The following is a 55,723-nucleotide window of genomic DNA, read 5'->3' as shown; positions in this document are numbered from 1 at the left end:
CATGCGGTCACGCGTGACCTGCGGCGCTTTCTGGTACTCGGCCAGGACCGAGCGGAAACGCTGTGCATCACCCTCGGACTGCGCCACGATGCGCGCCTTGTAGGCTTCCGACTCTTCCTTCAGGCGGGAAGCCGAACCCACGGCACGCGGAATCACGTCGTTGGCGTAAGCCTGGGCTTCGTTTTTGGCGCGTTCGCGCTCCTGCCCGGCCTTGAGCACATCGTCAAAGGCGGCCTGCACCTGCTCGGGCGGACGCACACCGCTTTGCTGCAGATTGATGCCGACCACTTCGACGCCGACCTTGTAGCGGTCCAGGATGGTCTGCATCAGGGTACGCACGCGTGGTCCGATCTGGTCGCGTTCTTCGGCCAGGGCCGAATCCATCCGCATCTTGCCGACCACCTCGCGCACCGCCGTTTCGGCGGCCTGGACCACCGCGCTGGCGGGGTCCTTGCTTTCGAACAGGTAGGCGCGCGCGTCGTTCAGGCGGTATTGCACGGCAAACTTGATTTCGACGATGTTTTCGTCTTCGGTCAGCATGGCCGAATCGCGCAGCCCGGTGGCCTTGATGATGATGTCGCGGCCCACATCCACGGAACGGATCTGGGTCACCACCACCATTTCATGGCGCTGGATCGGATAAGGCAAACGCCAGTTGAAGCCGGCACCCACGGTGGAGCGGTACTTGCCGAACTGCGTGATGACGGCCTGCTGGCCTTCCTGAACAATAAAGAAACCGGTACCCAGCCAGATCAGCACGGCCACACTGGCGATCAGCCCAACGCCGATGCCGGCGCTTTTCATATCCGGCTGGAAGCCGCCATTGTTTCCGCCGCCGAAGCCGCCGCGATTGCGGCTGGTGTCAGCGGCATTTTTTGCGCCCCCAAACAAGCCACCCAGCTTGCGGTTGAAGTCGCGCCAGAGTTCGTCCAGATCGGGTGGGCCTTGGTTCGGCCCCTGGCCCTGCGGACGGTTGGCTGGCGGCCGCGGGGGCTGCCTGTCGTCACGCGGGACTTCCGGTTTGTTGTTGTCGTCGGATGGGGCGGATTTGTCGTCGTCTCGACCCCAACGCGGATCATTGAGATTGAACATGCCTTGGGCGCGTTGTTTCAGCCGGCCTGGCCAGGTCGTCAACGTCTGCAGCACGGGGTTCAGGTTCATGGGATTCAAACTCGCTTTATTCTGTTACACCGACATTGTGCCTAATGAAATGGCCGGATCAGGCAAGGTCCTCGGCGGTTTGGGGAATATCCTCGTTCGCGAGGCTCGCCGCCTGACTGGCCAGTAGCGCGCGCAGTTCTGGCAAACCCTCTCCGGTCTGGGCGCTGACAAAGACCCGTTCAACACGCCGGCCCGAGCCTTCAAAGGCATCCCGGAGTTCGAACACGTCACGCAGCTGCAGGGGCAAGTTGCCTTTTTCAATGGCATCGAGCTTGTTGAACACCAGGATCTGCGGCACATCGGCAGCACCGATCTCGGACAGTACGCGCTGCACTTGCTCGATCTGCTCCAGGTAGTCAGGATTGGCGCCATCCACCACATGCAGCAGCAAGTCCGCATCGGCCGCTTCCTGCAGGGTGGCGGCAAAGGCGTCAATCAGCCCGTGCGGCAGATCGCGGATGAACCCCACGGTGTCCGACAGCGACACCGAGCGCGCGGCGTCGCCCAGATAGAGCTGCCTCGTCGTGGTGTCCAGCGTGGCGAACAGCTGGTCGGCCGCATAGGCGCGCGCCTTGACCAGTGCATTGAACAGCGTGGATTTGCCCGCATTGGTATAGCCCACCAGCGAAATCGTGAAGGCATTGCGCCTGTCCCGCTGCTTGCGCTGCGTTTGCCGCTGCTTCTTGACCTTGCCCAGGCGCTCCTTGGTCCGCTTGATGGCGTCGCCGATCATGCGTTTGTCGAGCTCGATCTGTTTCTCGCCGGGGCCGCCGCGCACACCTGCGCCGCCAGTCTGGCGCTCCAGGTGAGACCAGCGCCGCACCAGCCGTGTCGACACATACTGCAGCCGGGCCAGTTCGACCTGAAGCTTGCCCTCGTGACTGCGGGCACGCTGGGCAAAAATCTCCAGAATGACCAGGGTGCGGTCATTGACCGGCATCTCCAGATGCCGTTCCAGGTTGCGTTGCTGGCTTGGGCTGAGCGACTGGTCAAACAAGACCTCGGTCGCCCCGGTGTCCAGCGCCAGCATCTTGATCTCGTCAGCCTTTCCGCTGCCGATGAACAGGGCCGCATCGGGCGCCTTGCGCTTGCAGGTCACCCGCGCGACCGGCTGCAGGCCCGCGGTTTGCGCAAGCAAACCCAGTTCCTGCAGATCGGTATCGAAATTCGGGAAACCCAGATCCACCCCCACCAGCAGGGCAAGGGCTTGTGTCTTTTTCACCGGAGCATCGTAGGAACTCAGCTCGCTGGGCTTTCTTCGGATTCGCTGGTCGCAAAATTCACCGCGCGACCGGGAACGATGGTGGAAATCGCATGCTTGTAGACCATTTGGGTCACCGTATTGCGAAGCAGCACCACGTATTGATCAAAGGACTCGATCTGGCCCTGCAATTTGATCCCGTTGACGAGATAAATGGAAACAGGCACATGCTCGCGACGCAAGGTGTTGAGAAATGGGTCCTGCAAAAGCTGACCTTTGTTATTGCTCACGATATTTTCCGTGTTCAAAAGTTGATAGGACTTGACCTTACCACACCCGGCCCGCCGGGCATGTAGTTTTAAGCCGATTCCTTGTCCGTGAAGGGGTTGTGCGAGCTTTTCATCTGTATGCGCATCGGTGTGCCGACCAGATCGAACTCCTTGCGGAAGCGCCCTTCCAGGTAGCGCTTGTACGCCTCGGTGACATGCTCCAGCGAATTGCCGTGAATGATGATGATGGGCGGGTTCATGCCGCCCTGGTGGGCATAGCGCAGCTTGGGACGGAACATGCCCGAACGCTGGGGCTGCTGGAACTGCACGGCCTCCATCAGCAGGCGCGTCAGCACCGGCGTGGACATCTTGCGGTTGGCCGAGGCGTGGGCCTGAACAATGGATTTCCAGACCGGCCCCAAGCCCTGGCGCTTGATGGCCGAGATATGGTGAATCGACGCAAACTTGAGGAAACCCAGCCGGGTTTCAATCGAGCGCTCCAGCAGTTCACGCTGGTAGGAGTCCACCGCATCCCACTTGTTGACGGCCAGTACCACCGCACGGCCACTTTCAAGGATGTAGCCGGCAATGTGCGCATCCTGGTCGGTCACGCCCTGGGTCGCGTCCAGCAGCAACAGCACGACGTTGGCGCCTTCAATGGCCTGCAGGGTCTTGACGACGGAAAACTTCTCGATCGCCTCGAACACCTTGCCCTTGCGGCGCAAACCGGCCGTGTCAATCAGTTCAAACCGCTGCCCGTCCCGCTCAAACGGCACGGAAATGGCGTCGCGGGTGGTTCCGGGCAGGTCAAAGGCCACCAGGCGTTCCTCGCCCAGCCAGGTGTTGATCAGCGTGGACTTGCCAACGTTGGGGCGCCCGGCCACCGCCAGCCTGATGACGGACGGGTCCTGCGCCTCGGCCTCTTCGTCGGGAGCCGGCAGGTGGAGCGGCGCCAGCGCCAGGTCCACCAGCGAACGCATGCCCTGGCCGTGCGAGGCGGAAACCGGCAGCACTTCGCCCAGGCCCAGCTCGAAAAACTCCGAAAACTGCACGCCATCGGTCATGCCTTCGGACTTGTTGGCCGTCAGCACGGTGGGTTTGCCCAGCTTGCGCAGGTAGTTGGCGATGTCGTGGTCCTGGGCGCTGATGCCGGCGCGGGCATCGACCACAAAAATCACCACATCGGCTTCGGCCACGGCTTGCCGGGTCTGCTTGGCCATTTCCTTGTAAATGCCGGACGCGGCATCGGGCTCGAACCCCCCGGTGTCAATCACGATGTACTCGTGAACTCCCAGCTTGCCGTTGCCGTAATGACGATCACGCGTCAGCCCGGCGAAGTCGGCCACGATCGCATCCCGCGTCTTGGTCAGCCGGTTAAAAAGCGTTGACTTGCCCACATTCGGGCGGCCAACTAACGCAATGACAGGTTTCATCAATCAGCAATCAATTTCTGGCGGGGGTGCCGTTATTCCGGCTTGAAGCCGTAAATGCCGCCGTTATGGGTCACGGCGATCACAGTGTTGCCGGCCAGCACGGGGGCCGCGGCGATGGCCGAGCCGTCCGTGGGCAGGCGATTGAGCAGGGAGCCGTCGTCACGCGACAGCAGGTGGAGATAACCGGTGAAGTCGCCGATCACCACGGAACGCCCGGCCACCAGCGGCGCGCTGAGGTTGCGGTAACGCAGATGCTCGTTCGACCAGGCGCGCTCACCGTCGGTGCGGCGCCAGGCGATCACCGTGCCATCGGCTTCGGTGCCGAACAGCAGGCGATCATCGCCGTGTATGCCCTGCACGCCATGGGCGGCCTTGGTCCAGAGCAGGTTGCCGCGCGCCGCGTTGACGCAGCCTATGCTGGCCTGAAAGGCCCGCGCGCAGACGTTGTCGCCGTCGCGGCTCACGCGCCCGACCAGGTCCACCAGCCGCTCCACATCATTGATGCCGCGGGGTGAGGCAATCGGCGCCTCCCAGCGGATGCTGCCGTTGGCAGGATTCAGGCCCGCCAGGCGACCGGCCAGGCCGACCACCAGGGTATCGCCCACCGCCAGCATCACACCGGACTGGCGCAGCACCAGGGGTTCGTTGGGGCGCTGCTGCGTCCACAACTTGCGGCCGGTGGCGCCGTCGAAGGCATTGACCGAACGGTCGGCGGCCAGCACGAACACCCTGGCACCGGCCACAAAGGGCGCGGTGAAGGCCTGGGCATTGAGCTTTTGGCGCCAGAGTTCGCGGCCGTCCTGCATGGCGACCACTTCGTTGGTCTTCGTCACCACGGCCAGGATTTTTCCATCGCTCCCGACGCCGGCGGCGATGGGCGTCTTGAGGTCCACCCGCCAGAGGTCACGGCCGGTTTGCGCATCGAGCAGCGCCACAGTGCCCTCGCCGCTGGCGACGCCGACGCTGTTACCCGAAACGCTCACGTCCAGCGGGAAGTTCACCTGGCCAATGCGGGTATTCCAGCTTTGACGTGCCGACACCAGGGCGGTCACCGCCTGCAGTTCTGCCGGCTGGGGCTTGTTGGCACCGCCGAAGCAGCCGGCCAGAGCCGCTACTAAAATAATAGCTAATGGCGCACGAACAGCAAGGGCCAGAGGCTTGAAAGACTGATAAATCATGGTTTCACCCCGGTGTTGGCGGCGGTGGTCTTGGCGGCCCCGGCAGCGGGATCGATGCCCAGCGCATTGAGCTTGACCTCTACCAGGCGCCGGTATTCGGCGCGTTCGTCCAGGCCCTTGTAGGCTTTTTCATATTCGGCCTTGGCTTCCTCTTTCTTGCCCTGGGCCATCATAATGTCGCCGCGCCGGTCAGCCGCCAGCGCGACAAAATCCTTCGGGAAGGCGCTGGAGAGCTGCTGCAAGGCCTCGGCATAGGATTTCTTTTCCAGCAGAATCCCGGCCAGGCGCAAGCGGGCCACCGCCTGGTAGCCCTCGTCGGCAGCCTTCTCCGCAACCCAGGTCAAGGTGGCGCAGGAAGCCTCCACATTGCCCTTGTCGTAATAGGCCCTGGCGGCCAGCAGGCCTGCCTGCTGGGCGTAGGTGGTGGAGCCGAAACGCTCTTTCATGTCGGCCAGCGAGCGCTCAATGCGTGCCGTGTCGCCCGACTGCACGGCACGCTCGATTTCGTCATACATCACGGCGGCCTGCGCCGCCTGGCTGCGCTGCCAGTAGTGATAGCCATTCCAGGCGGCAAAAGCGCCAAGGACGGCAATCAGGGCCCAGGTGATCAGGTTGCCGTACTGCTTCCAGAAATGCTTGAGTTCATCAAGCTGTTCCTGTTCTGCCAAATCGAGGTGTTTTGCCATGGTTGTCTGCTGGTTCTTCCCGGTAAGCGGAGGGATTGATTTGGGGGTGATTGTAGAGGGCGGAAATCGGTGCCTGAACGGAGGCTCAGGCCCGCAGCATGGAGGCCCAAGCCGCCACGTCACCCAGCGGCTGAAGTGTCTGGACCTGCGCGGCCTCGGCTTTCTCGCCCCGCAAGGGCTTGACCGCCACGCTGCCCTGCGCGAGCTCGGCTTCACCAAAAATCAGGGCAAACTTCGCGCCGCTGCCATCGGCCCGCTTGAACTGCGACTTCATGCTGCCCATGCCTTCGGCGTTGGCGCCGGCATGCATCTGCACACTGACACCCGCCGCCCGCAAGGCCTGCAGCGTTTGCAGGACCACCGGCACGGCAGACGCGTCGGGAATCACCGCGTAGGCATCCGGCACCGGAAGCGCGATCTCCGCGCCCTGCTCTTTAATGAGTTCCAGCACCCGCTCGACGCCCAGGGCCCAGCCCACGGCCGGTGCGGCCTTGCCGCCAATCTGCTCAATCAGGTAGTCATAGCGGCCACCGGCGCAGATGGTGCCCTGCGCGCCCAGCCGGTCGGTCACAAACTCGAACACGGTGAGGTTGTAGTAATCCAGCCCGCGCACCAGGCGGGGATTGAGCGTCCAGGGAATGCTGTTGGCGTCGAGGATGGCCTTCAGGCCCTCGAAGTGCGCCAGCGACTGGGGCCCCAGAAAATCAATCAGGCGGGGGGCGCTTTCGACCACCGACTTCATGGCCGGGTTTTTGGTATCCAGAATGCGCAGCGGGTTGCTGTGCAGACGCCGCTTCGCCTCCTCGTCCAGCGCGTCGGCATGCTGCTCGAAATGGGCGATCAGCTGGGCCCGGTGCAGGGCGCGCTCGTCAGGCTGGCCCAGGCTGTTGATCTCCAGGCGCCAGTCGCTCAGGCCCAACTCCTTCCAGAGCGCCGCGGCCAGCAAAATCAGCTCGGCGTCCACCTCGGGGCCGGCAAAGCCCAGGGCTTCGGCACCAATCTGGTGGAACTGGCGGTAACGGCCACGCTGCGGCCGTTCACGGCGGAACATGGGGCCCATGTAAAAAAGGCGCTTGCCACCGTCATAGAGCAGGTTGTGCTCGATGACTGCGCGCACCAGGCTGGCGGTGTTTTCCGGCCGCATGGTCAGGTGGTCGTAGTCGCCATGCTTGTCCGAGCGGTCTTCGAAGGAATACATTTCCTTTTCGACGATGTCGGTCACCTCGCCGATACCCCGCACAAACAGCTGGGTGTGCTCCAGGATAGGCGTGCGGATGTTGCGGTAGGCGTAGCGCCCCATCAGGGAACGCACCTTGTCCTCCAGCCACTCCCAGCGCGCCGAATCGGGCGGCAGGATGTCGTTCATGCCTTTGACGGCAGCCAGTTTTTCGGGTTTGGCCAAAGACGATTTCTCCGTCCGGCCGGCAGTCATTTTTTCAGGCATGGGGTTCAGGCGGCTTCAGCGACGGTTGGCGTGCCAAAGCGTTTTTCAATGTAGTTTTCAACGATGACCTGGAACTCCTGCGCGATGTGCTCGCCGCGCAAAGTCAGTCTTTTTTCGCCATCAATAAATACCGGTGCGGCCGGCGCTTCGCCGGAACCGGGCAGGCTGATGCCGATATCGGCATGCTTGCTTTCTCCCGGGCCATTGACGATGCAACCCATCACGGCCACCTTGAGCGCCTCGACGCCCGGATATTGCTCACGCCAGACCGGCATCTGGGCCCGCAGAAAATCATCAATCTGCTTGGCCAGCTCCTGGAACGTGGTGCTGGTGGTGCGGCCGCAGCCGGGGCAGGCCGTGACGCTGGGCACAAAGTTGCGCAGGCCCAGCGCCTGGAGGATTTCGGAGGCAATCACCACCTCCTGCGTGCGGGCCTCGCCCGGCTGGGGCGTCAGGGAGACGCGAATGGTGTCGCCTATGCCTTCCTGCAGCAAGATGGACAGCGCCGTTGCCGAAGCCACGGTGCCCTTGGTTCCCATGCCGGCCTCGGTCAGCCCCAGGTGAAGGGCGTAATCGCTGCGAGCAGAAAGTTCACGATATACCGAGATCAGGTCCTGTACGCCGCTGACCTTGCAGGACAGGATGATCTGGTTGCGGCGCATGCCCATGTCCTCGGCCCGCCGGGCGGATTCGACGGCCGAGGTAATCAGCGCCTCGTACATGACCTGTTTGGCATCCCAGGGTGTGGCACGCGCGCTGTTTTCGTCCATCAGGCTGGCCAGCAACTCCTGGTCCAGGCTGCCCCAGTTCACGCCGATGCGCACGGGCTTGTTCCAGCGCATGGCCACTTCTATCATCTGGCCGAACTGCCTGTCGCGCTTGTCGCCCTTGCCCACATTGCCCGGGTTGATCCGGTATTTGGACAGGGCCTCGGCGCAAGCCGGGTAATCCGTCAGCAGGCGGTGGCCGTTGTAGTGGAAATCGCCGATCAGCGGAACATCGATGCCCATGCGGTCGAGTTGCTCGCGCACATGCGGCACGGCCGCGGCGGCCTCGGGGGTGTTGACCGTGATGCGGACCATTTCGGAACCGGCCAACGCCAGCTCCTTGACCTGTATGGCGGTGCCGATGGCATCCACGGTGTCCGTGTTGGTCATGGACTGGACACGCACCGGCGCGTCGCCGCCCACGGTCACGACACGAGAGGCCCAGGCAACTTCAACCTGGGTGGAACGCCGCGCTTTCGGGAAAGCCGACTCTATCGGGAGGCTGGTCTTCACGCTATTTCACCTCGAATCGGGCCACGTTATTTCTGGCCAGGCCGGCCAGGTCAAAGGCTTTCCCCCGCACCTGAACCAGCGTGGCATCCGCATTGCCGACCACAGCGGCCAGCGGCATGGCACCGGAGGCACCGGCAACCTCGCCGGCAGCCAGGGTACGCCTGAGCACGACCGCTCCTTTTGCATCAGTCACCTCAATCCAGGATTGACCTTTTGCATGAAAAGTCACGATGCCGCTGGTGGCTGTTTCCGCTGCCGGGCTTGCCGGTGCCGCCGCCGTTGGGTTTGCCAAGGCGGGGGCCGGCACAGCCGCCGGGGCCGCAGCGGCTACCGGCAATGTCGCTGCGGTAGAAACCGGGGACGTTTCAGGCCCTGCCGTGGACGCACTGGCGGCGGCGACAGGCTCCTCGGCTGGCGGCACGGATGCGGCTGGCATATTGACCTGACTTGGGCCGTCCATGACCGCTGTTGCGGGCAGCGCCTGCGCGGCTTCGCCATCCACCCGCACCTTGTCGGCCCCAAGCTTGCCGGGCGCGCCATTGTCATGCTTGATGGCGGGCAGGAAAATCAATACCAGTGCCCCCAGCAGGAAGGCCAGGCCGGCCAGCACGGCGGGCCGCGAAACCTGCGCCCACAAAGAGGGCCCCGGGCCATCAGCCGCCGAGCGAAACGGCGCGTTGATGCCTGCGCCGCGGCCACCCAGCGTGGGTGCGCTGCTCTGGGGCAAACGCTGCAGCACCAGGGCCGGGTCCACCTTCAGGGTGCGGCACACGCTGGAAGCCAGTGCCCGCACGAAAACAGCGTCGGGCAGCAGCTCAAAGCGATCTTGCTCCAGGGCTTCCAATTTTTTGACCGGCACCTTGAGCGATGCCGCGAGGGCGGCGATATGGAGGCCGGCGGCCTCCCTTGCGCCACGCAGCAATGCGCCGGCGGTCGGCTCCAGCGCACCATGGTTGTCGCCAAAGCCAGCGGCCTCTGCCGCAAAATGCCCAGCCACGGCGGGGTTAAGCTCGTTCATTAAAACGCCCCTTTTTCATAAGCAGCGGCCTCGGGGGATTGCGCAAAACGCTTCTTCAGCTGCTCACCCAACTGCATCACGGCCTCGCGATTGCTCAGTTTTCGTTCGGTTTTGATACCCAGCCAGAGGGTTTCGGCGTTGGCCAATTCGCTGTTGTTCAGACGGCGGATATAAAACTGGGCACGCGTCAAATCACCGCGCTCGTAAAGAAGGTTGGCCAGGTTGTAGCCGGTGACAGGGTTTCCCGCATCCAGCTCGTAAGAATGCATCAGGCTTTGCTCGGCTTCGGCGGGCTGCCCGGCGCGAACCTGGCACACCCCCTGGGTCATCAGGGTTTTGGCCTTGCCACTGTAGGTGGGGTTGGCCGTCGCCTGCGCAAACATTTTGAACGAATCGCCGTAACGAGCCTGCTGGCAAAGCAGCCAGCCGTAGTTATGGGCCACGTCCGCATTGCGCGGATTCAGTGCAAGCGCGCGCTTGAAACTGTCTTCGGCCAGCGCCATGTCGTTGAGCCGCAGGTACACCAGTCCACGCAGGTTGTAAGCATCCACAAAACTGGGGTCCGTGACCAGCGACTGCTTGATTTCATCGAGCGCGACATTGGTCTGGCCCTGTTCGAAATAACCGGTAGCGAGCTCCAGCCGCAGGCGCGCACGCCGGCGCTGATCGGGCTCATCCGACTCGGTGACGATGTCCTCGTGCTTGACCGAGGGACCGGTGGCGCCTGGCTGGCTGGCGCACCCCGCCAGCAAAACAGCCGCCCAGCAGGCTGACATCCAGATCACATTCGCGGCAACCCTCATACATTCGTCCCCTTCGCTACAACCACCTTGATGCCTCCGAGCATACCTTGGCGTTGCGCGGCCATGCGCTGGTCCACGCCGGTCCGGTCCTGAACATCACCGGCGAGCTGCCCGCAGGCCGCATCAATGTCATCGCCACGGGTTTTCCGCACGGTGGTCACAATGCCCGCATCCATCAGGATTTTTGCGAACGCCGACACCTGCGGCATATCGGAACGCTTCAGGCCCGAGGCCGGAAACGGATTGAAAGGAATCAGGTTGAATTTGCAGGACAGGCCCTTGATGGCATGCGTTTTCATCAGCGATACCAGCTGGGCGGCATGCTCGGGCTGGTCATTGACCCCGTCAAGCATGCAATATTCAAACGTGATGAAGTCACGCGGCGCCGCGGTTTGGTAACGCGCGCAGGCTTCCAGCAATTCGGCAATCGGGTATTTTTTATTGAGCGGAACCAGGTTGTCTCGCAACGCATCCTGGGGAGCATGCAGGGACACGGCAAGGGCCACCGGGCAGTCCTTGGCCAGACGGTCAATCATGGGCACCACGCCCGACGTTGACACGGTCACGCGGCGGCGGGACAAGCCATAGCCATGGTCGTCCAGCATGACTTTCAGGGCCGGTACCAGCTGCGAGTAGTTCTGCAGGGGCTCACCCATGCCCATCATGACCACGTTGGAAATCACGCGCTCCTGCCGGCCCAGATGCTGGCGCAGGAAATGCTCGGCAAACCACAGCTGGGAGACGATTTCCCCCGTGGTGAGGTTGCGGCTGAAGCCCTGGTGCCCGGTCGAGCAAAAGCGGCAGCCCACGGCACAACCGGCCTGGGACGAAATGCACAGGGTGCCGCGATCAGCTTCGGGAATAAAGACCGTCTCGATGACGTCACCCGCGCCCACGTCAAACAACCATTTGACGGTGCCATCGGCCGAATCGTGGCGGGACACCACCTTCAGCCCCTGGACATGCGCCGAAGCACCCAGCTTCTCGCGCAAGGACTTTGCCAGATCGGTCATCTGCTCAAAATCGGACGCTCCTTTTTGGTGGATCCAGCGAAAGAGCTGGGTGGCGCGAAAGCGCTTTTCACCGAGCCGCTCGCAAAAGGCGGCCAAGCCTTCCAGATCAAAGTCAAGCAGGTTGGCCGTCATCGCAGCATGCGACCGGCCGGGCCGCCCCAAGCAAGCGACGACCCCAAAGAGGGCTGGCAAAGCATGGGGTCGGTCATGGCTTAACGTGCGTAAACGTTCATGCCCGGGAAGAAGAAAGCGACTTCTTCCTTGGCCGTTTCGACGGCGTCAGAGCCGTGCACGGCATTGGCATCGATGCTGTCGGCGAAATCGGCGCGAATGGTGCCGGCAGCGGCCTTCTTCGGATCGGTAGCGCCCATCAGGTCGCGGTTCTTCAGAACAGCGCCTTCGCCTTCGAGCGCCTGGATCATCACCGGGCCGGAGATCATGAACGAAACCAGGTCCTTGAAGAAAGGACGCTCTTTGTGAACCGCGTAGAAAGCCTCGGCTTCGCCTTGCGACAGGTGAACCATCTTGGCGGCAACGACCTTCAGGCCGGCGGCTTCAAAACGTGCGTAGATCTGGCCGATCACGTTTTTTGCCACTGCGTCGGGTTTGATGATGGAGAGAGTGCGTTCGATCGCCATGAGTTTTCCTTAGATCCTGAATTTGCTGGATTTTTAAATTATTCAAAACACTGAATAAAGCCCATGATTTTAACCCGTGGGCCGCTTGCTTTAAGCAACCCTGCAAAATGAAGTGCTTCTGCGGCGTTCAGCGATTGCCGCCGCGGTTTCCACCGCCACGATTGCCTCCACCCCGGCGCTGGCCGCCACCGGTACCGCCGAAACCACCTCCGCCACCTCCGCCACCTCCGCCACCTCCGCCACCTCCGCCACCTCCGCTGCGACGCGGCCCCTGGCCCTGACCCTGGCGCTGCCGCGTGAAGGTATCCGCACCGATATAACCAAACGAGGTCTTCATCGGATCGGGCTGCCCGCCACCGGCACTTCTCTCGCCCCGGTCACCCCGGTTGCCGCCGCCGTCGCGGCGTTTGGGGCCCTGCGCGCCGGCATTGCCAGCCGCTTGCCCAAAGCGTGCACCGCCGCCCGGGTTTGCGCCCTGGCTGCGACCCTTGCCACCGCCACGCCGGTTACCGCGAGGTGCGGAATCGCTCCGGTTCATGGGCGGCTGCAACTCATTCGGTTCCTGCTCGGCGCCGGATGACGATGCGGCATCGGCAACGGGAGGCCGTCCGCGGGCGCCGCGTGAACGATCATTTCTGCGCGGACCCCGGCGGCGTTCATCGCCGCCCTCACCCGCCGGATAAGCCTGGTTTCCGGGCTCGCCACGCGGATCGTCGCGCGACTCCGAGCGACTCACCGCATTGGTCAGCGCCCAGATATCCCGCTCATCGAGCTCGACAAACGCGCCCCGCTTGAGACCGCGCGGCAACACCATGGCGCCATAACGGATGCGGATGAGGCGGCTCACGGCGTGACCCACGGCCTCAAACATGCGCCGGACCTCGCGGTTACGCCCTTCCGAAATGGTGACCCGGTACCAGCAGTTCGCGCCCTCGCCGCCACCGGCCTCAATCGAGCGGAACTGCGCCAGGCCGTCCTCCAGCGTCACGCCTTCCAGCAGGCGCTTTTTTTCTTCACTGCTCAGCGCACCCAATACCCGGACGGCGTATTCACGCTCAAGCCCAAATCGCGGGTGCATCAGCTTGTTGGCCAGCTCGCCGGAACTCGTCAGCAACAGCAGGCCTTCGGTGTTCAGATCCAGCCGCCCCACGGACTGCCATTTACCCTGGAACAGTTTCGGTAGACGACGGAACACCGTCGGACGGTTTTGCGGATCGTCGTGCGTCACCACCTCCCCGCTCGGCTTGTGGTAGGCAATCACGCGCGGCGGCGGCGGGTCAATGCGCACCCGAATGGGCTTGCCATTGACCTTGACGGTATCGCCAAACTGGATGCGCTGTCCGATATGGGCGGGCTCGGCATTGACCGAAATGCGCCCCTCAAGGATCAGTTGCTCCATTTCCAGGCGGGAACCCAGCCCGGCCTGGGCCAGCACCTTGTGCAGCTTGGGCGTTTCGGGCTGCGGCGCCAACACCCGCTTGGGCAGCTCGAGCGCCACATCCTCTTCGTCGGCGTCATACTGGCCGGTCACCACATCTTCAAACCGGATGCTGCCTGCCGCAGGCGCTCGCCGCCCGGCGACGGGTGCGGGCTCTGCCGGCGGGGCCGCTTTCTCCGGCTCGCCAGACGCTATCAAATCAGGAGCTACCTGCGCAGGCTGCTCAGGGGCTACAACCGTATCTGGCTCTTTTTCAGGGGCAGCCGGGGCTTCGGAGGCGGGATGGTCTTGGTGGTTCATGCTTTTACATTCATGCGAGCGTATCGCTGGCGTCCTGATCATGAGGATCATGTTCAGGACTGGTGCCGACATTCGGCGTCAGGTCTTCCTGGATTTCCGGACTTTCCGCTTGCGCTTCCAGCACAGCGGTTTCGTTGTCTGCAGCTTCCCCCTCGGCGAATGGCTCCGCCGCCGGCAGCCCTGCAGTTTCGGCCATGCCAAACTCAATCTGCTCGAGCATGGCCACCTGGGCGGGCGTGCTGTCCATTGCGGGGAGCTGGTCCAGCGACTCCACACCGAGATCGTCGAGAAACTGCCGAGTCGTCGCATAAAGTGCCGGCCGGCCCACGGTTTCCCGGTGCCCGATCACCTCCACCCAACCGCGATCCTCCAATTGCTTGAGGATCATGCTGTTGATCGTGACGCCGCGGATGTCTTCCATGTCGCCGCGCGTCACAGGCTGGCGGTAAGCAATGATGGCCAGCGTTTCCAGGGTAGCCCGACTGTAGCGGGGCGGCTTTTCGGGATGCAGCCGGTCAAGGTATTCGCGCATCTGGGGCCGGCTCTGGAAGCGCCAGCCCGTTGAGACGTGAACCAGTTCAACGCCACGCCCTGACCAGTCGTTTTGCAGCTCTTCAAGCACCAGCTTGAGGCTGTCGGCCGTCAGTACCCCGTTAAACAAAACCCCCATCTCGCGCAAAGGCAGCGGTTGCTGCGCGCAAATGAGTGCTGTTTCGAGGACGCGCTTTGCATCCGTCGTGTTCATGATTGGTCGCTCCGAAAAAGGGCGGGAAAAGGCGCTGGTCCGCGCATTGCATCCATGCGCAATCTCCTTGTCAGGGGCGCCATGGTGCGGGTAGCCGAAAACTACTGAATTTGATTGTATATCAGGCCCAAACCGGCCATAGCCGCCTGGAAATCAGCGGGCGGCGTTGACTTGAACGCCATCATGGCGCCTGTCACGGGATGCTCAAACGCCAGCCGGCAGGCATGCAAGGCCTGACGGTCCAGTCCTCCCGCAACGGCCCCGCCATACAACTCGTCGGATACCAGCGGATGGCCAAGATGCGCCATATGAACCCGGATCTGATGCGTACGGCCGGTATGCAGTTTGCATTTTACCAGGCAGTGCTTATCCCCGTTATGCAACAGGGTCACCACCGTGGAGGCGGTCTTGCCCGAATTCCTCTCGAGATCCACGACCGCCATGCGCAGGCGGTTGCGCGGATCCCGACCGATTGGCGCGTTCACTTCGCGGGTTCTGGCACCCTGCCATGCACGATGGGCCAGCGCCATGTATTCCCGGCTGACGTCGCGGGCGGCGATCAGGCTGATCAACTGGTCCATGGTTTGCCGCTGGCGGGCCACCACCATCAGCCCGCTGGTGTCCTTGTCCAGCCGGTGCACGATGCCGGCCCGCGGCAGAAAGGATGCCTGCGGGTCATGCGCCAGCAAGCCATTGAGCAAGGTGCCGCTCCAGTTGCCGGGCGCCGGGTGCACGACCAGTCCGGCAGGCTTGTTGATCACCATCAAGTAAGGGTCTTCAAACACAATATCCAGCGCCATGGCCTCCGGCTTGAAGGCCTGGCTTTGCGGCGTCGGCCGCAACTCGATGGTGAGCACGTCCCCGGCCTTGACCTTGGTGGAGGCTTTGGTCACCGTCACGCCGCCCAGCCGGACCACGCCGGCCTCGATCAATTGCTGGAGGTAGCTGCGGGAGAACTCGGGCACAATGCCAGCCAGGGCCCGGTCCAGGCGGCTCCCATGGCTCTCGGCGGGAACCGCCACCTGTCGCAATTCCAGTTCGGCGTGACTATCCCCCTCCTCCTCCTGAGTTTCATCAGGCTCATCAGGCAGGCCAGAGGCAGCAACAGCGCCCGATATAATTAATTTGCTTTTTTCAGAATCAGTCATCAAGAAGGTCGATCGCAATGTTTTCCACCAAATTATCGGTTGTTCCCAATGCATCGCCGCTTGTTGCTGCTGTTTGCGCATTGTCTTTTTTAGTGGCCGGCTGCTCCACCACCCCCGCGCCTGACAAGACGGCCTCCTGGAGCCCGAACAAGATTTATGCCGAGGCCAAGGACGAAGCGGGCTCCGGCGCCTACGACAAGGCCATCCCCCTTTACGAGAAGCTCGAAGGCCGTGCCGCCGGCACACCGCTTGCGCAGCAAGCCCAGCTTGACAAGGCTTATGCCCAGTACAAGGGCGGCGAACAGGCCCAGGCCATCGCCACGCTGGACCGCTTCATGAAGCTGCACCCGGCCAGCCCGGCGCTGGACTATGCGCTGTACCTCAAAGGCCTGGTGAACTTTAACGACAACCTCGGCATTTTCAGCATCATCTCGCGCCAGGATTTGTCCGAACGCGATCAAAAGGCGGCGAAGGAATCGTTTGAATCCTTCAAGGAACTGGTGGCCCGCTTTCCGGAGTCACGCTACGCGCCAGACTCGCGCCTGCGCATGACTTACATCGTCAACTCATTGGCACAATCCGAAGTCCACGTGGCCAGGTACTACTACTCCCGTGGCGCCTACGTGGCCGCCATCAATCGCGCCCAGACCGCGATTGCCGACTACCGGGACGTGCCGGCGCTCGAAGAAGCGACCTACATTCTTTACAAGTCTTACGACGCACTCGGAATGACCGAACTGCGCGATGACACCCGCCGCATCCTGGAAAAGACCTATCCGCAGAGCCACTACATGAGCAAAGGCTTCAAGTCTGCAGACAATCCCTGGTACAAGTTCTGGTAAGACCTTCCAGTCTTTCCATCAACTCCTGCTCCGATGCCAGCCGCTGCATCGGAGGCAGTGCCCGCAGCAATCGCCGTCCGTAGCCCATGGACGCCAGACGGCTGTCGCACACCACCAGCACGCCCTGGTCGGTTTCCCGGCGTATCAGCCGTCCCGCCCCCTGCTTGAGCGCCACCGCAGCCTCGGGCAGAAAATAGTCATTGAACGCGCTGCGCCCCTGTGACTCCAGCAGCTTCGAACGAGCCTCCGCCAGCGGATCGTTGGGCGGCGGAAAGGGCAGCTTGTCAATGACGAGCAGCTGAAGCGCATCGCCGGGCACGTCGATACCCTCCCAGAACGATGCCGAGGCCACCAGCACACAGCCCTTGCCACCCTGCGAACTTCCTTCCCGGAAACGCTCGATCAGGACCCGCTTGGGCATGGCTCCCTGAACCAGGACTTCCATATCATCGGAGTTCTCAAACGCGGCATGGAGGGCGTCGCCAATCGTCCGCAGTGCCCGCAGCGTGGTGGTCAGCACCATGGTGCGTCCGCCCAGCTGCCTGGCCCAAGCTGCGGCCGATTCCGCGACTTTCGCCGTATGCGATGGGTCGCCGGGCTTGGGAAAGTTTGGCGGAATGTACACAGCCGCCTGACGCGCGTAGTCAAAAGGGCTGCCGATACGCAGGACTTCCGCCTCCGTCAGCCCGCAAGGCTGGGTAAACCAACTGAGCTTGTCGTCGTCGCCCAGCGTTGCAGAGGTAAATATCCAGGATTTCGCATCCCCGCCCTCCGCGCCCAGCACCCTGGTTTTCACCGCATTTGAAATATCCAGCGGTGATTCGACGAGTCGCAACTGCATGCCCACATCAACCCAGCGAACACAACCCGGCTCACAGCCATTGGCGAAGCCTTCGGCACGCACCGCCAACTCGGTGGCACGCTCATGCAGGCGGACGAAATCAGGTGCGATCTCGCTGACCATGTCTAGCGCTTCACAGGCTTGCTGACAGGCGGCGCGAACCGCTTCCAGCGCCTCCTTCCAGGCCGTGGGGTCCAGGCTCTCGGGCCCCTCGGCCGTCCAGCGCAACCGGGTACCGGGAGACTGCCTGCCGGCACACAAGCGCAACTCCCGGGCCGCCAGTTCCGTGACGCCAACCACCTCCTGCCAGTCCACCAGGCCACGGGCCAGCTGCAGCCCGGCGGCCAGCATGTCGCGAGCAAAGTCCAGCAGCTGGCCCGTGGTCAGGTTTCTGCCCAGAAACTGCACGCCCGTTTCATTGAGCTGGTGTGCCTCATCAAAAATGGCAATGCGCACCGAAGGCAGCAGCTCCGCAACACCTGACTCGCGAACGGCCAGATCGGCAAAAAACAGGTGGTGGTTGATCACCACCACGTCCGCCGCCATGGCCTCCCTGCGGGCCAGATTCACATGGCAGGCGCGAAAACGCGGGCATTGCGTGCCCAGGCAGTTTTCCCGCGTGGAGGTCACGATGGGTATCACGGGGGAACGTTCATCCAGCCCTGGCAGTTCCGCCAGATCGCCGGTCCGGGTGACCTTGGACCATTCTTCAATCCGTGCCAGCGCACGCACCGACATGCCATCGGGCAGATGCGCGTCCTGACGGGCCATTTCCATGCGGTGCAGGCACAAATAGCTCCCACGCCCCTTGAGCAAAGCGGTGCGCACCGGCAAGCCGAGCGCTTCGACCAGTCGCGGTAGATCACGGCCAAACAACTGGTCCTGCAGGGCTTTGGTCGCGGTAGACAGCAGTACCCTCTCCCCGCTCAGCAAGGCCGGCACCAGGTACGAGAATGTTTTACCGACCCCCGTGCTGGCTTCCACCACCAGCGCATAGCCGCCCTCGATGGCACGCGCCACGGCCAGCGCCATCTCGGTCTGGCCACTGCGCGGCACAAAGTGCTCCGCCGCGCGCGACAAAACGCCATCCGGGGCGAAAGCCTCCTGCACTTCAAATGCCAGATTCATCACGCAGGCTCGGGATGGTCTAGCGACAACTCCAGCCGCGCAATCTGGTCGCGAAGTTGCAGCCGGCGTTTCTTGAGGCGTCTGAGCCGTATTTCGTCAACAGGCATGGCATGCACCGCAATATCAACCAGGGCATTCAGGTCTGCGTGCGCAATCTGGAGTTCAATCAGCTGACGTTTAGGGGAGTGTAAATTTGAGTCCAAAGTTTTTATCCGTACGCGCTGCTTCGTCTGATAATACGTCGATTGCGACCATAAATCGAGCCTTGGGCTTGAACGACTACACAATGTCCAAAGGTTATCGAATCACGGCGGCCACCGGTATCCACAAGGGAGACCGCGACTACCAGCAAGACCAGGTCAACCTGTACACCCATCCTCGCATTCCCGGTTGCATGCTGGGTATTGTGGCCGACGGCATGGGGGGGCGAAGCGGCGGGCGCAAAGCTTCTGACCAGGTCATGCTGACGGCCAAACAGCTCTTTGACCGTTACGCGCCTGCGACCGACGATGCGCCTTCCATGCTCAAGCAGATCATTGAAGAAGCCCACATCGTCATCAAGCTGACCGCCATCTCGGCCGAGCAGGAGCCTCATAGCACATTGGCCGCGTTTCTGATCAATCCCGGCGGGGATTGCCACTGGGCGCATACCGGTGACTCGCGGATCTACCATTACCACGGCAGCAAGCTGATTCACCGCACCGTGGATCACTCGTATGTGCAAACGCTGGTCGACAAGGGTGAGATTACCGAGGAGGAGGCCAATGTCCACCCTCAATCCAATATCCTGATGGGTTGCCTCGGGACCGAAGAAGCGCCACCCATCACCCAGCACTTCATTCCGCAGCTGCGCCCCGATGACGTGCTGATGGCCTGCAGCGATGGGGTGTGGCACTACTTCAGCGCCACCGAAATGGGCTCCGCCCTGTCCATGCTGTCGCCTCGGGAGGCGACCGAATTCCTGATCCAGAAAGCCAGATCACGCGCCCGGGGCGGCGGTGACAATTTATCGCTGGTGGTCGTCAAGCTCGAATTGCTGAGCTGAAAACCGCTATTCCGGCAGGGGCAGGGATTTCGCGGGAGGCTTTGTCCGCTTGAGCTGGTCACTTTCGTGCTGGGCCCGATGCTCCTGGGCCTCCTTCTGGCGGTCATTGTATTTTTTGGCTTCTTCAGCGGCGGCAGCCTGCTTCCCGGTGCGCGCCTGGACTTTTTCCTGATGGCCCTTTAACTTTTCGGCGCTGGCTTCGCTATTGGCCTTTTCACTGGACTGGGCGGCGGCACGATCTTCCTGCTTTTTCTTTTCACGATCCAGCCGTGACTGGTAGTCCTCAAGCGCCTTGGCACGCCTGTCAGCGGCCTCCTGCTGCTTTTCAAGTGACGATTTTTCCTCGGTTTTGCGGATCTGCTCGGCGCCCTTCATTTTTCGCTCTTCATCATTGAGCAAAATCTCTTGCCGGCGCAAATCCGCCATTGCCTCGCGTCTACGGACATTGATCTTGCCCAGGCAGCTATTGACCGCAAATTTCTGGTAGCAAGCGGCATCTTCTGCCAGAAAACCGGCTTCAAGCCGGGAGCGCTCGGCGCTGATTCTTGCGCGTTCAGCGTCAATACGTCCAGGCTCGACGTCAGGGGCAACAGTTTGCGCACCCGCAAGCACGCCCAGTGATGCCAAAAAGAGGGCCAGGACAAAGGGTTTCATGTCAGTGAAGTATCCACATTCCGGTGCTCCAGCGCCAGAAATTCCATTGACTGCATTTCATTGAGCCGCGACACGGTACGGGGAAACTCATGCACCAGCGGGCCTTCCGTGTACAAGGCCTCGGGCGCCACAGCGGCCGACATGATGAGCTTGACCCGCCGGTCATACAGCACATCAACCAACCAGGTGAAGCGCCGGGCTTCGGACGCCATCCTGACCGGCATATAAGGCACATCGCTCAGCAATACCGTATGGAACTGGCTGGCAATCTCAAGGTAGTCGTTTTGCGAGCGCGGGCCGCCGCACAAGGCCTTGAAATCAAACCACACCACACCACCGGCCTTGCGCCTGGCCAAGATCTGCCGGGACTCGATGTGCAACACCGGATTTTCATCCTGTGACTCCGCCAGACGGTTAAAAGTTTCCATCATCTCGGCATCGGCCTCTGGGCCCAGCGGCGTGTGGTAGAGCCTTGCCAGCTCCAGGGTGCGCCGGCGGTAGTCCGTACCGTTGTCGACGTTGATGACCTCCAGCCTGGCCTTCAGCAGGTCAATGGCGGGCAGGATGCGATCCCGATGCAGGCCGTTGGGGTAAAGCGCATCCGGCTGGAAATTGGAGGTGGTCACAAAGCCCACCCCATTGTCAAACAGCGCCGCCAGCAAGCGGTGAAGAATCATGGCGTCGGTGATGTCCGCCACATGAAACTCATCGAAGCAGATCAGCCGGTAGCGTTTGGCAATGCGTTTGCCCAACTCATCGAGCGGGTTTGAAGTGCCGTGCAAGTCCTGCAGTTCCCGGTGCACCTCACGCATGAACTCGTGAAAATGCAGCCGGATTTTTCGTTTCAGCGGCACGGCGCCGAAAAAGCAGTCCATCAGAAAGCTTTTACCCCGCCCCACGCCCCCGTACATGTACACGCCACGGGGAACGTCCGGCCGGTTGATCAGCTTCTTGAGGGCGTTCGATCGCTGCGCCTTGAAGGCCGCCCATTCCGTGGCGCAGCGCTCCAGCGCATCGATCGCACGCAATTGCGCGGGGTCGCTTGTGTAGCCCCGCGTTGCGAGTTCAGCCTCGTAGGCTGAGCGCACCAGTTGTGTCACCGGGCCCGAACTGTCAGAAGTTCAGCGTACGCTTGTCAACCGCCAGCGCCGCCTCCTTGGTGGCTTCGCTGAGCGATGGATGGGCGTGGCAAATGCGCGCGATGTCCTCGCTGCTGGCGCGGAACTCCATGGCCACCACGCATTCGGCAATCAGCTCGCTGGCCATGGGGCCAACAATATGAACGCCCAGAATCTCGTCCGTGGCCGCATCGGCCAGCATCTTCACCATGCCCGTGGTGTCGCCCAAAGCACGCGCACGGCCGTTGGCCATGAAGGGGAAAGTACCCGCCTTGTAAGCGCGCCCGGCGGCCTTCAACTGCTCTTCGGTCTGACCGACCCATGCAATCTCGGGATTGGTGTAAATCACCCAGGGAATGGTGTTGAAGTTGACGTGGCCGTGCTGGCCGGCGATGCGCTCGGCCACCGCAACGCCTTCTTCCTCGGCCTTGTGCGCCAGCATCGGGCCGCGCACCACGTCACCAATGGCCCACACATTGGGCAAATTGGTTTTGCATTCATCGTCAACCACGATGGCGCCGCGCTCATCGAGCTTCAGGCCCACGGTTTCAGGTGCCAGACCGATGGTGTTGGCCACGCGGCCGATCGAGACGATCAGCTTGTCGACTTCCAGCGTCTGCGCTTCGCCCTTGGCGTTGGTATAGGCAACGGACAGGCTCTTTTTGCCGGACTTGACCTCACCCACCGTCACGCCGAGTTCAATCTTCAGGCCTTGCTTGGTGAAAGCCTTGTGGGCTTCCTTGGCGATCTGCTGATCGACCGCGCCCAAAAATGTGGGCAGGCCTTCCAGAACCGTGACTTCTGCGCCGAGACGGCGCCAGACCGAGCCCATTTCCAGACCGATCACCCCGGAACCGATCAGGCCGAGCTTCTTGGGGACCGCGGCTACGCGCAGCGCGCCGTCGTTCGAGAGGATGTTTTCCTCGTCAAAAGGCGCGCCAGGCAATGCGCGGGCATTGGAACCCGTGGCCACGATGACATGCTTGCCGGAAATGGTTTCTTCCGCCGTGCCCGCGACCTTGATGTCGTACACGCCATCCTTGGCCGCCGCGAACGAAGCGCGGCCATGAAAGAAGGTGACCTTGTTCTTCTTGAACAGGTACTGAATGCCATCGTTGTTTTGCTTGACGACGGTGTCTTTGCGGCCAAGCATCTTGGCCACATCGATGCTCAGGTCTTTCAGGCCAATGCCGTGCTCGGCAAAGTGATGGCCGGCATGGTCGAAGTGTTCCGAAGACTGCAGCAAGGCCTTGGAGGGAATGCAGCCGACGTTGGTGCAGGTGCCGCCCAGGGCTGGGCCGCCCTTGGCGTTTTTCCACTCGTCGATACAGGCGACATTAAAGCCCAGCTGCGCTGCGCGAATAGCGGCGACATAGCCGCCAGGACCGCCACCGATGACGATCACGTCAAATTGTTTGGACATGTTCTTTTCCAGTGAATGAGGGGCGAGGCGGCCGGCCAGACGGCGACCGCCCTCATGCCCCGACAGGTTTTAAATCTCGAACAGCAGGCGGGCTGGGTCTTCCAGCGCCTCTTTCATGGCGACCAGGCCCAGCACGGCTTCGCGGCCGTCGATGATGCGGTGGTCATAGCTCATGGCCAGGTAGTTCATCGGGCGGATCACGATCTGGCCGTTTTCAACCACGGCACGGTCCTTGGTGGCGTGCACGCCGAGAATCGCGGACTGGGGCGGGTTGATGATGGGGGTCGACAGCATGGAGCCGAACGTACCGCCGTTGGAGATAGAGAAGGTGCCGCCGGTCATCTCTTCGATGCCCAGCTTGCCGTCGCGGGCCTTCTGGCCGTATTCAGCGATCTTTTTCTCGATGTCGGCAAAGCTCATCTGGTCGGCGTTGCGCAGAATGGGCACCACCAGGCCGCGTGGCGAACCGACGGCGATACCGATGTCGAAATAGCCGTGGTAGACGATGTCATTGCTATCCACCGAAGCGTTCAGCACGGGGTATTTTTTCAGCGCATGCACGGCGGCCTTCACGAAAAAGCTCATGAAACCGATCTTCACGCCGTGTTCCTTGGTGAAGGTGTCCTGGAACTTCTTGCGCATGTCCATCACCGGCGCCATGTTGACTTCGTTGAAGGTCGTCAAGATGGCGTTGGTCGATTGCGACTGCAGCAGACGCTCGGCCACGCGCGCGCGCAGGCGGCTCATGGGCACGCGCTGCTCGGGACGCTCGCCCAGGTCAGCGGCCTTCACAGGCGCCGCGACTTGTGGCAATGAAGTGGTTGGAGCACCCGTCGGGATTGCACTAGGCGCTACCGATTTGGGAGCACCAGCGGCGGTTGCCGCCAGCACATCACCCTTGGTGACGCGGCCGTCCCTGCCGGTGCCGGGCACCGAGCCGGCCGCCAGCTGGTGGTCTGCCATCAGCTTGGCAGCGGCCGGCATGGCCACGCCGGCCATGGCGCCACCGGCTGCCGCAGCGGGTGCTGGCGCCGCAGTGGTGGCGGCAGCCGGTGCCGCGGCCGCGGGCGCAGACGCGACAGCGCCGGCCTTGCCTTCGGTATCAATTTTCGCGATCACCTGATCCGACACCACCGTGCCGCCATCGGCCACGACCAGTTCGGTCAGCACGCCGGCGGACGGGGCCGGCACTTCGAGCACGACCTTGTCGGTTTCGATTTCGATCAGGATTTCGTCAACAGCGATTGCCTCGCCGATTTTCTTTTTCCACTGCAGCATGGTGGCCTCGGCCACGGACTCGGACAGCTGGGGGACTTTAACTTCTACGATAGCCATGTTGTTTCTTTCGTGTGTGTTCTTGTTGAAGGACTGCCGCGACCTTATTTGGTCAGCACAAAACCCTTGAGCTTGGCAAACGCGCCATCCACCAGCGCTTTTTGCTGTTCCTGGTGCAGATGCGAATAACCCACGGCAGGCGATGCCGAGGCGGCGCGGCCGGAGTAACCCAGCTTCTGGCCATCCTGCATGTTTTCGTGGATGTAATGCTGCACAAAGAACCAGGCACCCTGGTTTTGCGGCTCGTCCTGGCACCACACAATATCGGTGACATTCGGATACTTCTTGAGTTCGGTCGCAAACGCCTTGTGCGGGAAGGGATAGAGCTGCTCGACACGGATGATGGCCACGTCGTCCGCTTCCTTCTCGGTGCGTTTTTTGACCAGGTCGTAGTACACCTTGCCGGAGCAGGCAATCACGCGCTTGACCTTGTCGGCCTTCTTGTCAATCGCTTCATTCTGCTCGGGAATCACCGTCTGGAAGCCGCCCTTGGTGAACTCGGACAGCGGCGATGTCGCATCCTTGTTACGCAGCAGCGACTTGGGCGTCATGATGATCAGCGGCTTGCGCAGGTTGCGCACCATCTGGCGGCGCAGCACATGGAAGATCTGGCTGGCCGTGGTGGGCTGCACGATCTGCATGTTGGTGTCGGCCGACAACTGCATGAAACGCTCCAGGCGTGCCGAACTGTGCTCGGGGCCCTGGCCCTCATAGCCGTGCGGCAGCATCAGCGTCAGGCCGTTGACGCGGCCCCATTTCACTTCGCCGGAAGCGATGAACTGGTCGATCACGACCTGGGCGCCGTTGGCGAAATCGCCGAACTGGGCTTCCCAGATCACCAGCGTGTTGGGGTCGTTGGAGGCATAGCCGTATTCGAAGCCCAGCACCGCCTCTTCGGACAGGATGGAGTCGATCACGACAAACGGTGCCTGGTTTTCAGCCACGTTTTGCAAAGGCACATAGGTGCCGGTGTCCCACTTCTCGCGCTTCTGGTCGTGAATCACGGAGTGGCGGTGCGTGAAGGTGCCGCGTCCGCAATCCTCGCCCGACAGGCGCACGGGGAAACCGCTGGAAACCAGCGAGGCAAAAGCCATGTGCTCACCCATGCCCCAATCCACGGGGATGTCGCCCCGGCCCATGGCCGCGCGGTCGTCATAGACCTTCTTGACCAGCTGGTGCGGTGTGACGGTTTCAGGGATGATGGTGATTTTCTCGGCCAGGCGCTTCCACTCCGCCAGGGGAATGGCGGTATCGCCGGCGTCGGTCCACTTCTTGCCCAGGAAGGGGTTCCAGTCCACCGCGTACTTGCTCTTGAAGTTGGTGAGCACAGGATCCACCGTGTGCTTGCCCGCATCCATGGCGGCGCGATAGGCCTTGCTCATGTCGTCGCCAAGGGTCTCGCCCAGGCCTTGCGTGGCCAGCTTGTCGGCATAAAGCTTGCGGGTGCCGGGGTGGGCGGCGATCTTCTTGTACATCAGCGGCTGGGTCAGCGCAGGCGTGTCCTGCTCGTTGTGGCCCAGCTTGCGGAAGCAGATGATGTCCACCACCACATCCTTGCGGAACTCCATGCGGAACTCCAGCGCCAGCTGGGTGGCCAGCACCACGGCTTCCGGGTCATCGCCGTTCACGTGCAGCACGGGCGACTCGATCATCTTGACGATGTCGGTGCAGTACAGCGTCGAGCGCGCGTCGCGCGGGTCGGAGGTGGTGAAACCGATCTGGTTGTTGATGATGATGTGCACCGTGCCGCCCGTGTAGTAACCACGGGTCTGGGCCAGCGCCAGGGTTTCCTGGTTCACGCCCTGGCCGGCAAAAGCGGCATCGCCATGCACCAGCACAGGCAGCACCTGCTGGCCATGCGGATCATCGCGGCGGTCCATGCGGGCGCGCACCGAGCCTTCGACCACCGGGTTGACAATCTCCAGATGCGAGGGGTTGAAGGCCAGCGAGAGATGCACCGCGCCACCTGAGGTGCTGACATCGGAACTGAAGCCCTGGTGGTATTTCACGTCACCCGAGGGCAGGTCTTCCGGCGCGGTGTGATCGAACTCGGCGAACAGGTCGGCCGGCATCTTGCCTAGCGAATTGACCAGCACGTTGAGGCGGCCGCGGTGGGCCATGCCGATCACGATTTCCTGCACGCCCTTGGCGCCGGCCGACTGGATCAGCTCGTCCATCGAGGCGATGAAGCTCTCGCCGCCTTCCAGTGAAAACCGCTTCTGGCCCACGAACTTGGTGTGGAGAAAGCGCTCCAGGCCTTCGGCGGCCGTCAGGCGTTCCAGAATGTGCTTTTTCTTCTCGGCATTGAAGTTCGGCTTGCTGCGGATGTTCTCCAGCTTCTGCTGCCACCAGCGCTTCTGGTTCTGGTCGGTGGCATACATGTACTCGGCGCCAATCGTGCCGCAGTAGGTCTCGCGCAGCGCGTTCATCAGCTCGCGCAAGCTCATGGTTTCCTTGCCGAAGAAGGTGTTGCTGGTGTCGAACACCGTTTCCTGGTCGGCATCGCTGAAGCCGTAGAAAGACGGGTCCAGTTCAGGAATATTGTCGCGTTCGGCGCGCTTCAAGGGGTCCAGGTCGGCCCAGCGGGCGCCGACGTTGCGGTAAGCAGCAATCAGTTGCTGGACAGCCGTGCGCTTGCGCCCCATTTCCAGGTCGGCGCTGGCGACCACGACCTTGGTCTGGCCCTGTTTGGCGCGCTCGGCAAACGCATTGATGACCGGCAGATGCGGAACGTCCTTGGCATTGCTGCCGTCGGCGGCCGGAACATTTTGTAGTGCGTCGAAATACTCGCGCCAGTTGTCGGGCACGCTGCCCGGATTGGCGAGGTAGTTTTCATACATCTCTTCGACATAGGGCGCATTGCCGCCGAAAAGATAGGTATTGCCTTGATAGGCAGTGTAGACAGACGCAGATGACTGCGAGTTGGAACTCATATCCGCTGACCTCCGTTTCCCTTGGGGAAACATAAGCTGGTTAAAGCTGGTTGATTAACCTTCCGCAACACGGCTGGACCGATTAGCGGATGCGACTGTGGCAGGAAGGGCCTTCAGAAACAGGCTAGATTGTGCCACCGAAAGACCTCGGCCGTGAGGTCGCGCCGATGTCGCCCGGCGGAAAAACGCACTGTTACATCGATTCAGTGCCAAAAAACCGGCTTAGGCAAGCCCCGGATTGCCCGCCACACCGACCAGATCCGGGGTATTGGGCCTGACGGGCTTGATGACTTTTTTCGCCTTGAGATAGCTTTCAACTACCTCCCAGACCGGCGGCCCGGCGTTTTTGCCGGCTTCCGCCACGGGTGCCCAGCCGGCCACCTTGTAGGTCTTGTCGGCCTCGATCAGCCGGCCATTCAGGCGCATGTTCTGGATGCGCGCGCCCATCCTCGCGCCGGGTTCGCAGGTGTAGGTGAGACCGCCCACGCGCACCATGTCACCGCCCTGCTGGTAATAAGGATCGGGGTTAAAGAGGTTGTCGCCGACGTCTTCGAGAATGGTTTTGATCATCTCGCCGCGCATGTCCGTGAGGGTGGTCCAGGGGTAGGTGATGGCCGTCTGGTCCATCACATGCTCGCGGGTGATGGCCTGGCCCGGCAGCAGCGAGGTGCCCCAGCGGAAGCCGGGAGAAAAAGCGATTTCGGCCCCGCGCACATCCATCAGGGCGTCGAGGATCACCTGGTCAAACGTGCCATTGAAATTGCCGCGGCGAAAGAGTGTGCCTTCGGTCACCGCCAGCTTTTCCGACAGCTTGGCCTCGTAAGGCGCGCGTATCGTCGAGATCAATGAGCGCATGGCCGCATCCGCCGGCAGCAGATTGGAGAACACCGGCAGCAGGCGGTAGTTGAAACCGACCACCTTCTTGTCCCTGACGTCCAGATCGAGCACGCCCAGAAACTTGCCGTTGCTGCCCGCATTGGTGACGATGGTCTGGCCTCCGGCGTTTTTGACGATCACCGGCACCGGTACGCCATCGTGCGTGTGGCCGCCCAGAATGGCGTCGATCCCGGTGACGCGCGAGGCCATCTTGAGGTCCACATCCATGCCGTTGTGGCTCAGCAGCACCACGGCCTGGGCGCCCTTGGCGCGGGCCTCGTTGACGGTGTCCTGCATCTCGCTTTCGCGGATGCCGAAGGTCCAGTTGGGCGTTTGCCACGCCGGGTTGGCAATCGGCGTGTAGGGAAAGGCCTGGCCGACGATGGCGACCGCCACGCCATTCATCTCCTTGATCACATAAGGCTTGAACACCGGATCGCCAAAGTCGCTGGTCTGGACGTTCTGCGCCACAAAGTCGACCTTGCCGGCAAAATCCTGCTCGACGATTTTCTTGATGCGCTCTTCGCCGTAGGTGAAATCCCAGTGGCCGGTCATCACGTCGACGCCCAGCAGCTTGGCGGCATCGACCATGTCCTGGCCCTGCGTCCAGAGCGCGGTCGCGCTGCCCTGCCAGGTGTCGCCGCCATCCAGCAGCAGGGCGCCCGGGCGCCCCGCCTTCAGCCGCCTGACCAGCGTGGCCAGATGCGCAAAGCCACCGACCTTGCCGTACTGGTGCGCGGCGCGCTCGAAGTTCAGGCTGGTCAGGGCATGCGCCTCGGCCGTGCCGGACTTCAGGCTGGCCGCCTTCAGCAAATGCTCGCCCACCAGATGGGGCACCTGCCCGCCCATCGCGCCCACGCCGAGGTTGACTGAGGGCTCGCGGAAATAAATCGGCAGCAACTGGGCATGGCAGTCGGTCATGTGCAGCAGATGCACATTGCCGCGGCGCGGCAGTTCATAAAGGCCTGCGGCCTGGGCCGCGCCGGCCTCGCGCTGCAGCGGGAAACCGGCGGCCAGCGCGGCCGCCATGACACTTGCAAACTCGCGGCGGGAAAGATTCATGGCGTCAGGTATCCTGCCTGGCGCGCCAGGCGCATGTTGAATTCGCTATTGATTTGATAGCTGGCTGCACCCGTTCTACCTGGGCAAACAGCCTGAAACACCATCAATTACTTGTTGACAGGCGATTGCGGGTCCAGCAGCAGCGCCATCACATCGCGGATTTGCTGCTCGCTCAGGATGCCGGCATGGCCGAAGCGGGGCATGCCGGAGCAGGCGTTGTAGGCCTTGGCATTCCACAGCTTGCCCCAGGTGTACGCCACGATGGGCTTGCTGGCTTCTGCCGCCGGATCGCTCACGCCGCGCAGCTTGCCGTAGTGGTACAGGCTCGGGCCAATCGAGCCGAAGGAGAGTTCCTCCTTGCTGATCTGGTGGCAGTTGTAGCAGCTGCCGCCATTGGCTTCGCCGGGTTTGTCGCTCCAGGTCAGGCCACGGCCGTTCTGGGCGATTTTCTCGCCCTCGCTCCAGTTGCCAATGAACTTGCCATCGGAAGGCAGCTTCACCGTCTTCAGGTTGGCCGCTTCAAGGGCTTGGGCGAGTTTGTCGTCCAGCGCGCCACCGGCCGCGTCGGAGCAGGCCTGGTTGGACGCATCCATCACCAGGCGGTCCAGCCTGGCAATGCCCTGCTCGCGGAATGAGCTCTTCAGCACCTGCTGGGTGGTTTCGTCCACCTGCTGGGCGCTGGGCGCCACGGCGCAGCTGGCCAGCAAGGTGACAAGGGCCACGCCAAGAGCCAGCACGGCGGTTTTTTTGTGCATCTTGTTCATCTCTATCATCCTTCCCGCCGGGTTTAGCGTTTCAGGGCGGGTGCCGTGGAAGCACCGCCCTTGCTGTTCACGCCCATGTAGACGCCCAGCGCGATGGTCGCATCCGAGGCGTAGCCCGGGAACGGAAAGCGCTGCTGCCGGTAGCAGTCGTTCAGGCGGCGCTGCATGCTCCACAGGTCGCCGCTGGAGACACGGTAGGCCGGCCAGGCGCCAAAGCCGGTGCTGGCGCCGGGCTGTTTGGTCAGGTTGGGCAGGTCTTGCAGGCGCACGCGCTTGTTGTCTTCACCGTGGCAGGACGCGCAGGAGAAATCGTAGGGTCCGCCGCGCAGGTAAAACACCTTCTTGCCCACCTCATACATCAGCTTTTCCTTGGCATGCGTCTGCGGCACATTGAAGTTCATGCCGCGCGACTCGCCGGAAATATAGGCCACCAGGGATTCGATGGATTTCTGCTCGCCCGCGCCAAAGCTGGTTTTGGCGATCTCGGCGGCGTTAAAACCCTGCAACTGCTCCATGCAGGTCAGCAGGCGGGACTCCAGGTCCTGCACGCGCTGCGTGTCCGAAAAAAAACGCGGCAGCTCGACAAAAGCGCCCTTCACCACGCCCGGGCCCTGGCCCAGGTCGCATTTTTCCAGCGACGCGTTTTTGGGGCCGCGTGCCTGCTTCCAGAGCGCCTCGCCCTTGGCTTCGTACAGCTCGGCCGGATTGCCGTCGGCCAGCATGGCGCGGTATTCGGCGATGCCCTCCGCGGTGCTTTTCTGGGCAGCCGCAGACAGGGGCATGGCGGCCAGCGCCGCCAGCCCTAAGAGGGTCCATTTCATCGTGTCGTCTCCTCAATGGTTGTTATGGGCGCGAGTGGATTTCGCGCCGGGGGCTGCTGCGGGGCCAGCCCCTCAGGAAATCACGGCTTCGTCGGTGCGCTTGTCGCCGCGGTTGTCGACCCAGCTCACGGCCAGCTTGTCGCCCGCCTTGCCGCCCCTGAAGCTGAACTGCACGAACGGGTTCTTGGAGACGGCCGTGCCCCACTGGGCGCTCATGACGGTCTTGCCGTTGCAGGTCGCGCTGATGCTCTGGATGAACCAGGCCGGCACGATCTTGCCGGCGGCATCCTTGCGCTGGCCGCTTTCCATTTCGTGGCTCACCAGCACGCGCGCAGTGACTTTATCGCCTTGGGCCTGGGCCCGGATTCGCATGGGATCTGACATGATTTAGTCCTTCAAATTTTGTTTAGAGCACCTGGCGGCGAATCAACCGCCACAGCCTCCGAGGGTGACCTTCACTTCCTTGACGGCATAAAAGAATTTGTCGCCCACCTTGGCCAGCGCATAGACATTGGACGACTGGCCCATCTTGAGGTTGGTGGACACGCTGGCGTCGGTGCCGGCCGGGATGTCAAACAGGGCGGCCAGTGCACTCGGGTTCTTCTCCACCACCAGGGCGATCTGCGCGGTGTTGGCCAGGTTGCTCTGGGCGCCCACGCGCACCACGTTGCCGTTTTCGGCGATTTCGGGGGCTTGCAGCACCAGCTCCTTGCTTTCAAGCGGCGCACTGGTGGCGCCCAGGGCTTTGGCGACATCGGCCAGCGACTTGCTTTCAAATGCCACTTTGTTCCAGCCCGGCGCATTTTCCGCGTGAGCCGGTGCCAAACCCGAGGCCGCCGCCAATGCCAGCGCCGTGGCGCTTGAACTGCTGGCCAAAAATTCACGACGTTCCATGCTTGAACTCCTTTTTTATATCACTTGAATATCTTGAAAATCGAACGCTATTGAACCCAGAAAGCCACGGCAGCGAAAGAGTAGTTCTCCCAACAGGGCCTCACCCGTGCACCGCATTGCGGCCGTGCCATGAGGCGAATTATTGCTTGGCTCCTTGCGCCAGCCACTGGGCCAGCTGCGCGGATTCGGCCGGGCTCAACGCCTGGGCAGGCATGGGAATCCCGCCCCAAACACCTTGTCCACCGGACCTGATTTTGCCCGAGAGGTAGTTCACCGCGTCGGCGTGGCTCTTATATTTACTGGCTATATCCCGGAAGGATGGGCCCACCAGCTTGCTGTCCATGCCGTGGCAGGCCACGCAGGCATTCTTTTGCAGCAGCGCCATGACCGAGTCCGTGGTCGCTTCTTTTTCAGGAGCAGCTTGCGCCCGCGCCGCCTGGGCTGCAGCCTTGTCTGTCTCGTTGGAAGCAATGGCTTGGCTGTCGGTCCGGATGCCGCGGCTGGGCCCCACCAGGCGCGACTGGTCGGCCAGATTGCCGTGCGCGTTGCGCGCATAGTCGGGCAAAAAGCTCTTGATCACGACTTCTGCCCTGCAGTTGCTCATGCAGGCCGATCCCTGCACATCGGGTTTGGCTATGCCGCCCAGCTCCTTGCCCGGCCACAGGGCATGCGCGGTGCTCATGCCATTGCGGTTGGGCAGGCGGGCCTGCACCTCGCGAATATTGCTGTCCGACAGCGTGAAGTCCGCCGGCAGGATGTTGCCCAGGTTCAGGATGTAGGCGGTGACGGCATAGACATCGTCGGCCGACAGGCTTTTCGGCGCGTTCCAGGGCATGGCCCGGTGGATGTAGTCCCACAGGGTGGACAGCGTGGAGACCTTCATCAGGGTCGTGCGGTTGGGCTGGTTGGCGCCCGGCATCAGGCTGTCGACACGGCCGTTTTTCATGTCCTGGGGCGTCACGCCCCCCGCGATCGGCGTGAACACGTCGGACGATTCGGCAAACGTGCCGTGGCAGGAGGCGCATTGGGCCTCCCACAAGACCTCGCCCTGCTGAACGCTTCCCCTGCCCTTGGGCAGGCCCTTGAAATCGGGGCGCACATCGATGTCCCAGGCCTTGATCTCTGCAGGCGTGGCCGTGCGGCCCAGGCGCATGAGCGCGGCGCGCTTGCCGGCAGAGGACTCGGCCATTTTCTGGCCTGCCGTGCCTTGCGCATGGCTGGCGTCGGCACCCAGCAAGCACAGGCAGGCCAGGAGGATGGGCTTGGACCACAGCAGCGACTTAGACCTGGACATTTTTCACCTCGCCGTTTTCTTCCAGCGACCACGACTGAATGGCGTTGTTGTGATAAATGCTGCGCGAGGCGCGCACCTTGCGCAGGTCCGCATAGGTCGGCTGGATCTGCCCGGTTTCATCCACCGCGCGGCTCTGGAAAATGGCGGCTTGGCCGTCCCAGACAAAGTCGGCATTGAAGCGCGTGAGGCATTTGGCCAGCACCGGCCCTTCCAGCCGGGCGGGCCTCCAGTTGCGGCCGCCATCCGTGGAGACGTCCACGCGCCTGATCCTGCCGCGGCCGCTCCAGGCCAGGCCGGTGATGTTGTGAAAGCCTTTTTGCAGCAAGACCTGGCCGCCGCTGGGCGAGGTGACCACACTCTTGACTTCCTGGATGCTGGTGTACTGGCGGTGCGTGCCGTCGGGCATCAGGTCCACATAGTGAATGGTTTCGTCCTTGGTGCCATAGGGCATGTCGCCGACTTCGATGCGCCGCAAGTACTTGACCCAGCTCACGCCCTGCACGCCCGGCACGACCAGGCGCAGCGGGTAGCCGTTTTCGGGGCGCAGCATTTCGCCGTTCTGGCCATAGGCCACCAGCACCTCGCCGCTCATGATCAGGCTCATGGGAATGGTGCGCGTCATGCTGGAGCCATCGGCGCCTTCGGCCAGAATGAACCTGGCGCGCTTGAAGTCCACCCCGCACAGCTCCAGAATGGCGCGCAGAGGCACGCCGGTGAATTCGCTGCAGCTGAGCATGCCGTGGGTGTACTGCACCGTGGGCACGGCGGCATTGCCCCACTCCATGCCGGTGTTGGCGCCGCATTCGATGAAGTGCATGCGGCTGACATGGGGCATGCGCATCAGCTCGTCCATGCTGAAGACCATGGGACGCTTGAGCATGGACGCGTCGGAGCCATTGACCATGAGGCGGTGCTTGCCAGGATCGATGTCCCACCAGCCCTGGTGATGGCGCTCGAAGTGCAGACCGCTGGGCGTGATGATGCCGAACAGGCCCTGCAGCGGGCAAAAGCTCACACTGCCCTGGCCCACGCGCGTCAAACCCGGGCTTTCCCGGCGCTGCAGGTTTTTTTCAAACTCGCTGGGCAGGCCGTAAGGCCTGGCCGCCACGGGCTGGCCCAGGCCCTTGCTGTGTGCGGGCAGATTCAGGATGTTGGGGTCGCCGGCGCCCTCCTGGGCCGTGGCCTGCCCGGCCGCCACCGCGCCGGCCCCCGCCGCTGCGGCCGCCAGCGCGTTGGCCAAAAAGCCCCGGCGTCCGGCGCGCACATCCTGTATTTGCGCCCGCGTGAGAAAGTTCTCCGGCGCGCGTTGTATGAAGCGACTCAGCATGTCAACCGGTCTCCGTTCAAGCGTTTTTGTTTGTCAGGCGTCTTGGGTGCTGGATGCGGGGGACAAACGCTCGGCGGCCGACACCGCGTCCGGCTCATCGAGCTCAATCGCAATCTGGGTGCACACGGCGCGGCACAGCGCCACCGCCTTTTCGCTTTGCACGCGGTAAATCACCTGCGTGCCTTCCTTGCGCTTGGCCAGCACGCCGGTGCGGTACAGCACGGCCAGGTGCTGCGACAGATTGGGTTGCGTCGTGTCGATTTCCGCCAGCAGTTCGTTGACGGATTTTTCGCGCTCGCACAGGGCGCTCAGCACGCGCAGCCGCATGGGCGTGGCCAGCACGGCGAAGAGCTCGGCGGCCAGCTCGAACACCCGCCCTCTTTCGGCCTGGCCGCTGGCCTGGATCATCTTTTCCATAAGAGACTTCTAATATAAGAATATGTTGATATTGTTTCGATGAATCCGCCAGGGCGACACCGTAAATACCCTTGCCTGGGGCCCCGCCCGGAATCAGGCAGGCATGAACTGCGGCGCCAAGCCGCTATCAAATCAAGAGCATGCTGCGCCCGTTGCTAATTGGCTGTAGGCACTTTCAAGCCTCAAACAGGTTTTTCCCCGCCGGCCAACGCACCCGTTTCCCCACCGGGCGTCAAGCCGGCGTCCGCCTTGGCCTCGGCGATGCGCATCGCGCGCGGCAAGGCCACGGCGTTTTTCACCGCCGTCAATTCGGCAAGAATCGAGATGGCGATTTCAGGCGGCGTCTTGCTGCCGATATACAGGCCAATCGGGCCATGCAGCTTGTCCAGTTGCCCGGCCGTCAGGCCGAAATGTTCGGCCAGGCGTTCGCGGCGGCGCTGGTTGTTAAGCCGCGAGCCGATGGCGCCCACATAAAACGCGTCCGAGCGCAGGGCTTCCATGAGCACCATGTCATCCAGCTTGGGATCGTGCGTGAGCGCCATCACCGCGCTGCGGGCGTCCAGCCTCATGGCCCGCACCACGTCGTCGGGCATGCCGGTGGCCAGCTCCACGCCCGGCACGCGCCATGCATTGCGGTATTTCTCGCGCGGATCGCACAGCGTCACGGCGTAGTCCATGCCCTGGGCGATCTGCGCCACGAAGCGCGACAGCTGTCCTGCGCCAATGATCAGCAGCCGCCAGCGCGGGCCGTGCAAAGTCACCAGCGCGGCGTCCGAAACCTGCAGGGACTGGCCGGGCAAGGCCGGGCCGAGCGTGACATCGCCGGTGCGCAGGTCAAGGTGTCGGGCCAGCAGCTCGCCGGCTTGCACGCGCTGCAACAATTCGCCAATGCGGCTGTGGGCCGACAGGGGTTCCATCGCCAGCGCTATCGTGCCGCCGCACGGCAGGCCAAAGCGGTAGGCCTCGCCGGCCGTCATGCCGTAAGTCACGATCGCCGGTTGCGCACGGCTCAGGCCTTCGCGGCGGGCGCGCTCCATCAGGTCGTCTTCAATGCAGCCGCCCGATACCGATCCGATCACCCGCCCATCCTCACAAAGCGCCAGCATGGAGCCTGGCGGCCGCGGGCTGGAACCCCAGGTCTTGAGCACCGTGACCAGCTCGCAGCGCAGGCCCGCGGACAGCCACTGCGCGGCGACTTCGAGGTCGATGTTGTCCATGCGGGCGGCTCGGGCCTTGGCGCGATGGCGCTTACGCGGCGGCGACCTGATCCCGGATCTGCTGCAGGGCAGCCGGATCGTCCATGGTCGTCAGGTCGCCCGCGTCGCGGCCCTCGCAAACCGCCTGAATCGCGCGGCGCAGCAGCTTGCCGCTGCGGGTCTTGGGCAGGGCCGTCACAAAGCGGACGCGGGCCGGCCGCGCCACCGCACCCAGGTCGCTGTCCACGCGCTTCATGATCTCGCCTTCGAGCTTGAGCGACGCCGCGTTGTCATGCAGCACACCCGAGTCCTTGGGCACCACAAAGGCCATGGCGACCTGCCCCTTCAGCGCATCGGCCACACCGACCACAGCCACCTCGGCCACCTGCGCGTGGCCGGAAATGCTTTCCTCGATCTCGCGCGTGCCCAGGCGGTGGCCCGCCACGTTGATCACGTCGTCGGTGCGGCCCAGGATGAAGTAATAGCCATCCTTGTCGCGTATGCCCCAGTCAAAGGTGCTGTAAACCGTCTTGCCCGGCAGCGTCTTCCAGTAGGTGTTGACGAAGCGGGCATCATCCTGCCACACGGTTTGCATGAAGCCGGGTGGCGTCGGGCCTTCCAGCACCACCACGCCCTTTTCGCCGGGCCGGGTCAGTTCTTCGCCGGTGGATTCATGCAGCAGCTTGACCTTGTAGCCGTACATCGGAACGCCGGGGCTGCCAAACCTGCCGGGCTTTTTTTCGATGCCGTTGGCAATGGCCAGGATGGGCCAGCCGCTTTCGGTTTGCCAGTAGTTGTCGATGATGGGCACATTCAGGCCCTCGCTGATCCAGCGCGCCGTGGGTTCGTCCAGCGGCTCGCCGGCCAGAAACAGCGCGCGCAGGCTGGACAGGTCGTATTTTTTCAGCAGCGCCGGGTCCTGCTTTTTCAGCACCCGCACCGCCGTGGGCGCGCTGAACATGCCGGTGACCTTGTACTTTTCGACCAGGCTCCACCAGATCGCGCCGTCGGGCTGGCCGTCCATGCCCTGCGTCGGCAGGCCCTCGTACAGGATGGTGGCCATGCCGGCGATCAGCGGGCCATAGACGATGTAGCTGTGGCCCACCACCCAGCCAATATCGCTGGTTGAAAAAAAGGTTTCGCCGGCCCGGCCATCAAAAATATGTTTCATGCTGGCCGCCAGGGCCACCGCGTAACCCCCGGTGTCGCGCTGCACGCCCTTGGGCTTGCCGGTGGTGCCGCTGGTGTAGATGGTGTAGCTGATGGCGGTCGAGTCCAGCCATTCGCAGGGCACCTGCGCGTCGAAGTGCTTTTCGCGCAGCTTGGCCCACAAATGGTCGCGGCCCGCCACCAGCGCCATGGGGGCCAGCTGGCGATCGGCCAGCAACACCGCATCGGGTTGGTGGCTGGACAAACGGATCGCCTCGTCCAGCAGCGGCTTGTAGGCCACCACCTTGCCGCCGCGCGAGCCGGCATCGGCGCTCACGATCACCTTGGGCGCAGCATCGTCGATGCGCGAGGCCAGCGAGCCGCTGGCAAAACCGCCAAACACCACACAGTGGATGGCTCCAATGCGCGCGCAGGCCAGCATGGCAAAGGCCGCCTCGGCCATCATGGGCATGTAGATCAGCACGCGATCGCCCTTTTGCACGCCCAGCGCCTGCAGGCTTGCCGCCATGCGCTGGACTTCAGCCAGCAGCTGACGGAAGGTATAGGTTTTCTCCTGGCGGGTTTCGCTAGACACGCAAATCAGGGCGGCCTGATCGGCCCTATCCTGCAGGTGCCGGTCCACCGCGTTGTGGCACAGGTTGGTCAGCCCGCCCTCAAACCAGTGCACAAAGGGCGGCTTGTCGTCATTGCAGACCCGGTCAAAGGGCTTGTGCCAGTCGATCAGTTGGGCCTGCCCGGCCCAGAAGACATCGGGCTGGTCTATGGACTGGCGGTAAAACTCGGCGTAGCTGCTCATGTCTTGTCTCCTGTGGCGGCGGCTCATTGGCCAGTGATGGGCGAATTTTGGGCGAAATTGAATTCTTAATTATGGATAACGGGCTTGCGGCTGGCTGACGGAAACAAGCGGGCATGGCATGAGGCCGGCTGCCACTATCAAATAAATAGCAGCCTGCGCCCGCGTCTGTTGGGCTATAGCCACTTTTAACTCAATAAATCCCGGATTCAGGTCGGCCATGCAAAGCGGAGCCATTCTGGGGACGCAAATGAGCATCCAGCCCAATTTTTACGGGCGCAAGCAGCTATCAAATTTGCAGCAAGCGGTCAGCACGGGCGTCCACGTTGAGCGCCTGCATGTCGCCATGAAGCGCCTCCGCAGGCTTGAAGAACGCCGACCCACGCGAGTCCCAAGCCCATGACCCGCGATGCAGGCGGCTCACCGCCGCGGTGGGGCGGCCAGTCAGTCCCGGATTTCCAGTACCTTGTTGACACGCAGTGCCGCCAAGGTGCACACCGCCCCCGAGAGCAGGTAGACGCTGACAGCGGCGAGCCCGAAGTGGGCGGACAGGCCAAGCGCCACCAGGGGTGCGAAGGCGGCCCCAATGAGCCAGGCGAGGTCGGAGGTGAGCGCGGCGCCGGTGTAGCGGTATTTGGCCTCGAAATTGGCTGTCACGGCACCCGCGGCCTGGCCGTAAGACAAGCCGAGCAGCGCAAACCCGAGCAGGATGAACACATCCTGTCCGAGCGGGCCACCATCCAGCAGCAGGGGTGCGAACAGGCTGAAAACCCCGATGAGGCAGGCGAGTATGCCCAGCGTACTGCGCCGGCCTATGCGGTCGGCGATCCATCCGGAGGCGATGACGCCCGGAATCGCGATCACCGCGCCAATGATCTGAACGACAAGAACGTCGTTGACGGGTTGCGTCGAGTAGAGGGCGAACCAGGACAAGGGAAAAACGGTCACGAGATGGAACAGCGCATAGCTGGCCAGCGCCGCAAAAGCGCCTATCAGCAGGTTGCTTCCGCGTGCCCGGACCAGCTCGACGACGTTGGCCGGTTCCAGTTCATGTTTTTTCAGCAGCCGCTCATACTCGTCGGTCAACACCAGCCGCAGGCGGGCGAACAGCGCCACGACATTGATGGCGAAGGCCACGTAAAACGGATAGCGCCAGCCCCAACTCAGGAAATCCGCCGTCGAAAGGCTGGCGTGCAGGTAGAGGAACAAGCCGCTGGCCACGATGAAGCCGATAGGCGCACCCAGCTGCGGGATCATGGCATACCAACCCCGGCGCTTGGGCGGTGCGCTGAGCGCCAGCAGGGAAGGCAAACCGTCCCAGGAGCCGCCCAAGGCGATGCCCTGACAGAAGCGCAAGATCGACAGCAGCACGATGGACGCGGCGCCCAAGGTGGCGTAGCCCGGTAAAAAAGACATGCTCACCGTGGAAACACCGAGCAGGAACAGGGCGCCCCCCAATTTGACGCCACGCCCCCAGCGACGCTGGATGGCCATGAAGGCAACCGAACCCAGCGGCCGGGCCAGGAAGGCAAACGAAAAGATGACAAAGGCGTACAGCGTTCCTTCGAGGCGCGCCTCGAAGGGGAAAAACACCGAGGGAAAGACCAGCACCGAGGCGATGCCGTAGACAAAGAAGTCGAAGTACTCGGACGCCCGGCCAATGATCACGCCGACAGCGATCTCACTGGGCGCCACCGTGGACGAATCGTCCGTATGACGTTCCCGGCGTGACGACGGGGCTTGCAACAAAGACGCTGGATGGCTCTGACCAAGGCTTGACATAAGGCTTACCTCGCAATACGACAGGTTGACGACATGGGCGCCAGCAGGCGCGCCCGTACAGACATCATGCCATAGGACAAAATGTCCAATTGCCTTGGCACGGGACAAAAGTTTACATTCGGGAAACCCTTGATTGACACCCCATTCCCTGTCCCGCATGCCATTCTTAAAAAATCTTCGCGGCCTGCTCCTCTTTCCGGCCATCGCCCTGCTCGGCGGCTGCAAAGCGGTGCTCATGAGCCCGTCCGGCGATATCGCCATGCAGCAGCGCGATCTCATCCTCATCTCCACGGTGTTGATGCTGCTGGTCATCGTGCCGGTGATCGTGCTGACCTTTGTCTTTGCATGGCGTTATCGCAAGGCCAACAACCGCTCCGACTACGACCCCGAATGGCATCACTCCACGCAGCTGGAGCTGGTGATCTGGACGGTTCCACTGCTGATCATCATCGTCCTGGGGGCCATCACCTGGATCAGTACCCACAAGCTGGACCCTTACCGTCCACTGGACCGCATCGATGCCCAGCGCCCGATTCCCGCCGACAGCCAACCGCTGGTCGTCGAGGTGGTTGCGCTGGACTGGAAATGGCTCTTCATTTATCCCGAGCAAGGCATTGCGCTGGTCAATGAAATGGCCGCACCGGTGGACAGGCCCATCCAATTCAAGATCACCGCCTCCTCGGTGATGAACTCCTTCTTCATCCCCGCCCTGGCCGGCCAGGTTTATGCCATGCCCGGCATGCAAACCCAGTTGCACGCCGTGATCAACAAGCCTGGCGAGTTTGAGGGTGTGTCGGCCAACTACAGCGGCGCCGGCTTCTCCGGCATGCACTTCAAGTTCCACGGCCTGAATGACGGTGACTTCGATCAATGGGTGAAAAAGGTCAAGGCCAGCGGCCAGTCCCTGAGCCGCGACAGCTATCTGCAGCTCGAAAAACCCAGCGAACGCCACCCCGTGCAGCGCTATGCCACAGTGGCGCCCGACCTCTACGATGCCATCGTCAACCGCTGCGTTGAAAACAACAAGATGTGCATGAACGACATGATGGCGATTGACGCCAAGGGCGGACTGGGCAAGCCCGGCACCGTCAACACCGCCTCGCTCGACGGCGCCACGCGCAGCCGCCTGGGCCTTGACGACCAACCCGTGCGCAGCTATGTCGGCGCGATGTGCAGCCCCGGCAACCCCCTGGGATTGCCGCTGCCCGCCACGCAAGCGGACACGCAGCCCATCTAGCGGCCCCCTTCCACCAGGCCTCAGCCGCCCTCCCCCTTTCGGGCCTTACGTCCCATGCTCCTTCATTTTTCCCTTACGGACCCACGATGTTCGACCAACTCGATTTAACGAAGCTCATCTTCGGCCGCCTCACCTGGGAGGCGATTCCCCTGCATGAACCGATACTGCTGGCCACCTTTGCGGCGGTCATCCTCGGGGGTCTGGCGGTTGTCGGCGCCCTGACCTATTTCAAGCTCTGGGGCTACCTCTGGCGTGAATGGCTCACCAGCATAGACCACAAAAAAATCGGCATCATGTATTGCATCCTGGGCCTGGTGATGCTGCTGCGCGGCTTTGCCGATGCGCTCATGATGCGCCTGCAGCAGGCCATGGCTTTCGGTGACTCCCTCGGCTACCTGCCGCCGCACCACTACGACCAGATCTTCACCGCGCACGGCGTGATCATGATCTTCTTCGTGGCCATGCCCCTGGTGACCGGGCTGATGAACTACGTCGTGCCGCTGCAAATCGGCGCCCGCGACGTGGCCTTCCCTTTCCTGAACAACTTCAGCTTCTGGATGACCACCAGCGGCGCCGTGCTGGTGATGATGTCGCTGTTTGTGGGCGAATTCGCCCGCACCGGCTGGCTCGCCTACCCGCCGCTGTCCGGCATCATCAACAGCCCGGATGTGGGGGTGGACTACTACATATGGTCGCTCCAGCTGGCGGGGGTCGGCACCCTGCTCTCGGGCATCAACCTGCTGGCCACCATCGTCAAGATGCGCGCGCCCGGCATGAGCATGATGAAGATGCCGGTGTTCACCTGGACCTCGCTGTGCACCAACGTGCTGATCGTGGCCGCCTTCCCGGTGCTGACCGCCGTTTTGGGCATGCTCTCGCTGGACCGCTACGTCGGCAGCAATTTCTTCACCACCGAATTCGGCGGCAACGCCATGATGTACGTGAACCTGATCTGGATCTGGGGCCACCCCGAGGTCTACATCCTGATCCTGCCCCTCTTCGGTGTGTTCTCCGAAGTCGTCGCCACCTACAGCCGCAAGCGCCTGTTCGGCTACTCCTCCATGGTGTATGCCACGCTGGCGATCACCATCCTGTCCTACCTGGTGTGGCTGCATCACTTCTTCACCATGGGCTCGGGGGCCAGCGTCAACTCCTTCTTCGGCATCACGACCATGATCATCTCGATCCCGACCGGGGCGAAGATCTTCAACTGGCTGTTCACCATGTACCGCGGCCGCATCACTTTTGATGTGCCCATGATGTGGACCCTTGGCTTCATGGTCACCTTCGTGATCGGCGGCATGACGGGCGTGCTGCTGGCCGTGCCACCGGCTGACTTTGTGCTGCACAACAGCCTGTTCCTGATTGCCCACTTCCACAACGTGATCATTGGCGGCGTGCTGTTCGGCCTGTTTGCCGGCATCACCTACTGGTTCCCCAAGGCCTTTGGCTACAAGCTCGACCCGTTCTGGGGCAAATGCTCGTTCTGGTTCTGGCTCATCGGCTTTTACCTGGCCTTCATGCCGCTGTATGTGCTGGGCTTCATGGGCGTGACGCGCCGCGTCAGCCACTTCGAAGATCCTTCGCTGCAAATCTGGTTCCAGATCGCCGCCTTCGGCGCCGTGCTGATCGCGCTCGGCATTGCCTCCATGCTGATCCAGTTCGTGGTCAGCTACATCCGCCGCGACGCGCTGCGCGACAACACCGGCGACCCATGGGACGGCCGCACGCTGGAGTGGTCCACCTCTTCACCGCCTCCCGCCTACAACTTCGCTTTCACGCCCGTGGTGCACGACAGCGATGCCTGGTGGGACATGAAGAAGCACGGCTATGTGCGTCCATTGGAAGGCTTCATCCCCATCCACATGCCCAAGAACACGGCCGCCGGCGTGGTCATTGCGGCGATCTGCACGGTCTGCGGTTTTGCCCTGATCTGGCATATGTGGGCGCTGGCCGTGGTGTCTTTTGTCGCCATCGTCGCCGCCGCCATCATTCACTCGTTCAACTACAAGCGTGATTACCATATTCCGGCGGAAGAAGTCGTCCGCGTTGAAGGCGATCGCACACGACTCCTGGCCAGCCATGTTTAACACGACCACCCCCTTGCCCCTGCGCGCCGTGAGCGCGCCCGACAGCCAGCGCTTTTACCTGACAGCAGAGCATCACCCCGAAAACGGCACGCTGCTCGGCTTCTGGCTCTACCTGATGAGCGACTGCCTCATCTTTGCCTGCCTGTTCGCGGCCTATGCCGTGCTGGGCCGCAGCTATGCGGCCGGTCCCTCGGGCGCCGACCTGTTCGATCTGCCGCTGGTGGCGGTGAACACCTCGCTGCTGCTGCTGTCCTCCATCACCTATGGCTTTGCCATGCTGGAGATGCAAAGGAAAAAGCTGCGTCCGGTGCTCATCTGGCTGGCCATCACCGGCTTGCTGGGCGCGGGCTTCATCGGCCTGGAGCTCTATGAGTTCATGCACCTGATCCACGAAGGCGCGGGCCCGCAACGCAGCGCCTTCCTGACGTCCTTCTTCGCGCTGGTCGGCACACATGGCCTGCACGTCACGTTCGGCATCGTCTGGCTGATCACCTTGATGTTCCAGCTCAAACGCCACGGGCTGGGCCTTGAAAACCGCCGGCGCCTGATGTGCCTGTCCATGTTCTGGCACTTTCTGGACGTGGTCTGGATTGGCGTCTTCACCTTTGTTTACCTGATGGGAGTGTTGCCATGAGCGCGCCTACCGACCACAAGGCCAGCGCGCATGATGCGCATGGCCACCATGATGGCCATGACGACCACGGGCACGAGGATGGCGGCGCCAGCCACAGCACGCTCAAGGGCTATGTGACGGGCTTCATCCTCGCGGTGCTGCTCACCGCCATCCCCTTCTGGCTGGTGATGGGCAAGGTCTTCAACTCCTCCAGCGTCACCGCCATGGTGTTGCTGGGCCTTGCCGCCGTGCAGATCGTGGTGCACATGATCTACTTCCTGCACATGAACACCCGCTCCGAAGGCGGTTGGTCCCTGCTGGCATTGCTCTTCACCATTGTGATTGTCGTGATCGCGCTGAGCGGTTCCATTTGGGTCATGTACCACATGAACGTCAACATGATGCCGATGTCCATCCACGACATGAAGAACATGCCCTGAGCCGCAGCACGGCTCTCAACACCCCCATGGCCAGTCGCGCGCCACGCTCCACCGCCGCCTGTCTCGCGCTGGCCCTCATTGCCGCCCTGCTTTTTGCGGGCTTCCTCGCCCTCGGCCTGTGGCAGCTTGAGCGCCGCGCCTGGAAGCTGGACCTCATCGCCCGCGTCGACCAGCGCGTGCATGCGCCCGCGGCCCCTCTCGCCCATCTTCCCCCCGTGGCCCAATGGCCACACATCACCGCCGCCAGCGACGAATACCGCCACCTGCAGGTCAGCGGCCATTTCCTGAATGATCGCGAAACCCTGGTCCAGGCCGTGACCGACCTGGGCAGCGGCTTCTGGGTGCTGACCCCGCTGCAACTCCCCGATGGCCAGACGCTGCTGGTCAACCGCGGCTTTGTCCCGCCCGAGGCGCGCGCACGGGCCACCCGCAGCGCGACCGAAAGCGAGGCCGAAGTCACGCTCTCCGGCCTGCTGCGCCTGAGCGAGCCCGGCGGCGGCTTTCTGCGCCACAACGACCCCGCGGCCAACCGCTGGTACTCGCGCGATGTGCAGGCCATTGCCCAGGCGCGCGGCCTGGGCCAGGTCGCCCCCTTCTTTCTCGACGCCGACGCACCGGCCCAGGGCCGATCCAGCGCCGCCCCGGCCTGGCCGGTGAGCGGTTTGACCGTCATCACCTTTCACAATCAGCATGCGGTGTACGCCCTGACCTGGTTCGGCCTGGCGCTCATGGTGCTCGGCGCCAGCACGCTGGTCGTGCGCGAGGAGCGCCAGCGCCGCCGCAAACGCATGGGGGACAATACAGGCCATGTCGACCGCGAAACCGAAGATGCCAGGCCAGACTGAGGCCAGGAACAACGCAGCAAGCCCTCAACCCGTGCAAAGCGGGCTCGACCGTCTGGACGACGCCACCGGTCTGAAAAACATGCTGCAGCTGATCCAGCTGCGCTGGATCGCCGTGATCGGCCAACTGGCCACCATTGCCATCGTGCAGTTCGGCTTTGGCATCCAGCTGCCGCTGGACCCGATGCTGAAGGTGCTGGGCGGCCTGGTGCTGTTCAATGTCATCAGCCTGCTGCGCTGGCGCACCCAGCGCAAGGTCAGCAACAGCGAGATGTTTTTTGCCTTGCTGGTGGACGTGGCCATGCTGACCGCGCAGCTCTACCTCAGCGGCGGCGCGACCAATCCCTTTACCTTTTTGTACCTGCTGCAGGTCGCACTGGGTGCGGTGCTGCTGCAGGCCTGGTCGGTCTGGGCCATGGTCGCCATCACCACCGCCTGCCTTGTCGGCGTGGCCATTTTCGGCAAGCCGCTGGCGCTGCCACTTGATCTCGAAAATGGATTCTCCAGTCCGCACATGCAAGGCATCCTGGTCTGTTTTGTCCTTAACGCGGCCTTGCTCGTGACCTTCATCACACGCATCAGCCGCAACCTGCGCGAGCGCGATGCGCGTCTGGCCAGCCTGCGCCAGCGCGCGGCGGAGGAAGAGCACATCGTGCGCATGGGCCTGCTGGCTTCGGGTGCGGCGCACGAGCTGGGCACGCCGCTTTCCACACTGGCGGTGATCCTGGGAGACTGGCAGCGTATGCCCCCATTCACGGCCGACCCCGAACTGCAGCAGGAAATCGGCGAGATGCAGGCCCAGGTCCTGCGCTGCAAAACCATCGTGAGCGGCATCCTGCTGTCGGCCGGCGAAGCGCGTGGCGAATCATTGACGAGGACGTCGATCTGCACCTTCCTGGACGATCTGGCCGAAGAATGGCGCTCCACGCGTTCCGTCGCATCTTTCTCTTACGAGAACGGTGTGCTTCAGGATCTGCCCATGGTGTCCGACTCGGCCCTCAAGCAGATGATTGGCAATGTGTTGGACAATGCGCTCGAGGCCTCGCCAGGCTGGGTCGGCCTTAAGGCAACGCGCGATGCCGACACCTTGACGCTGACGGTCACGGACGCAGGGCCCGGCTTTGCGCCCGGGATGCTGGCGCATCTCGGCAAACCTTACCAGTCAAGCAAAGGGCGCACAGGGGGTGGCCTGGGGCTGTTTCTTGTCGTCAACGTGGCCCGCACGCTCGGCGGCAGCGTCACGGCACGCAACCGCTCCGGAGGCGGCGCCATCGTGACGATCACCCTGCCGCTGGCAGCCATCACTCTCGGGAAGAATGAAAGACATGGAAGCTGAACGCCTGTTGCTCATCGTCGAGGACGATGCGGCCTTCGCCCGCACCCTCAGCCGCTCTTTCGAACGCCGGGGTTATTCGGTGGTGCTCGCCTCAAGCCTGGACGCGGTCGCCACACTCCTGCAGAGCCATTCACCGGCTTACGCGGTCGTGGACCTGAAACTGAACGGTGACGCGTCGGGCCTGGCCTGTGTGCAGACCTTGCATACCCACGATCCGGACATGCAGATCGTGGTTCTGACCGGTTTCGCCAGCATCGCCACGGCGGTCGAGGCCATCAAGCTCGGCGCCTGCCATTACCTGGCCAAGCCGTCCAACACCGACGACATCGAGGCCGCTTTCGGCCGCGCCTCAGGCAATGCCGAGGTGGAGCTGACCAACCGGTCCAGCTCCATCAAAACCCTGGAGTGGGAACGCATCCACCAGACCCTCGCAGAGACCGACTTCAACATTTCCGAAGCGGCGCGCCGATTGGGCATGCACAGACGCACGCTGGCGCGAAAACTCGAGAAGCAGCGTGTCAAATAGTTTGCGCCTGCCTCATTGCGCTCCCCATTGAGTCCCTCTGATCGCTATCAGATCAATAGCTGCTCGTGCCCATTCCCATTGGCCTGTAGCCACTTTCTTCATTGAAGCCGAAGTGAATTGAAATCCGCGCCAAGGCGCGTCAACCAGGCCCTGCCCTGTCGGCCGGCTCAGCACGAACAGCTTGAGCGAAAGGTAGTGGCGTTTGACGCGAACGAGCACCAACGAGCACCCCAAAAGCGTCAATGTTGCAATGTGTACCCTGGCCCTGCAGCCACTTGACGACGCCAAACCGGCGCCAGACAATTTTCGGATGTTTCCAAGCCTTCTGTCCGGTGCCCAGCCACCGCTTCGCTGATGGTTGCCGTGGAATTCGCCCCCAGCCTGCGCCGCCATGTGGCCTGCGCACCGCAGTCGGTTGCGCCGGGCAGCCTGCGTGAGGTGCTGGAGGCCGCGCTGAAAGCGGCGCCCGAACTGGCGCACTATGTCTTTGACGACCAGCGCGCGGTGCGCAAGCATGTGGCCGTGTTCGTCAACCGCCAGATGGTGCTGGACCGCAGCCATTTGAACCAGCCCTTGAAGCCGGGGGATCGCGTGCTGGTGATCCAGGCCCTGACCGGCGGCTGAAGCCTGAACGGGACGGCCGCTTTCGCACCAGTTACATCAGACATCGCAAGGAGTCATCATGCACACACTGCTGGCCGGCAGCCGCAAGGGTTTGTTTGTCATCCGTGGCGAAGGCGCGCGCTGGGACATCCAGTCGCATCACTTTGCTGGCGACCCGGTCAGCCAGGTGCTGGCCGACCCGCGCGACGGCGCCTGGTACGCCGCGCTGCGCATGGGGCATTTCGGCGTCAAGCTGCGCAAAAGCCAGGACCAGGGCGCGAGCTGGCAAGAGATCGCCGCGCCCGCCTTTCCAGTTAAACCCGAGCAGGGGCCCTGGGCCGACGACCCGACACCCTGGAACGTGGACCTGATCTGGACACTGGCCGCCGGCGGCACCGACCAGCCCGGCACGCTATGGGCCGGCTGCATGCCCGCGGGCCTGTTCAAGTCCGAAGACGGCGGAGCCAGCTGGACGCTGAACACCGCCCTGTGGGAAGAGCCCAGGCGCAAGGGCTGGTTTGGCGGCGGCTACGACCACCCGGGCATTCACTCGGTGCTGGTGGACCCGCGCGATGCCCGGCACCTGACCGTGGCGGTCTCATCCGGCGGCGTCTGGCAAACGCGCGATGGCGGCGCCACCTGGGCGCTCACGGCGGGCGGCATGAGGGCCGACTACATGCCCGAAGAAGGCGCGTATGACGAAAACATCCAGGACGTGCACCGCCTGGTGCAGTGCCCGGCCCAGCCTGATGTGCTGTGGGTGCAGCACCATTGCGGCATCTACCGCTCAAGCGACGGCGCGAAGACCTGGCAGGCCATTGCCGCGCCCAAGCCCTCGGGCTTTGGCTTTGCCGTGGCATGCGACCCGCACAACCCGCAGCGCGCCTGGTTCGTGCCGGCACAGGCCGACTCTGTGCGCGTGCCGGTCGATGGCCGGATGGTGGTCACCCGCACCGACGACGGCGGCGCCAGCTTTCAGGTGCTGGCCGAGGGCCTGCCGCAGCGCCAGGCCTACCACCTGGTCTACCGCCACGCGCTGGACGTCACGAACGACGGCCAGACCCTGGCCATGGCCTCCACCACCGGCGGGCTCTGGCTCAGCGCCAACGCCGGCGAAGCCTGGCATTGCCTGTCGCGCGATTTGCCGCCGCTGGCAGCGCTGCAGTTTGTGGAAACGCCCCATGCCTGATCCTTACGACTTGCAGCGTTTCGTAGAGGCGCAAGACCCTCTCTATCCGCAGGTCTGCGCCGAACTGGCGGCCGGTGCCAAAACCAGCCACTGGATGTGGTTTGTGTTTCCGCAGCTGAAGGCGCTGGGCCGCAGCGCCACCGCGCAGCATTTCGGCATCGCGTCCAGGGCCGAGGCGCTGGCCTACTGGCAGCACCCTGTGCTGGGGCCGCGGCTGAAAGAATGCAGCGAACTGGTCGTGGCCATCGACGGCAGGACGGCGCAGCAGATCTTCCGCTCGCCGGATGATCTCAAGTTCCGCTCGTGCATGACCCTGTTTGCACAGGTGGCACTGGAAGAGCCGATATTTAACCGGGCGCTGGCCAAGTATTTCGGCGGGGAAGGCGATGCGGGGACGCTTGCGCTGCTGGCGTAGCCGTGAGGCCCTTGGCTAACACCAAGGTCTTCCATGGCGGGTGATCGCCGCGCCATTTGCCTGATTTCGGGGAGCACCATGTCCATTCAGCTGAATCACACGATTGTTCCGGCCCGCGATCCACGGGCCTCCGCGGCCTTCCTGGCGGAAATGCTCGACCGTCCGGCGCCCGTCATCTTCGGCCCGTTCCACGGCGTCGAGCTCGACAACGGCGTCACGCTCGACTTCATACGCGACGATGGCCACTTTCCTGTGATGCACTACGCCTTCCTGGTGAGCGAGGACGAGTTCGACCAAATCTTCGGCCGCATCCGCGAACGCGGGCTGACCTACTGGGCCGATCCCGGCCAGCGCCGGCCTGGTGAGATCAACCACGGCGACGGCGGCCGCGGCGTCTACTGGGACGATCCGGACGGCCACCGGCTGGAGATACTCACCCGCCCTTACGGAAGTGGCAGCACTAGCAGCAGCGGCGGCTGACCCGGCATCAGCCAGGCTCGGCATCCTCAAGCAGCGAGAACCGCACGGGCAGGATCTCCCGGGTCGATACCGTACCGTCGGCGTCCTTCTCGAGCAGGATGAGTTGCTGCCCATCGGGCAGACCGGCGGGTATCACCATCTTGCCGCCGGCTTTCAGCTGGTAGATCAGCGGTGTCGGGATCAGCTCGGGCGCCGCCGTGACCAGCACCTTGTCGAAGGGCGCGTGTTCGGGCCAGCCAGCGCAGCCGTTGCCTATCCTGATGCTGACATTCGTATGCCCCTGCCGGGCCAGCCTTTGCCTGGCCTGCATGGCCAACTCTTCAATGATTTCCATGGTGTAGACATGCTGCGCGAGTTCCGCCAGGATGGCGGTCTGGTAACCCATCCCCGTGCCTATCTCCAGTACCGTGTCGGTCGGGTGCAGGTCGAGCAGGTCGGTCATCACCGCAACGATGAAGGGCTGCGAGATCGTCTTCTCGAAGCCGCTTGGCAGGGGCATGTCGGCGTAGGCGTAAGGCCGCAGTTCAAGCAGCACGAACTCGTGGCGCGGCACCTTGGCCATGGCGTTCATGACCTGCGGATCCAGCGCCGCTTTGCCCAGGCGCGCGCTGTCATAAATCGTCTTGGCGGCGATTTCCGCAAGCATGCTCTGGCGCAGCGCCGAGAAATCCGGTTCGGTCATGGTGCCTTCTGAAGGAAGTGGCACAAGCTCTACAAGCTCTTTATCCTACGCCCGCCCCAGGGGTGAGTGCAAGGCCCTGAATGGCATGCGCAAGCGCATCGCGCGTCGCGGCTGAACTGACTATGATGAAACGCGGGCAAGCAGCAATGGCCGTGGCCGGTTCTTCGGGAGCGTTGACCCATGGGCAAAAACAGTCGTCAGTGGTCAGAATCATCGGAAGTGATTTCGATGTTTCCCAGCCTGGTCTGGAAGACCCAGATCGAGCCGGGCCTGCGTGATGCCATGCGCGCGAAAATCCTGGCGGCGCTGGCCGACATGAGGCGCGACGCGCCCCCGCTGGCGCCTGGCCAGGGGTGGCAATCGGGACAGGATTTGCACCAAAACGGGGCCATGCGCGAGCTCGTCGTGTGCATAGACCACTGCGCGGCGGGAGTCCTGCGATTCCTGTGCATAGGCACGGCGGACTACGAGATCACAGGCTGCTGGGCCACCGTTTTGGCGCCCGGCGCCTCCCACAAGCTGCACAGCCACCCCAATAATTTTCTCAGCGGGGTTTACTACGTCCGCACCGGCGAAGGCGCCGACACCATCAATTTCCACGATCCCAGGAAACAGGCCAGCGTCATCAGGCCGCCGGTCACCGAACTCACGGCGCAGAACACCGATCAAGTGGTGGTCCGCGTGCGCGAGGGCACGCTGCTCCTGTTCCCCGCCTACCTGGAGCACTCTGTCGATGCCAACGCAAGCGCCGACGAGAGAGTCAGCATCAGCTTCAATCTGATGTTCTCCTCGTTCGCGCAGCAGCTCAGCAAGCCGCTGTGGTGATGGCGCCCGGGAGCACCCGGGTGGAGGTCTGTTCACCGGGAGCGGCGATAGCGGCCCAGCCATGCCGCGGCGCGGCGCAAGCCGGCCCACACGAGGACGATCGCGAGCGGTACCCCCCAGAAAACCAGGGGGTCATAGAAGTACTGGGCCAGTTGATCCAGCATAGGGGGCCATCACCCCGCCCGTCGCGGCCAGAACCGCGGGCAAAAGGCCCCTACCCTGGCCCGATAGCGCAGATAGTCCTCGCCGAAAACCCTGACCAGACGCCGTTCCTCATAAAGGCTTCCGGCCAGCATATAAATCACATACATGGCCGTGTACACGAGGTTGTTCAGCGAGGGCCCGCTGGTCAGCAGGAACACCAGGCCGCCCACCAGCATCGGGTGGCGCACCCAGGCATAGACGCCGGTGGTCACCAGGCGCTGCGAGCCGAAGAGGGCCATGGACGGAGCGAGCGCCGGCCCCGCGGCCCGGTTGGCGAGCATACGCAGGCCGTGCCAGGCCTGCTTCAGGCCAAGGAACTCAAGGTAGTCGCTCTGGAGGAACGCCGCATACAGCAGGCCAATCGATCCAAGATGGATGGCCGTGAGGACCTGCCAGAGCCATTCGGGGTAGATGAACAACCAGACATCGTTTTCGGCGTGCCGACCCCAAAGGAGCGCCGCCACGCCGCCATAGAGCGCAGCCAGGCTCAGGGCGCAATAGACGAGGCGCCAGAAATGCTCGACGAAAAAAGGGCTGGTCCAGCGGGCCAAGGCGTTCTTCAGCGGCTCATGCGCGCCGATGGAATGCAGCACGGCGAACAAGCTGAAGGCGATGAGCGCGGCCCCGTAATTTTCAAGCAGCGAAGCCATCATCGATGCCCTCATCGAAGGCGCGCGCCGCCGCCCGGTGCTCGCTCAGTTCTTCGACTGCGTCGCCTGGCTGGCCGTAACGGCCTTGTTCAAGTCGTCGTATTCCGAACAGCCTGTCGGGCACAGGCCATGAAGTTTCGCGAGCTGTTCGCGGGCCTTGCCCATGTCACCCAGGTCCAGGTACAGCTCACCCATGTATTCGAGCGCGCCCTTATGGTTGGGGTTGAGCGCCAAGGCCTTCTGGTAGGCGGCCAGGGACTCGTCGAAATGCTTGAGCTTGCGCTGGCTGAAACCGATGTAATTCCAGGCATCGGCGTTGCGCGGGTCGGCCTGAGCCACTTTCTGGAACAGGGGCAGCGCGCGCTGGAAATCGCGGGCCTGGACGGCCTTCACGCCCTGCTCGTAATCGTTCGCATGGGCTGCCGGGGCCGCCGGTGGTGGTCGGGATGTGCTGGGCGAACCTGCCGCCATCACGGCGGGAGAAAGGGCGAGGGTCAGGACGCCCGCCCACAAAGACTTGCTGGACATGGGATTCTCCTGCAAAGTTAATCCGGTTGCCGTCACGGGACGATCTGCGCATGCATGACGGCTGCTGACACTCTACGCTTGGGCGCTGGCACTGTCAAAACGCAGCCTTGCCAACCCTTCTACAAACTCCAGGCGAATGGCCTGGCTGAGCGGTACTGGAATCCGCCCCCCTATTACCGCCGCTACTACCGTCAACTGTTCTCAGCGTTTTGCGTACTTGAGGTGCGTCACCTTGGTCGCCGCAACCGTCCGTGCATGGTCCCGACCACACTAGCGCTACCTCCGGACGAAGCGCACGATCATCTCGACAATGCTGTCACGCCTTGCCCGCAGCGCCGCGGGCGCCGCCAGGTCGCGCCCGAAGATCAGCGAGAACGTGTGCCTGTTCGCCACGCTGAAAAAGCACAGCGCCGAGATCGACATATGCAGATCGATGGGGTCTATGCCCTGGCGAAACACCTTGGCCTGCACGCCGCGCTGGTAGACCCGTTCCACGGCATTGATGGCCGGCACGTTCAGTTGCTGGATCGTCTTGCTTTGCGCGAGGTACTCGCCCCGATGGATGTTCTCCGTCATCACCAGGCGGATGAAGTCCTCGTTGTCCTGCTGGTAGTCGAAGGTGAATGCCACCAGTTTGCGCAGCGCATCCTCGGGTGCGAGGTCTTCAAGGTGCAGCTGGGTCTCGATGTCGCGGATGCGCTGGTATGACGCTTCCAGCACGGCCAGGTACAGCCCCTCCTTGCTGCCGAAATGGTAGTAAATCATGCGCTTGCTGGTGCGGGTGGCGGCCGCGATCTCGTCGATGCGCGCACCGCTCAAGCCCTTGTCGGCGAACTCTGCGGTGGCGACTTTCAGGATGTCCGCCATGGAGCGTTCGGCGTCATAGGTCCGGGGCGCGGTTTTGCGCGCAGCACCCGTTTCGGAGCTTTGTGGCTGTACCAGTTCGTTCATTTTTACAGCGTATCACGACATCCATGCAATTACATTCCTTGTGAATAAGGGTTTATACCGATGAATGAAAGCGAACTAGTTAGTACATTTATATCGGACGGCCACTTTCAGAGCCGCATCATGGAGACATCAATGAAGCCAGGATCCCACGCCCCAGCTGATCATTCGCAGCCCGAGCGCAGCCCGAAAAAGGCCGCGTTCGCGAGCTGGATTGGCAGCGCGGTCGAGTATTACGACTTTTTCATATACGGAACCGCCGCGGCGCTTGTTTTCGGCAAGATATTCTTCCCGTCGGTCGACCCCAAGCTCGCCAACATGGCGGCGTTCGCCACCTTCGGGGTGGCCTACATCGCGCGCCCCTTCGGCGCTTTCATCCTGGGCCACGTCGGTGACAAGTTCGGGCGCAAGAAGGTGCTCACCTTCACGCTGCTGCTGATGGGCGTATCGACCTTCCTCGTAGGCGCACTGCCAAGCTACGATCAAATCGGCATCGCCGCACCCATCATGCTCGTCATCCTGCGTCTGCTGCAAGGCATCTCGGCCTCAGGCGAGCAGGCCGGCGCGAACTCGATGACGCTGGAGCATGCGCCGGCGCATCGGCGCGCCTTTTTCACCAGCTTCACGCTGTCGGGCACGCAGGCCGGGCTGATCCTGGCCACGCTGGTCTTCATCCCGGTCTCGGCGCTGCCCGAAGATCAACTGCTGTCTTGGGGCTGGCGCATCCCGTTCTTCCTCAGTGCCGTGGTCGTCGCGGTTGGATTCTGGGTGCGCCGCTCGCTGCCGGAAACGCCGGCGTTCAAGCAGGAAGAGAAGCAGCACGTGACCCCCAAGCTACCGGTGGTCGAGCTGTTCAGCCGGCACACCGGCGATGTGCTGCGCGTCATCTTCGCGGCGCTGGTGTCGGTGGTCAGCACCATCTTCAGCGTGTTCACGCTGTCGTATGCGGTGAACACCATGCATCTGCCGCGCGCCACCATGCTCACCATGCTGGTGCTGGCCAATGTTGTGGCGCTGGCCGCGATCCCGCTCTGGGCGGCGCTGTCGGACCGCATCGGACGCCGCCCGGTGTTCGTGATCGGTGCACTCGGCTCGGCCGCGCTGATCTGGCCCTATATATGGGCGATCGCCAGCGCCGACATGACGCTCATTTTCACTTTCGGCCTGTTGCTGTCCGGCGTTGTCTACAGCGCAGCCAACGGCGTCTGGCCGGCGCTCTACGGCGAGATGTTCGACACCCGGGTTCGCCTGTCCGGCATGGCCATCGGCACGCAGATCGGCTTCGCGCTCGGCGGCTTTGCGCCTGCCATCAGCGCAGCCCTGCTCGGCGAGGGCCCAACCGGCTGGGTGCCCGTGGCGCTGTTCACCACCGCCACCAGCGTGGTCGCCGCGCTGTCGGCCTGGTCAGCGCGCGAAACCTACGACGTGCCGATGGAGCTGCTGGGCAAGAAGCCGCAAGTTGTTGCAGCCTGATACCAAAAACCAAGGAAATACCACCATGATCACGGGCAAGACCACGCTCATCGCCCATCTGGGCTATCCGACCGAGGCGTTCAAGGCGCCGATGATCTACAACCCCTGGTTCGAGCGTCAGAACATCGATGCTGTCGTGGTCCCTATGGGCGTGAAGCCCGAGGACTACCCGGCGACCTTGGCCGCTCTGGCCCGGCTGACCAACCTGCGCGGTGCGCTCGTGACGATGCCGCACAAGATCACGACGCTCTCGCTGGCCGACGCGGTCACCCCCACCGCGCGCATTGCGGGCGCATGCAACGCGCTGCTCAAGCGAGCCGACGGCACGCTGCTCGGCGACCAGTTCGATGGGGCGGGCTTCGTGCGCGGCGCCCAGCAAAAAGGACGCCGCATCGCTGGTGCGCGCGTACTGGTGGTCGGCTGCGGTGGCGTCGGCTCGGCGATTGCGGCGTCGCTGGCTGCGGCTGGGGCGGCCGCGATCAGCCTGTTCGACAACCACGCCGCCGCCGCCGACGCGCTGCGCGAGCGGCTCATGCAACACTATCCGGACCTGCTTGTGCGCACCGCATGGAACGACCCGGCCGGCCATGACATCGTGGTCAACGCGACGCCGCTGGGCATGAAGGACGGCGACCCGCTACCGCTGGATGTGGAGCGCATCGACCCGCAGGCCCTTGTGGGCGAGGTGGTGATGAAGGCCGAGTACACACCGCTGCTGCGGGCCGCCAGGGCCAGGGGCTGCGAAGTGCAGGTCGGCACCGACATGCTGTTCGAGATGATTCCGGCCTACCTCGAGTTCTTCGGCTTCGGCAGTGCGACCGCGGACGAGCTGCGCGCGGTGTCGCAGATCAGGTATTGAGGCCCACTGCCCTGCGCAGATCCATGGCCACCGCGTCAATGAGCGGCAACTTGCGCCAGAAGACCGAGACGATCGCCGCCGATTCCGAGAGGGTTCTGGATGCTCTGGCTGGGACCGGCGACAAAGCCGTCTAGCGACATGGAGATTTTGAAGCGCAGCTTGGACATGTCTTGACTCCCTGGAATGGGTGGTCGCCCGCTGGGGTTGCCACCTGCCGTGAGGTTTACAGCGCTGGACGACCCGCTGTGGGTCCGTCGGCCGAACGCCGGCGTTCGGGGGCGCCGAGCGCGCGGCGCGAAGGCGTCCCGTGGAA

General features: G+C 63.0%; 55 protein-coding genes (1 of these 55 cut by a window edge). 16 read left to right on the top strand and 39 right to left on the bottom strand.

The genetic code is table 11. From position 1 onward, the window contains the following. The 15 genes from hflK to PJE01S_RS07800 all read right to left on the bottom strand — a co-directional run. Positions 1 to 1,161: the 5' portion of an FtsH protease activity modulator HflK gene (gene hflK, locus PJE01S_RS07870; RefSeq protein WP_068832614.1), read on the bottom strand. The gene continues 264 nt to the left of window position 1, outside the view; the window shows 1,161 of its 1,425 coding nt (coding positions 1-1,161); the start codon lies at positions 1,159 to 1,161; the stop codon falls past the left edge of the window. Between the two features lie 58 nt (positions 1,162 to 1,219). Next, entirely contained in the window at positions 1,220 to 2,383 is a 1,164-nt protein-coding gene (gene hflX, locus PJE01S_RS07865) for a GTPase HflX (RefSeq protein ID WP_068832613.1), read from the bottom strand. 17 nt (positions 2,384 to 2,400) lie between these two features. Beyond that, positions 2,401 to 2,652 (bottom strand): RNA chaperone Hfq, encoded by a 252-nt coding sequence (gene hfq / locus PJE01S_RS07860; protein WP_007871209.1) that lies wholly within the window; start codon positions 2,650 to 2,652, stop codon positions 2,401 to 2,403. A gap of 68 nt (positions 2,653 to 2,720) precedes the next feature. Beyond that, positions 2,721 to 4,064, bottom strand: coding sequence for a ribosome biogenesis GTPase Der (der, locus tag PJE01S_RS07855; RefSeq protein WP_068832612.1), 1,344 nt, complete (start codon positions 4,062 to 4,064; stop codon positions 2,721 to 2,723). 32 nt (positions 4,065 to 4,096) lie between these two features. Then, positions 4,097 to 5,242, bottom strand: a complete 1,146-nt coding sequence (bamB, locus tag PJE01S_RS07850) for an outer membrane protein assembly factor BamB (RefSeq protein WP_068832611.1) — start codon at positions 5,240 to 5,242, stop codon at positions 4,097 to 4,099. Continuing rightward, positions 5,239 to 5,928 (bottom strand): YfgM family protein, encoded by a 690-nt coding sequence (locus tag PJE01S_RS07845; RefSeq protein WP_068832610.1) that lies wholly within the window; start codon positions 5,926 to 5,928, stop codon positions 5,239 to 5,241. Before PJE01S_RS07845 ends, bamB begins: the two co-directional genes overlap by 4 nt. Positions 5,929 to 6,013: 85 nt before the next feature. After that, positions 6,014 to 7,360 carry a histidine--tRNA ligase gene (hisS, locus tag PJE01S_RS07840; RefSeq protein ID WP_068832907.1) on the bottom strand — a complete coding sequence of 449 codons (1,347 nt, stop codon included), beginning with the start codon at positions 7,358 to 7,360 and terminating at the stop codon, positions 6,014 to 6,016. Between the two features lie 17 nt (positions 7,361 to 7,377). Further along, positions 7,378 to 8,652: a flavodoxin-dependent (E)-4-hydroxy-3-methylbut-2-enyl-diphosphate synthase gene (ispG, locus tag PJE01S_RS07835; protein WP_068832609.1), complete on the bottom strand. Its 1,275-nt coding sequence runs from the start codon at positions 8,650 to 8,652 to the stop codon at positions 7,378 to 7,380. Position 8,653: 1 nt separating this feature from the next. Beyond that, complete coding sequence (locus tag PJE01S_RS07830) at positions 8,654 to 9,670, bottom strand: helix-turn-helix domain-containing protein (RefSeq protein WP_068832608.1); 1,017 nt, start codon at positions 9,668 to 9,670, stop codon at positions 8,654 to 8,656. Next, a complete protein-coding gene (pilW, locus tag PJE01S_RS07825; RefSeq protein WP_068832607.1) occupies positions 9,670 to 10,473 on the bottom strand; it encodes a type IV pilus biogenesis/stability protein PilW in 804 nt (267 codons plus the stop codon). The genes PJE01S_RS07830 and pilW overlap by 1 nt, the downstream gene beginning before the upstream one ends. Continuing rightward, on the bottom strand, positions 10,470 to 11,618 hold the full coding sequence (gene rlmN / locus PJE01S_RS07820; RefSeq protein ID WP_068832606.1) for a dual-specificity RNA methyltransferase RlmN: 1,149 nt from the start codon (positions 11,616 to 11,618) through the stop codon (positions 10,470 to 10,472). Before rlmN ends, pilW begins: the two co-directional genes overlap by 4 nt. Positions 11,619 to 11,698: 80 nt before the next feature. Continuing rightward, positions 11,699 to 12,124, bottom strand: coding sequence for a nucleoside-diphosphate kinase (gene ndk / locus PJE01S_RS07815; protein ID WP_068832605.1), 426 nt, complete (start codon positions 12,122 to 12,124; stop codon positions 11,699 to 11,701). A 127-nt stretch (positions 12,125 to 12,251) separates the two neighbouring features. Beyond that, the gene (locus tag PJE01S_RS07810) at positions 12,252 to 13,862 is read right to left on the bottom strand and encodes a pseudouridine synthase (RefSeq protein ID WP_068832604.1); all 1,611 of its coding nucleotides are present in this window, start codon (positions 13,860 to 13,862) and stop codon (positions 12,252 to 12,254) included. A gap of 10 nt (positions 13,863 to 13,872) precedes the next feature. Next, positions 13,873 to 14,607, bottom strand: coding sequence for an SMC-Scp complex subunit ScpB (scpB, locus tag PJE01S_RS07805; RefSeq protein ID WP_068832603.1), 735 nt, complete (start codon positions 14,605 to 14,607; stop codon positions 13,873 to 13,875). 101 nt (positions 14,608 to 14,708) lie between these two features. Further along, positions 14,709 to 15,755 carry an RluA family pseudouridine synthase gene (locus PJE01S_RS07800; RefSeq protein WP_068832602.1) on the bottom strand — a complete coding sequence of 349 codons (1,047 nt, stop codon included), beginning with the start codon at positions 15,753 to 15,755 and terminating at the stop codon, positions 14,709 to 14,711. Positions 15,756 to 15,772: 17 nt separating this feature from the next. Here PJE01S_RS07800 and PJE01S_RS07795 point away from each other — a divergent pair, with 17 nt between their 5' ends. Further along, positions 15,773 to 16,597 (top strand): outer membrane protein assembly factor BamD, encoded by an 825-nt coding sequence (locus PJE01S_RS07795; RefSeq protein ID WP_068832601.1) that lies wholly within the window; start codon positions 15,773 to 15,775, stop codon positions 16,595 to 16,597. Here PJE01S_RS07795 and yoaA read toward each other — a convergent pair. Beyond that, on the bottom strand, positions 16,560 to 18,566 hold the full coding sequence (gene yoaA, locus PJE01S_RS07790; protein WP_068832600.1) for a DNA repair helicase YoaA: 2,007 nt from the start codon (positions 18,564 to 18,566) through the stop codon (positions 16,560 to 16,562). The two genes, PJE01S_RS07795 and yoaA, sit on opposite strands and share 38 nt — an antisense overlap. Next, the gene (locus PJE01S_RS24400; protein ID WP_084389422.1) at positions 18,566 to 18,769 is read right to left on the bottom strand and encodes a DUF465 domain-containing protein; all 204 of its coding nucleotides are present in this window, start codon (positions 18,767 to 18,769) and stop codon (positions 18,566 to 18,568) included. Before PJE01S_RS24400 ends, yoaA begins: the two co-directional genes overlap by 1 nt. A gap of 83 nt (positions 18,770 to 18,852) precedes the next feature. Between PJE01S_RS24400 and PJE01S_RS07785 the strand changes: the two genes are divergently transcribed. Further along, complete coding sequence (locus PJE01S_RS07785) at positions 18,853 to 19,611, top strand: PP2C family protein-serine/threonine phosphatase (RefSeq protein ID WP_068832599.1); 759 nt, start codon at positions 18,853 to 18,855, stop codon at positions 19,609 to 19,611. Positions 19,612 to 19,617: 6 nt separating this feature from the next. Here PJE01S_RS07785 and PJE01S_RS07780 read toward each other — a convergent pair whose 3' ends face one another. From PJE01S_RS07780 to PJE01S_RS07705, 16 genes are all read right to left on the bottom strand, one after another. Continuing rightward, positions 19,618 to 20,265 (bottom strand): hypothetical protein, encoded by a 648-nt coding sequence (locus PJE01S_RS07780; RefSeq protein WP_068832598.1) that lies wholly within the window; start codon positions 20,263 to 20,265, stop codon positions 19,618 to 19,620. Further along, complete coding sequence (gene zapE / locus PJE01S_RS07775) at positions 20,262 to 21,365, bottom strand: cell division protein ZapE (protein ID WP_068832597.1); 1,104 nt, start codon at positions 21,363 to 21,365, stop codon at positions 20,262 to 20,264. The genes PJE01S_RS07780 and zapE overlap by 4 nt, the downstream gene beginning before the upstream one ends. Positions 21,366 to 21,378: 13 nt before the next feature. Further along, positions 21,379 to 22,806: a dihydrolipoyl dehydrogenase gene (gene lpdA, locus PJE01S_RS07770; RefSeq protein WP_068832596.1), complete on the bottom strand. Its 1,428-nt coding sequence runs from the start codon at positions 22,804 to 22,806 to the stop codon at positions 21,379 to 21,381. A gap of 69 nt (positions 22,807 to 22,875) precedes the next feature. Next, the gene (odhB, locus tag PJE01S_RS07765; RefSeq protein WP_068832595.1) at positions 22,876 to 24,141 is read right to left on the bottom strand and encodes a 2-oxoglutarate dehydrogenase complex dihydrolipoyllysine-residue succinyltransferase; all 1,266 of its coding nucleotides are present in this window, start codon (positions 24,139 to 24,141) and stop codon (positions 22,876 to 22,878) included. Between the two features lie 44 nt (positions 24,142 to 24,185). Then, on the bottom strand, positions 24,186 to 27,074 hold the full coding sequence (locus PJE01S_RS07760) for a 2-oxoglutarate dehydrogenase E1 component (RefSeq protein ID WP_068832594.1): 2,889 nt from the start codon (positions 27,072 to 27,074) through the stop codon (positions 24,186 to 24,188). A gap of 222 nt (positions 27,075 to 27,296) precedes the next feature. After that, entirely contained in the window at positions 27,297 to 29,012 is a 1,716-nt protein-coding gene (gene soxB / locus PJE01S_RS07755) for a thiosulfohydrolase SoxB (protein WP_068832593.1), read from the bottom strand. 107 nt (positions 29,013 to 29,119) lie between these two features. Continuing rightward, the gene (soxX, locus tag PJE01S_RS07750) at positions 29,120 to 29,776 is read right to left on the bottom strand and encodes a sulfur oxidation c-type cytochrome SoxX (RefSeq protein WP_157090262.1); all 657 of its coding nucleotides are present in this window, start codon (positions 29,774 to 29,776) and stop codon (positions 29,120 to 29,122) included. Positions 29,777 to 29,799: 23 nt separating this feature from the next. Next, complete coding sequence (soxA, locus tag PJE01S_RS07745; RefSeq protein WP_068832592.1) at positions 29,800 to 30,597, bottom strand: sulfur oxidation c-type cytochrome SoxA; 798 nt, start codon at positions 30,595 to 30,597, stop codon at positions 29,800 to 29,802. A gap of 72 nt (positions 30,598 to 30,669) precedes the next feature. Then, the gene (gene soxZ / locus PJE01S_RS07740; RefSeq protein WP_084389421.1) at positions 30,670 to 30,981 is read right to left on the bottom strand and encodes a thiosulfate oxidation carrier complex protein SoxZ; all 312 of its coding nucleotides are present in this window, start codon (positions 30,979 to 30,981) and stop codon (positions 30,670 to 30,672) included. A gap of 42 nt (positions 30,982 to 31,023) precedes the next feature. After that, the gene (gene soxY, locus PJE01S_RS07735; RefSeq protein WP_068832591.1) at positions 31,024 to 31,491 is read right to left on the bottom strand and encodes a thiosulfate oxidation carrier protein SoxY; all 468 of its coding nucleotides are present in this window, start codon (positions 31,489 to 31,491) and stop codon (positions 31,024 to 31,026) included. Positions 31,492 to 31,630: 139 nt separating this feature from the next. Next, positions 31,631 to 32,785 (bottom strand): c-type cytochrome, encoded by a 1,155-nt coding sequence (locus PJE01S_RS07730; RefSeq protein WP_174548528.1) that lies wholly within the window; start codon positions 32,783 to 32,785, stop codon positions 31,631 to 31,633. Then, positions 32,772 to 34,112, bottom strand: a complete 1,341-nt coding sequence (soxC, locus tag PJE01S_RS07725; RefSeq protein ID WP_068832590.1) for a sulfite dehydrogenase — start codon at positions 34,110 to 34,112, stop codon at positions 32,772 to 32,774. The genes PJE01S_RS07730 and soxC overlap by 14 nt, the downstream gene beginning before the upstream one ends. Positions 34,113 to 34,145: 33 nt before the next feature. Further along, positions 34,146 to 34,529 carry an ArsR/SmtB family transcription factor gene (locus tag PJE01S_RS07720; protein WP_068832589.1) on the bottom strand — a complete coding sequence of 128 codons (384 nt, stop codon included), beginning with the start codon at positions 34,527 to 34,529 and terminating at the stop codon, positions 34,146 to 34,148. Positions 34,530 to 34,711: 182 nt separating this feature from the next. Next, a complete protein-coding gene (locus tag PJE01S_RS07715; RefSeq protein WP_068832588.1) occupies positions 34,712 to 35,746 on the bottom strand; it encodes an XdhC family protein in 1,035 nt (344 codons plus the stop codon). 31 nt (positions 35,747 to 35,777) lie between these two features. Continuing rightward, a complete protein-coding gene (locus PJE01S_RS07710) occupies positions 35,778 to 37,718 on the bottom strand; it encodes a propionate--CoA ligase (RefSeq protein ID WP_084389420.1) in 1,941 nt (646 codons plus the stop codon). A gap of 414 nt (positions 37,719 to 38,132) precedes the next feature. Beyond that, the gene (locus PJE01S_RS07705; RefSeq protein ID WP_084389419.1) at positions 38,133 to 39,470 is read right to left on the bottom strand and encodes an MFS transporter; all 1,338 of its coding nucleotides are present in this window, start codon (positions 39,468 to 39,470) and stop codon (positions 38,133 to 38,135) included. 157 nt (positions 39,471 to 39,627) lie between these two features. Between PJE01S_RS07705 and cyoA the strand changes: the two genes are divergently transcribed. The 11 genes from cyoA (at position 39,628) to PJE01S_RS07650 (ending at position 49,241) form a co-directional block, all read left to right on the top strand. Further along, the gene (cyoA, locus tag PJE01S_RS07700) at positions 39,628 to 40,707 is read left to right on the top strand and encodes a ubiquinol oxidase subunit II (RefSeq protein ID WP_068832585.1); all 1,080 of its coding nucleotides are present in this window, start codon (positions 39,628 to 39,630) and stop codon (positions 40,705 to 40,707) included. 86 nt (positions 40,708 to 40,793) lie between these two features. Then, positions 40,794 to 42,797, top strand: coding sequence for a cytochrome o ubiquinol oxidase subunit I (gene cyoB / locus PJE01S_RS07695; protein ID WP_068832584.1), 2,004 nt, complete (start codon positions 40,794 to 40,796; stop codon positions 42,795 to 42,797). Beyond that, on the top strand, positions 42,790 to 43,431 hold the full coding sequence (gene cyoC / locus PJE01S_RS07690; RefSeq protein ID WP_068832583.1) for a cytochrome o ubiquinol oxidase subunit III: 642 nt from the start codon (positions 42,790 to 42,792) through the stop codon (positions 43,429 to 43,431). Before cyoB ends, cyoC begins: the two co-directional genes overlap by 8 nt. Beyond that, complete coding sequence (gene cyoD / locus PJE01S_RS07685; RefSeq protein ID WP_068832582.1) at positions 43,428 to 43,850, top strand: cytochrome o ubiquinol oxidase subunit IV; 423 nt, start codon at positions 43,428 to 43,430, stop codon at positions 43,848 to 43,850. Before cyoC ends, cyoD begins: the two co-directional genes overlap by 4 nt. A gap of 26 nt (positions 43,851 to 43,876) precedes the next feature. Next, positions 43,877 to 44,695, top strand: coding sequence for an SURF1 family protein (locus tag PJE01S_RS07680; RefSeq protein ID WP_068832581.1), 819 nt, complete (start codon positions 43,877 to 43,879; stop codon positions 44,693 to 44,695). Beyond that, on the top strand, positions 44,658 to 46,028 hold the full coding sequence (locus PJE01S_RS07675) for an ATP-binding protein (protein WP_377372439.1): 1,371 nt from the start codon (positions 44,658 to 44,660) through the stop codon (positions 46,026 to 46,028). The genes PJE01S_RS07680 and PJE01S_RS07675 overlap by 38 nt, the downstream gene beginning before the upstream one ends. Next, a complete protein-coding gene (locus PJE01S_RS07670) occupies positions 46,018 to 46,554 on the top strand; it encodes a response regulator transcription factor (RefSeq protein ID WP_068832579.1) in 537 nt (178 codons plus the stop codon). Before PJE01S_RS07675 ends, PJE01S_RS07670 begins: the two co-directional genes overlap by 11 nt. A 354-nt stretch (positions 46,555 to 46,908) precedes the next feature. Further along, complete coding sequence (locus tag PJE01S_RS07665) at positions 46,909 to 47,178, top strand: MoaD/ThiS family protein (protein WP_068832578.1); 270 nt, start codon at positions 46,909 to 46,911, stop codon at positions 47,176 to 47,178. 58 nt (positions 47,179 to 47,236) lie between these two features. Beyond that, positions 47,237 to 48,346: a WD40/YVTN/BNR-like repeat-containing protein gene (locus tag PJE01S_RS07660; protein ID WP_068832577.1), complete on the top strand. Its 1,110-nt coding sequence runs from the start codon at positions 47,237 to 47,239 to the stop codon at positions 48,344 to 48,346. After that, positions 48,339 to 48,761 carry a DUF1810 domain-containing protein gene (locus tag PJE01S_RS07655; RefSeq protein ID WP_068832576.1) on the top strand — a complete coding sequence of 141 codons (423 nt, stop codon included), beginning with the start codon at positions 48,339 to 48,341 and terminating at the stop codon, positions 48,759 to 48,761. Before PJE01S_RS07660 ends, PJE01S_RS07655 begins: the two co-directional genes overlap by 8 nt. Positions 48,762 to 48,839: 78 nt before the next feature. Beyond that, entirely contained in the window at positions 48,840 to 49,241 is a 402-nt protein-coding gene (locus PJE01S_RS07650) for a VOC family protein (protein WP_068832900.1), read from the top strand. 7 nt (positions 49,242 to 49,248) lie between these two features. Here the strand turns inward: PJE01S_RS07650 and PJE01S_RS07645 are convergent, their stop codons facing one another. Continuing rightward, the gene (locus PJE01S_RS07645; RefSeq protein WP_068832575.1) at positions 49,249 to 49,923 is read right to left on the bottom strand and encodes a protein-L-isoaspartate(D-aspartate) O-methyltransferase; all 675 of its coding nucleotides are present in this window, start codon (positions 49,921 to 49,923) and stop codon (positions 49,249 to 49,251) included. A 228-nt stretch (positions 49,924 to 50,151) separates the two neighbouring features. On the opposite strand from PJE01S_RS07645, the gene PJE01S_RS07640 reads away from it, so the two are divergent. Then, entirely contained in the window at positions 50,152 to 50,748 is a 597-nt protein-coding gene (locus tag PJE01S_RS07640; protein WP_245660674.1) for a 2OG-Fe(II) oxygenase family protein, read from the top strand. A 32-nt stretch (positions 50,749 to 50,780) separates the two neighbouring features. Here the strand turns inward: PJE01S_RS07640 and PJE01S_RS26150 are convergent, their stop codons facing one another. The 4 genes from PJE01S_RS26150 to PJE01S_RS07625 all read right to left on the bottom strand — a co-directional run bounded on the left by PJE01S_RS26150 (position 50,781) and on the right by PJE01S_RS07625 (position 53,081). Further along, on the bottom strand, positions 50,781 to 50,912 hold the full coding sequence (locus PJE01S_RS26150) for a hypothetical protein (RefSeq protein ID WP_281178578.1): 132 nt from the start codon (positions 50,910 to 50,912) through the stop codon (positions 50,781 to 50,783). Between the two features lie 9 nt (positions 50,913 to 50,921). After that, the gene (locus tag PJE01S_RS07635) at positions 50,922 to 51,605 is read right to left on the bottom strand and encodes a methyltransferase (RefSeq protein ID WP_068832573.1); all 684 of its coding nucleotides are present in this window, start codon (positions 51,603 to 51,605) and stop codon (positions 50,922 to 50,924) included. Positions 51,606 to 51,647: 42 nt separating this feature from the next. Next, a complete protein-coding gene (locus PJE01S_RS07630; RefSeq protein ID WP_068832572.1) occupies positions 51,648 to 52,130 on the bottom strand; it encodes a tetratricopeptide repeat protein in 483 nt (160 codons plus the stop codon). Between the two features lie 276 nt (positions 52,131 to 52,406). Continuing rightward, the gene (locus PJE01S_RS07625; RefSeq protein WP_068832571.1) at positions 52,407 to 53,081 is read right to left on the bottom strand and encodes a TetR/AcrR family transcriptional regulator; all 675 of its coding nucleotides are present in this window, start codon (positions 53,079 to 53,081) and stop codon (positions 52,407 to 52,409) included. 132 nt (positions 53,082 to 53,213) lie between these two features. On the opposite strand from PJE01S_RS07625, the gene PJE01S_RS07620 reads away from it, so the two are divergent. Beyond that, complete coding sequence (locus tag PJE01S_RS07620; RefSeq protein ID WP_157090260.1) at positions 53,214 to 54,551, top strand: MFS transporter; 1,338 nt, start codon at positions 53,214 to 53,216, stop codon at positions 54,549 to 54,551. A gap of 25 nt (positions 54,552 to 54,576) precedes the next feature. Then, a complete protein-coding gene (locus PJE01S_RS07615; RefSeq protein WP_068832570.1) occupies positions 54,577 to 55,410 on the top strand; it encodes a shikimate dehydrogenase family protein in 834 nt (277 codons plus the stop codon). Positions 55,411 to 55,445: 35 nt separating this feature from the next. On the opposite strand, the gene PJE01S_RS26145 is transcribed toward PJE01S_RS07615, so the two are convergent. Next, positions 55,446 to 55,577, bottom strand: coding sequence for a hypothetical protein (locus tag PJE01S_RS26145; RefSeq protein ID WP_281178577.1), 132 nt, complete (start codon positions 55,575 to 55,577; stop codon positions 55,446 to 55,448). Positions 55,578 to 55,723 lie beyond the last annotated feature (146 nt).

The organism is Polaromonas jejuensis NBRC 106434 (assembly GCF_001598235.1).
GTDB lineage: Bacteria > Pseudomonadota > Gammaproteobacteria > Burkholderiales > Burkholderiaceae_C > Polaromonas > Polaromonas jejuensis.
Note: the sequence above shows the minus strand (reverse complement) of the source record. Positions and strands in the feature narration are given on the sequence as shown.

Excerpts from the sequence above, each read along its gene's own strand:
- der (WP_068832612.1), bottom strand. The coding sequence starts at position 4,064 with ATGAAACCTGTCATTGCGTTAGTTGGCCGCCCGAATGTGGGCAAGTCA.
- bamB (WP_068832611.1), bottom strand. The coding sequence starts at position 5,242 with ATGATTTATCAGTCTTTCAAGCCTCTGGCCCTTGCTGTTCGTGCGCCA.
- PJE01S_RS07845 (WP_068832610.1), bottom strand. The coding sequence starts at position 5,928 with ATGGCAAAACACCTCGATTTGGCAGAACAGGAACAGCTTGATGAACTC.
- hisS (WP_068832907.1), bottom strand. The coding sequence starts at position 7,360 with ATGACTGCCGGCCGGACGGAGAAATCGTCTTTGGCCAAACCCGAAAAA.
- PJE01S_RS07830 (WP_068832608.1), bottom strand. The coding sequence starts at position 9,670 with ATGAACGAGCTTAACCCCGCCGTGGCTGGGCATTTTGCGGCAGAGGCC.
- pilW (WP_068832607.1), bottom strand. The coding sequence starts at position 10,473 with ATGAGGGTTGCCGCGAATGTGATCTGGATGTCAGCCTGCTGGGCGGCT.
- rlmN (WP_068832606.1), bottom strand. The coding sequence starts at position 11,618 with ATGACGGCCAACCTGCTTGACTTTGATCTGGAAGGCTTGGCCGCCTTT.
- ndk (WP_068832605.1), bottom strand. The coding sequence starts at position 12,124 with ATGGCGATCGAACGCACTCTCTCCATCATCAAACCCGACGCAGTGGCA.
- PJE01S_RS07810 (WP_068832604.1), bottom strand. The coding sequence starts at position 13,862 with ATGAACCACCAAGACCATCCCGCCTCCGAAGCCCCGGCTGCCCCTGAA.
- scpB (WP_068832603.1), bottom strand. The coding sequence starts at position 14,607 with ATGAACACGACGGATGCAAAGCGCGTCCTCGAAACAGCACTCATTTGC.
- PJE01S_RS07800 (WP_068832602.1), bottom strand. The coding sequence starts at position 15,755 with ATGACTGATTCTGAAAAAAGCAAATTAATTATATCGGGCGCTGTTGCT.
- PJE01S_RS07795 (WP_068832601.1), top strand. The coding sequence starts at position 15,773 with ATGTTTTCCACCAAATTATCGGTTGTTCCCAATGCATCGCCGCTTGTT.
- yoaA (WP_068832600.1), bottom strand. The coding sequence starts at position 18,566 with ATGAATCTGGCATTTGAAGTGCAGGAGGCTTTCGCCCCGGATGGCGTT.
- PJE01S_RS07785 (WP_068832599.1), top strand. The coding sequence starts at position 18,853 with ATGTCCAAAGGTTATCGAATCACGGCGGCCACCGGTATCCACAAGGGA.
- PJE01S_RS07780 (WP_068832598.1), bottom strand. The coding sequence starts at position 20,265 with ATGAAACCCTTTGTCCTGGCCCTCTTTTTGGCATCACTGGGCGTGCTT.
- lpdA (WP_068832596.1), bottom strand. The coding sequence starts at position 22,806 with ATGTCCAAACAATTTGACGTGATCGTCATCGGTGGCGGTCCTGGCGGC.
- odhB (WP_068832595.1), bottom strand. The coding sequence starts at position 24,141 with ATGGCTATCGTAGAAGTTAAAGTCCCCCAGCTGTCCGAGTCCGTGGCC.
- PJE01S_RS07760 (WP_068832594.1), bottom strand. The coding sequence starts at position 27,074 with ATGAGTTCCAACTCGCAGTCATCTGCGTCTGTCTACACTGCCTATCAA.
- soxB (WP_068832593.1), bottom strand. The coding sequence starts at position 29,012 with ATGAATCTTTCCCGCCGCGAGTTTGCAAGTGTCATGGCGGCCGCGCTG.
- soxX (WP_157090262.1), bottom strand. The coding sequence starts at position 29,776 with ATGAACAAGATGCACAAAAAAACCGCCGTGCTGGCTCTTGGCGTGGCC.
- soxA (WP_068832592.1), bottom strand. The coding sequence starts at position 30,597 with ATGAAATGGACCCTCTTAGGGCTGGCGGCGCTGGCCGCCATGCCCCTG.
- soxZ (WP_084389421.1), bottom strand. The coding sequence starts at position 30,981 with ATGTCAGATCCCATGCGAATCCGGGCCCAGGCCCAAGGCGATAAAGTC.
- soxY (WP_068832591.1), bottom strand. The coding sequence starts at position 31,491 with ATGGAACGTCGTGAATTTTTGGCCAGCAGTTCAAGCGCCACGGCGCTG.
- PJE01S_RS07730 (WP_174548528.1), bottom strand. The coding sequence starts at position 32,785 with ATGTCCAGGTCTAAGTCGCTGCTGTGGTCCAAGCCCATCCTCCTGGCC.
- soxC (WP_068832590.1), bottom strand. The coding sequence starts at position 34,112 with ATGCTGAGTCGCTTCATACAACGCGCGCCGGAGAACTTTCTCACGCGG.
- PJE01S_RS07720 (WP_068832589.1), bottom strand. The coding sequence starts at position 34,529 with ATGGAAAAGATGATCCAGGCCAGCGGCCAGGCCGAAAGAGGGCGGGTG.
- PJE01S_RS07715 (WP_068832588.1), bottom strand. The coding sequence starts at position 35,746 with ATGGACAACATCGACCTCGAAGTCGCCGCGCAGTGGCTGTCCGCGGGC.
- PJE01S_RS07710 (WP_084389420.1), bottom strand. The coding sequence starts at position 37,718 with ATGAGCCGCCGCCACAGGAGACAAGACATGAGCAGCTACGCCGAGTTT.
- PJE01S_RS07705 (WP_084389419.1), bottom strand. The coding sequence starts at position 39,470 with ATGTCAAGCCTTGGTCAGAGCCATCCAGCGTCTTTGTTGCAAGCCCCG.
- cyoA (WP_068832585.1), top strand. The coding sequence starts at position 39,628 with ATGCCATTCTTAAAAAATCTTCGCGGCCTGCTCCTCTTTCCGGCCATC.
- cyoB (WP_068832584.1), top strand. The coding sequence starts at position 40,794 with ATGTTCGACCAACTCGATTTAACGAAGCTCATCTTCGGCCGCCTCACC.
- cyoC (WP_068832583.1), top strand. The coding sequence starts at position 42,790 with ATGTTTAACACGACCACCCCCTTGCCCCTGCGCGCCGTGAGCGCGCCC.
- cyoD (WP_068832582.1), top strand. The coding sequence starts at position 43,428 with ATGAGCGCGCCTACCGACCACAAGGCCAGCGCGCATGATGCGCATGGC.
- PJE01S_RS07680 (WP_068832581.1), top strand. The coding sequence starts at position 43,877 with ATGGCCAGTCGCGCGCCACGCTCCACCGCCGCCTGTCTCGCGCTGGCC.
- PJE01S_RS07675 (WP_377372439.1), top strand. The coding sequence starts at position 44,658 with ATGTCGACCGCGAAACCGAAGATGCCAGGCCAGACTGAGGCCAGGAAC.
- PJE01S_RS07670 (WP_068832579.1), top strand. The coding sequence starts at position 46,018 with ATGGAAGCTGAACGCCTGTTGCTCATCGTCGAGGACGATGCGGCCTTC.
- PJE01S_RS07665 (WP_068832578.1), top strand. The coding sequence starts at position 46,909 with ATGGTTGCCGTGGAATTCGCCCCCAGCCTGCGCCGCCATGTGGCCTGC.
- PJE01S_RS07660 (WP_068832577.1), top strand. The coding sequence starts at position 47,237 with ATGCACACACTGCTGGCCGGCAGCCGCAAGGGTTTGTTTGTCATCCGT.
- PJE01S_RS07655 (WP_068832576.1), top strand. The coding sequence starts at position 48,339 with ATGCCTGATCCTTACGACTTGCAGCGTTTCGTAGAGGCGCAAGACCCT.
- PJE01S_RS07650 (WP_068832900.1), top strand. The coding sequence starts at position 48,840 with ATGTCCATTCAGCTGAATCACACGATTGTTCCGGCCCGCGATCCACGG.
- PJE01S_RS07645 (WP_068832575.1), bottom strand. The coding sequence starts at position 49,923 with ATGACCGAACCGGATTTCTCGGCGCTGCGCCAGAGCATGCTTGCGGAA.
- PJE01S_RS07640 (WP_245660674.1), top strand. The coding sequence starts at position 50,152 with ATGTTTCCCAGCCTGGTCTGGAAGACCCAGATCGAGCCGGGCCTGCGT.
- PJE01S_RS26150 (WP_281178578.1), bottom strand. The coding sequence starts at position 50,912 with ATGCTGGATCAACTGGCCCAGTACTTCTATGACCCCCTGGTTTTCTGG.
- PJE01S_RS07635 (WP_068832573.1), bottom strand. The coding sequence starts at position 51,605 with ATGATGGCTTCGCTGCTTGAAAATTACGGGGCCGCGCTCATCGCCTTC.
- PJE01S_RS07630 (WP_068832572.1), bottom strand. The coding sequence starts at position 52,130 with ATGTCCAGCAAGTCTTTGTGGGCGGGCGTCCTGACCCTCGCCCTTTCT.
- PJE01S_RS07625 (WP_068832571.1), bottom strand. The coding sequence starts at position 53,081 with ATGAACGAACTGGTACAGCCACAAAGCTCCGAAACGGGTGCTGCGCGC.
- PJE01S_RS07620 (WP_157090260.1), top strand. The coding sequence starts at position 53,214 with ATGAAGCCAGGATCCCACGCCCCAGCTGATCATTCGCAGCCCGAGCGC.
- PJE01S_RS07615 (WP_068832570.1), top strand. The coding sequence starts at position 54,577 with ATGATCACGGGCAAGACCACGCTCATCGCCCATCTGGGCTATCCGACC.
- PJE01S_RS26145 (WP_281178577.1), bottom strand. The coding sequence starts at position 55,577 with ATGTCCAAGCTGCGCTTCAAAATCTCCATGTCGCTAGACGGCTTTGTC.